Source organism: Sphingopyxis sp. GW821-FHT12C06 (assembly GCF_058807415.1).
This window is the reverse complement of the sequence record NZ_JBXAQR010000007.1, coordinates 149,709-207,379: the sequence shown is the minus strand read 5'-3', so window position 1 is coordinate 207,379 and position 57,671 is coordinate 149,709. Positions and strand designations below refer to the sequence as shown.

46 protein-coding genes, 1 tRNA gene, 3 pseudogenes and 1 riboswitch are annotated in these 57,671 nt (G+C 59.7%); of the genes and pseudogenes, 25 read left to right on the top strand and 25 right to left on the bottom strand.

Going from position 1 to position 57,671, the window contains the following annotated elements; translation table 11 throughout:
* Positions 1-89 precede the first annotated feature (89 nt).
* Both AC1RRJ_RS20210 and proC read left to right on the top strand, forming a co-directional pair.
* A complete protein-coding gene (locus AC1RRJ_RS20210; protein ID WP_493126271.1) occupies positions 90-1,763 on the top strand; it encodes an alkaline phosphatase family protein in 1,674 nt (557 codons plus the stop codon).
* 19 nt (positions 1,764-1,782) lie between these two features.
* Positions 1,783-2,613 carry a pyrroline-5-carboxylate reductase gene (proC, locus tag AC1RRJ_RS20205; RefSeq protein WP_493126056.1) on the top strand — a complete coding sequence of 277 codons (831 nt, stop codon included), beginning with the start codon at positions 1,783-1,785 and terminating at the stop codon, positions 2,611-2,613.
* 38 nt (positions 2,614-2,651) lie between these two features.
* On the opposite strand, the gene AC1RRJ_RS20200 is transcribed toward proC, so the two are convergent.
* Complete coding sequence (locus AC1RRJ_RS20200) at positions 2,652-3,164, bottom strand: MarR family winged helix-turn-helix transcriptional regulator (RefSeq protein ID WP_493126054.1); 513 nt, start codon at positions 3,162-3,164, stop codon at positions 2,652-2,654.
* Between the two features lie 78 nt (positions 3,165-3,242).
* Between AC1RRJ_RS20200 and AC1RRJ_RS20195 the strand changes: the two genes are divergently transcribed.
* The 10 genes from AC1RRJ_RS20195 to AC1RRJ_RS20150 all read left to right on the top strand — a co-directional run bounded on the left by AC1RRJ_RS20195 (position 3,243) and on the right by AC1RRJ_RS20150 (position 14,007).
* Entirely contained in the window at positions 3,243-4,328 is a 1,086-nt protein-coding gene (locus AC1RRJ_RS20195; RefSeq protein WP_493126052.1) for a branched-chain amino acid aminotransferase, read from the top strand.
* A gap of 56 nt (positions 4,329-4,384) precedes the next feature.
* A tRNA-Gln gene (locus tag AC1RRJ_RS20190) sits at positions 4,385-4,459 on the top strand.
* A gap of 213 nt (positions 4,460-4,672) precedes the next feature.
* The gene (locus tag AC1RRJ_RS20185) at positions 4,673-5,914 is read left to right on the top strand and encodes a tyrosine-type recombinase/integrase (protein WP_493126050.1); all 1,242 of its coding nucleotides are present in this window, start codon (positions 4,673-4,675) and stop codon (positions 5,912-5,914) included.
* Between the two features lie 489 nt (positions 5,915-6,403).
* Positions 6,404-8,239, top strand: a complete 1,836-nt coding sequence (locus AC1RRJ_RS20180; RefSeq protein ID WP_493126047.1) for a ParB/RepB/Spo0J family partition protein — start codon at positions 6,404-6,406, stop codon at positions 8,237-8,239.
* 803 nt (positions 8,240-9,042) lie between these two features.
* Entirely contained in the window at positions 9,043-9,366 is a 324-nt protein-coding gene (locus AC1RRJ_RS20175) for a DUF736 domain-containing protein (protein ID WP_493126045.1), read from the top strand.
* Positions 9,367-9,662: 296 nt separating this feature from the next.
* Complete coding sequence (locus tag AC1RRJ_RS20170) at positions 9,663-10,019, top strand: hypothetical protein (RefSeq protein ID WP_493126043.1); 357 nt, start codon at positions 9,663-9,665, stop codon at positions 10,017-10,019.
* Positions 10,020-10,143: 124 nt separating this feature from the next.
* Positions 10,144-11,037 carry a HEPN domain-containing protein gene (locus AC1RRJ_RS20165; protein WP_493126041.1) on the top strand — a complete coding sequence of 298 codons (894 nt, stop codon included), beginning with the start codon at positions 10,144-10,146 and terminating at the stop codon, positions 11,035-11,037.
* Positions 11,038-11,303: 266 nt separating this feature from the next.
* Positions 11,304-13,247: a relaxase/mobilization nuclease RlxS gene (gene rlxS, locus AC1RRJ_RS20160; RefSeq protein WP_493126039.1), complete on the top strand. Its 1,944-nt coding sequence runs from the start codon at positions 11,304-11,306 to the stop codon at positions 13,245-13,247.
* A 119-nt stretch (positions 13,248-13,366) separates the two neighbouring features.
* On the top strand, positions 13,367-13,780 hold the full coding sequence (locus AC1RRJ_RS20155) for a CopG family transcriptional regulator (protein ID WP_493126037.1): 414 nt from the start codon (positions 13,367-13,369) through the stop codon (positions 13,778-13,780).
* A 5-nt stretch (positions 13,781-13,785) separates the two neighbouring features.
* A complete protein-coding gene (locus AC1RRJ_RS20150) occupies positions 13,786-14,007 on the top strand; it encodes a helix-turn-helix transcriptional regulator (RefSeq protein ID WP_493126035.1) in 222 nt (73 codons plus the stop codon).
* A 222-nt stretch (positions 14,008-14,229) separates the two neighbouring features.
* Here the strand turns inward: AC1RRJ_RS20150 and AC1RRJ_RS20145 are convergent, their stop codons facing one another.
* The 4 genes from AC1RRJ_RS20145 to AC1RRJ_RS20130 form a co-directional block, all read right to left on the bottom strand.
* Positions 14,230-14,793: a hypothetical protein gene (locus AC1RRJ_RS20145; protein ID WP_493126033.1), complete on the bottom strand. Its 564-nt coding sequence runs from the start codon at positions 14,791-14,793 to the stop codon at positions 14,230-14,232.
* Positions 14,794-14,863: 70 nt separating this feature from the next.
* Positions 14,864-15,043: a hypothetical protein gene (locus AC1RRJ_RS20140; RefSeq protein WP_493126031.1), complete on the bottom strand. Its 180-nt coding sequence runs from the start codon at positions 15,041-15,043 to the stop codon at positions 14,864-14,866.
* Positions 15,043-15,942 (bottom strand): hypothetical protein, encoded by a 900-nt coding sequence (locus AC1RRJ_RS20135; RefSeq protein WP_493126029.1) that lies wholly within the window; start codon positions 15,940-15,942, stop codon positions 15,043-15,045. Before AC1RRJ_RS20135 ends, AC1RRJ_RS20140 begins: the two co-directional genes overlap by 1 nt.
* Positions 15,943-16,048: 106 nt before the next feature.
* Positions 16,049-16,195, bottom strand: a complete 147-nt coding sequence (locus AC1RRJ_RS20130; RefSeq protein ID WP_493126027.1) for a hypothetical protein — start codon at positions 16,193-16,195, stop codon at positions 16,049-16,051.
* A gap of 707 nt (positions 16,196-16,902) precedes the next feature.
* On the opposite strand from AC1RRJ_RS20130, the gene AC1RRJ_RS20125 reads away from it, so the two are divergent.
* Together AC1RRJ_RS20125 and AC1RRJ_RS20120 are read left to right on the top strand one after the other, a co-directional pair.
* Positions 16,903-17,925 (top strand): hypothetical protein, encoded by a 1,023-nt coding sequence (locus AC1RRJ_RS20125; RefSeq protein ID WP_493126025.1) that lies wholly within the window; start codon positions 16,903-16,905, stop codon positions 17,923-17,925.
* 301 nt (positions 17,926-18,226) lie between these two features.
* Positions 18,227-18,544, top strand: coding sequence for a hypothetical protein (locus tag AC1RRJ_RS20120; protein WP_493126023.1), 318 nt, complete (start codon positions 18,227-18,229; stop codon positions 18,542-18,544).
* A 73-nt stretch (positions 18,545-18,617) separates the two neighbouring features.
* Here AC1RRJ_RS20120 and AC1RRJ_RS20115 read toward each other — a convergent pair whose 3' ends face one another.
* The 6 genes and pseudogenes from AC1RRJ_RS20115 to AC1RRJ_RS20090 all read right to left on the bottom strand — a co-directional run bounded on the left by AC1RRJ_RS20115 (position 18,618) and on the right by AC1RRJ_RS20090 (position 25,177).
* Complete coding sequence (locus tag AC1RRJ_RS20115; protein ID WP_493126021.1) at positions 18,618-19,037, bottom strand: Ros/MucR family transcriptional regulator; 420 nt, start codon at positions 19,035-19,037, stop codon at positions 18,618-18,620.
* Between the two features lie 416 nt (positions 19,038-19,453).
* Entirely contained in the window at positions 19,454-19,639 is a 186-nt protein-coding gene (locus tag AC1RRJ_RS20110) for a transposase (protein WP_493126019.1), read from the bottom strand.
* Between the two features lie 26 nt (positions 19,640-19,665).
* Positions 19,666-19,933, bottom strand: a pseudogene (locus AC1RRJ_RS20105) (integrase core domain-containing protein); the annotation flags it as partial.
* The gene (locus tag AC1RRJ_RS20100; protein ID WP_493126017.1) at positions 19,932-20,690 is read right to left on the bottom strand and encodes a HEAT repeat domain-containing protein; all 759 of its coding nucleotides are present in this window, start codon (positions 20,688-20,690) and stop codon (positions 19,932-19,934) included. The gene AC1RRJ_RS20100 and the pseudogene AC1RRJ_RS20105, both read right to left, overlap by 2 nt.
* An 85-nt stretch (positions 20,691-20,775) precedes the next feature.
* On the bottom strand, positions 20,776-24,951 hold the full coding sequence (locus AC1RRJ_RS20095) for an RHS repeat domain-containing protein (RefSeq protein WP_493126015.1): 4,176 nt from the start codon (positions 24,949-24,951) through the stop codon (positions 20,776-20,778).
* Between the two features lie 61 nt (positions 24,952-25,012).
* Entirely contained in the window at positions 25,013-25,177 is a 165-nt protein-coding gene (locus tag AC1RRJ_RS20090; protein WP_493126013.1) for an RHS repeat domain-containing protein, read from the bottom strand.
* Positions 25,178-25,435: 258 nt separating this feature from the next.
* A riboswitch (cobalamin riboswitch) is annotated at positions 25,436-25,653 on the bottom strand.
* Positions 25,654-25,998: 345 nt separating this feature from the next.
* On the opposite strand from AC1RRJ_RS20090, the gene AC1RRJ_RS20085 reads away from it, so the two are divergent.
* Together AC1RRJ_RS20085 and AC1RRJ_RS20080 are read left to right on the top strand one after the other, a co-directional pair.
* On the top strand, positions 25,999-26,313 hold the full coding sequence (locus tag AC1RRJ_RS20085; RefSeq protein WP_493126011.1) for a hypothetical protein: 315 nt from the start codon (positions 25,999-26,001) through the stop codon (positions 26,311-26,313).
* A 77-nt stretch (positions 26,314-26,390) separates the two neighbouring features.
* Positions 26,391-30,326, top strand: a complete 3,936-nt coding sequence (locus tag AC1RRJ_RS20080; protein WP_493126009.1) for an RHS repeat domain-containing protein — start codon at positions 26,391-26,393, stop codon at positions 30,324-30,326.
* A 372-nt stretch (positions 30,327-30,698) separates the two neighbouring features.
* Here AC1RRJ_RS20080 and AC1RRJ_RS20075 read toward each other — a convergent pair.
* Positions 30,699-31,438: pseudogene (locus AC1RRJ_RS20075) on the bottom strand (IS5 family transposase).
* A 503-nt stretch (positions 31,439-31,941) separates the two neighbouring features.
* Between AC1RRJ_RS20075 and AC1RRJ_RS20070 the strand changes: the two are divergent.
* The 3 genes from AC1RRJ_RS20070 (at position 31,942) to AC1RRJ_RS20060 (ending at position 37,212) form a co-directional block, all read left to right on the top strand.
* Complete coding sequence (locus tag AC1RRJ_RS20070; protein WP_493126007.1) at positions 31,942-32,631, top strand: Calx-beta domain-containing protein; 690 nt, start codon at positions 31,942-31,944, stop codon at positions 32,629-32,631.
* 100 nt (positions 32,632-32,731) lie between these two features.
* Positions 32,732-34,630, top strand: coding sequence for a hypothetical protein (locus AC1RRJ_RS20065; RefSeq protein ID WP_493126006.1), 1,899 nt, complete (start codon positions 32,732-32,734; stop codon positions 34,628-34,630).
* Between the two features lie 8 nt (positions 34,631-34,638).
* On the top strand, positions 34,639-37,212 hold the full coding sequence (locus AC1RRJ_RS20060) for an RHS repeat domain-containing protein (RefSeq protein ID WP_493126004.1): 2,574 nt from the start codon (positions 34,639-34,641) through the stop codon (positions 37,210-37,212).
* A 610-nt stretch (positions 37,213-37,822) separates the two neighbouring features.
* Here the strand turns inward: AC1RRJ_RS20060 and traD are convergent.
* Positions 37,823-38,017: a conjugal transfer protein TraD gene (traD, locus tag AC1RRJ_RS20055; RefSeq protein ID WP_493126002.1), complete on the bottom strand. Its 195-nt coding sequence runs from the start codon at positions 38,015-38,017 to the stop codon at positions 37,823-37,825.
* Between the two features lie 116 nt (positions 38,018-38,133).
* The gene (locus tag AC1RRJ_RS20050) at positions 38,134-38,481 is read right to left on the bottom strand and encodes a hypothetical protein (RefSeq protein WP_493126000.1); all 348 of its coding nucleotides are present in this window, start codon (positions 38,479-38,481) and stop codon (positions 38,134-38,136) included.
* A 222-nt stretch (positions 38,482-38,703) separates the two neighbouring features.
* On the opposite strand from AC1RRJ_RS20050, the gene AC1RRJ_RS20045 reads away from it, so the two are divergent.
* The 3 genes from AC1RRJ_RS20045 (at position 38,704) to AC1RRJ_RS20035 (ending at position 43,718) form a co-directional block, all read left to right on the top strand.
* Entirely contained in the window at positions 38,704-38,970 is a 267-nt protein-coding gene (locus AC1RRJ_RS20045) for a hypothetical protein (protein ID WP_493125998.1), read from the top strand.
* 105 nt (positions 38,971-39,075) lie between these two features.
* The gene (locus AC1RRJ_RS20040) at positions 39,076-43,281 is read left to right on the top strand and encodes an RHS repeat domain-containing protein (protein WP_493125996.1); all 4,206 of its coding nucleotides are present in this window, start codon (positions 39,076-39,078) and stop codon (positions 43,279-43,281) included.
* Positions 43,269-43,718: a hypothetical protein gene (locus AC1RRJ_RS20035; protein WP_493125994.1), complete on the top strand. Its 450-nt coding sequence runs from the start codon at positions 43,269-43,271 to the stop codon at positions 43,716-43,718. The genes AC1RRJ_RS20040 and AC1RRJ_RS20035 overlap by 13 nt, the downstream gene beginning before the upstream one ends.
* A gap of 102 nt (positions 43,719-43,820) precedes the next feature.
* Here the strand turns inward: AC1RRJ_RS20035 and AC1RRJ_RS20030 are convergent.
* From AC1RRJ_RS20030 to AC1RRJ_RS19980, 11 genes and pseudogenes are all read right to left on the bottom strand, one after another.
* Positions 43,821-44,268, bottom strand: a pseudogene (locus tag AC1RRJ_RS20030) (transposase); the annotation flags it as partial.
* Between the two features lie 357 nt (positions 44,269-44,625).
* Positions 44,626-45,690: a discoidin domain-containing protein gene (locus AC1RRJ_RS20025; protein WP_493125992.1), complete on the bottom strand. Its 1,065-nt coding sequence runs from the start codon at positions 45,688-45,690 to the stop codon at positions 44,626-44,628.
* Between the two features lie 127 nt (positions 45,691-45,817).
* Positions 45,818-46,942, bottom strand: coding sequence for a hypothetical protein (locus AC1RRJ_RS20020; protein ID WP_493125990.1), 1,125 nt, complete (start codon positions 46,940-46,942; stop codon positions 45,818-45,820).
* Between the two features lie 54 nt (positions 46,943-46,996).
* On the bottom strand, positions 46,997-47,995 hold the full coding sequence (virB11, locus tag AC1RRJ_RS20015) for a P-type DNA transfer ATPase VirB11 (RefSeq protein ID WP_493125988.1): 999 nt from the start codon (positions 47,993-47,995) through the stop codon (positions 46,997-46,999).
* Positions 47,992-49,089, bottom strand: a complete 1,098-nt coding sequence (locus AC1RRJ_RS20010; protein WP_493125986.1) for a TrbI/VirB10 family protein — start codon at positions 49,087-49,089, stop codon at positions 47,992-47,994. The genes virB11 and AC1RRJ_RS20010 overlap by 4 nt, the downstream gene beginning before the upstream one ends.
* The gene (locus tag AC1RRJ_RS20005; RefSeq protein WP_493125984.1) at positions 49,086-49,769 is read right to left on the bottom strand and encodes a TrbG/VirB9 family P-type conjugative transfer protein; all 684 of its coding nucleotides are present in this window, start codon (positions 49,767-49,769) and stop codon (positions 49,086-49,088) included. The genes AC1RRJ_RS20010 and AC1RRJ_RS20005 overlap by 4 nt, the downstream gene beginning before the upstream one ends.
* Before the next feature lie 14 nt (positions 49,770-49,783).
* On the bottom strand, positions 49,784-50,563 hold the full coding sequence (locus tag AC1RRJ_RS20000; RefSeq protein WP_493125982.1) for a VirB8 family type IV secretion system protein: 780 nt from the start codon (positions 50,561-50,563) through the stop codon (positions 49,784-49,786).
* Positions 50,560-51,780, bottom strand: coding sequence for a type IV secretion system protein (locus AC1RRJ_RS19995; RefSeq protein WP_493126269.1), 1,221 nt, complete (start codon positions 51,778-51,780; stop codon positions 50,560-50,562). The genes AC1RRJ_RS20000 and AC1RRJ_RS19995 overlap by 4 nt, the downstream gene beginning before the upstream one ends.
* 2 nt (positions 51,781-51,782) lie before the next feature.
* The gene (locus AC1RRJ_RS19990; protein WP_493125980.1) at positions 51,783-54,152 is read right to left on the bottom strand and encodes a VirB4 family type IV secretion/conjugal transfer ATPase; all 2,370 of its coding nucleotides are present in this window, start codon (positions 54,150-54,152) and stop codon (positions 51,783-51,785) included.
* Entirely contained in the window at positions 54,131-54,415 is a 285-nt protein-coding gene (locus AC1RRJ_RS19985) for a VirB3 family type IV secretion system protein (protein WP_493125978.1), read from the bottom strand. Before AC1RRJ_RS19985 ends, AC1RRJ_RS19990 begins: the two co-directional genes overlap by 22 nt.
* A gap of 3 nt (positions 54,416-54,418) precedes the next feature.
* Complete coding sequence (locus tag AC1RRJ_RS19980; protein ID WP_493125976.1) at positions 54,419-54,733, bottom strand: TrbC/VirB2 family protein; 315 nt, start codon at positions 54,731-54,733, stop codon at positions 54,419-54,421.
* Between the two features lie 188 nt (positions 54,734-54,921).
* On the opposite strand from AC1RRJ_RS19980, the gene AC1RRJ_RS19975 reads away from it, so the two are divergent.
* From AC1RRJ_RS19975 to AC1RRJ_RS19965, 3 genes are all read left to right on the top strand, one after another.
* A complete protein-coding gene (locus AC1RRJ_RS19975; protein WP_493125974.1) occupies positions 54,922-55,296 on the top strand; it encodes a TrbC/VirB2 family protein in 375 nt (124 codons plus the stop codon).
* Between the two features lie 211 nt (positions 55,297-55,507).
* On the top strand, positions 55,508-55,732 hold the full coding sequence (locus AC1RRJ_RS19970; protein ID WP_493125972.1) for a hypothetical protein: 225 nt from the start codon (positions 55,508-55,510) through the stop codon (positions 55,730-55,732).
* A 24-nt stretch (positions 55,733-55,756) separates the two neighbouring features.
* Positions 55,757-57,607: a hypothetical protein gene (locus tag AC1RRJ_RS19965; protein WP_493125970.1), complete on the top strand. Its 1,851-nt coding sequence runs from the start codon at positions 55,757-55,759 to the stop codon at positions 57,605-57,607.
* Positions 57,608-57,671 lie beyond the last annotated feature (64 nt).

The following is a 57,671-nucleotide window of genomic DNA, read 5'->3' as shown; positions in this document are numbered from 1 at the left end:
CGAGGCTTGCCATATAGGCGGCTTTCGCCGAGAGGACAGCCCGCGCTGATGGACCCAGATACGGAGACACGCTTGTGACGATCAAAAGCCTGACCACCGCCCTCGCGGCCGCCCTTTGCGTTGCCGGCGCTGGTGCCAGCCTTGCGCAGGATGCGCCCGCTCCGGTCCAGCCCACGCCCGCCCAGAAAGTGACCGCCGCGACGCCGCCGCCGAAGCTGTTGATCATGATTGCGGTCGACCAATTCTCTGCCGACCTGTTCGCCCAATATCGTGGCCATTTCACCGGCGGCCTCGCGCGGCTTGCCTCGGGCGTCGTCTTTCCGTCGGGATATCAGTCGCATGGCGCGACCGAAACCTGCCCCGGCCATTCGACGATTCTGACCGGCAGCCACCCGTCGCGTACCGGGATCATCGCGAACAATTATTTCGATCTGTCGACGCCGCGCGCGGACAAACGCCTCTATTGCGCCGAGGATGAAAGCGTCGAGGGAACGACCTCGGGCAGCGGCAAATATGCGCCGTCGGTGAAGCATCTGCTCGTCCCGACACTCGGCGACCTGATGAAGGCACGCGATCTCAAGGCGCAGGTCGTCTCGGTCGCAGGCAAGGATCGCGCGGCAATCATGATGGGCGGGCATCAGGCCGACGAATTGATGTGGCTCTTCCCCGGCGGTCTCACCAGCTATCGCGGCACCACCTTGTCGCCGACCGCGACGCAGGCGGGAGCCGCGATCGCCGCTGCGATCGCGCAGCCGCGCGCCGGGCTGACACTCCCCGCCGACTGCGCCGCGCAGGATATCGCGATCCCGATCGACAAGGGCGGCACTGTCGGCACCGGACGCCTCGCGCGCGACGGCGGCGACTTCCGCCGCTTTATGGCCTCGCCCGAGGCCGATGGCGCGGTGCTTGCCGCCGGTGCCGCGCTGCGCCAGGCGCGCAAGCTCGGCGAAGGCGACACCACCGACCTCTTGATCCTTGGCCTGTCGGCCACTGATTATGTCGGGCACGGCGTCGGCACCGAAGGCGCCGAAATGTGCCTGCAAATGGCCGGACTCGACCGCGAACTCGGCGATTTCTTCGCGCGGATGGACGCGACCGGGATCGACTATGCCGTCGCGCTGACCGCCGATCATGGCGGGCACGACCTGCCCGAACGCAATCGCCAGAACGCCTGGCCCGCCGCCGAGCGTGTCGACCCCGCGCTGGCCCCCGACGCACTGGGCAAGGCGGTTGCCGAAAAGCTCGGCCTGCCGCAGCCCTTGCTCTATGGCGATGGCCCGTTCGGCGATTTCTATCTGTCGAAGACGCTGACCCCGGCGCAGCGCAAGGCCGCAATGGCCGAAATCACCACCCGGCTGCGCGCCCACCGTCAGGTCGAAGCGGTCGTGACCGCCGAAGAGCTCGCCGCGCATCCGGTCTCGAAGCGTGCACCGGACGTCTGGAACCTGATGGACAAGCTCCGCGCCTCCTATAACGCGGCGCGGTCGGGCGACTTCATCGTCGTGCTGAAGCCGCGCGTCACGCCGATTCCCGAATCTGGCCTCGGCTATGTTGCGACGCACGGGTCGGTGTGGGATTATGACCGGCGCGTTCCGATGCTCTTCTGGCGCAAGGGGCTCGCCGGTTTTGAACAGCCCAATGCGGTGATGACGGTCGATATTTTGCCGACGCTGGCCTCGCTGATCGGCCTGCCGGTCGATACGACCAAGATCGATGGCCGCTGCCTCGACCTGATTTCGGGTCCCGAAAGCAGCTGCCGCTAAGGACAAGAAAAGAAATATTATGACGAAGACTTTGCGGGATTTCTCCGGTCAGTTGCTGCTGGTCGGCTGCGGCAACATGGCCGGTGCGATGCTCGATCGCTGGCTCGGTGCGGGGCTCGACCCGGCGCAGGTCGCGGTGGTCGATCCCGTTGCATCGCCGCGCGACGGTGTGACGCAATATGCGTCGCTCGCCGAGTGGCAGGCCGCGGGTGGTTCCGCCGATTGGGTGATGCTGGGGATGAAGCCGCAGCAATTGGGCGAGGTCGCTGCCGACCTCGCGCCGTTCGCGACTGGCGACGCCCATCTGCTGTCGATTCTCGCCGGGGTGTCGCTGTCCGACCTCGCGGCGCGCTTCCCCGATGCCCGGGCGCAGGTCCGCATCCTGCCCAACCTTGCTGCGCGCATCGGCGCGGGTGTGTCGGCGGTCGCTTCGTTCGGCGATGCCGACGCGCAGACGGTGACCGCTCTGCTCGACCCGCTTGGCCAGATCGTCACGCTCGCGGACGATTCGACCATGGATCTCGTCACCGCCTTCACCGGCAGTGGCCCCGCCTTTGTTCTTCGCCTGATCGAATCATACGCCGCGGCGGGTGAACGGCTCGGCCTGTCGGCGGAGGATTCGCTGGCGCTCGCGACCGCGACCTTCGGAGGCGCGACCGCTTTGCTCGCCGACAGCGGCGAAAAACCCGGCGTGCTGATCGCACAGGTCGCCAGCAAGGGCGGCACGACGCAGGCGGGGCTGGACGTGCTCGATAGCGACGGCCAGCTTGCGGCATTACTCACCAGCGTCCTGCGCGCGGCGCGCGATCGCGGCCGCGAACTCGCCGACCTCGCGCGCGGCGACAGCTGACATGGAATATTGCCCCTGCCTTCGCAGGGGCGATGCTCTTATCCCGGCTCGCGCCCCAGTGCCGCCACCCGTGCCCGGTCGCGCGGCGGGACGAGCGCTTCGCTGACCTGCCAGAAACCGGTCACCGCCTGTTGCCCGGCATGGGTATAGGCGCGACTCATCGCGTCGCGGAGCAGGACGAAGATCGATTTTTCGAGCGCGCGGCCGTCATCGGTCAGGCGCAATTCCTTCTGCCGCCGGTCGCGATTGCCGGGGCGCGTGGTCAGCATGTCGCGCGCCTCCAATTCCTTGACAACGCGGCCCAGTGACTGCTTGGTGATCCCCAGCAAAGCGAGCAGATCGGTGATCGTCAGTCCCGGCTGACGCGCGATGAAATAGAGCGCCCGATAATGCGCCCGGCCCAGTTCCTTCTCGGCGAGCCGCGCGTCGATCGTCCGCCACAGCGCGGCATGGGCGAAAAACAGAAATTCGATCCCGCGGCGAACTTCGTCCTCGCGCAAGAAAAGTGCAGAGGCGGCCGGTACTTGTGAAAGAAAATTTTCCTCGTTCATGGTGACTAGCGTTGCGCGCGGCGCGCTCTTTTGGCAAGAGGCGCGCACCGATCAACCCTCAAAACATAGGTTTTCATCATGACCGCTCCCGCCTTCGCCAAATTGCCGCACCCCAATCCGGTCACGGACGATGTACGCGCGGCGGCGATTGCGGACCCGATGTTCGGGCGCGTCTTTACCGACCATATGGTGTCGATCCGTTATAGCGACGACAAGGGCTGGCACGACGCACAGGTGATGCCGCGTGGGCCGCTGTCGCTCGATCCGGCGACTGCGGTGCTCCATTATGCGCAGGAAATTTTCGAGGGGCTGAAGGCCTATCGCCTCGACGACGGTTCGATGGCGCTGTTCCGGCCCGAAGCCAATGCCGCGCGTTTCAACGCCAGCGCTCGCCGCATGGCGATGGCCGAACTGCCCGAAGACCTGTTCATCGCCGCGGTGAAGGAAGCCGTCGCTGCTGACGCGCACTGGTTCCCCCCGGTCGATGGCGGCGCGCTCTATCTGCGTCCCTTCATGTTCGCGAGCGAAGTGTTCCTCGGCGTCAAGCCCGCGGCCGAATATCAGTTCCTCGTCATCACCTCGCCGGTCGGCAATTATTTCAAATCGGGCGCGCCGGCGATCTCGCTTTGGGTGTCGGAAGATTACACCCGCGCCGCGCCCGGCGGCACCGGCGCCGCCAAATGCGGTGGCAACTATGCTTCCAGCCTCGTCGCGCAGCGTGAGGCGATCGCCAAGGGACACGACCAGGTCGTTTTCCTCGACGCTGCCGAGCGTCGCTGGATCGAGGAACTGGGCGGCATGAACATGTTCTTCGTCTTCGACGACGGCAGCATCGTCACCCCGCCGCTGACCGGAACCATCCTTCCCGGCATCACCCGCGACGCGATCATCACGCTCGCCCGCGACGCCGGACTGACCGTGCGCGAAGAGCCCTATGCGATCGACCAGTGGCAGGCCGATGCAGAAACTGGTCGATTAACCGAAAGCTTCGCCTGCGGCACCGCTGCGGTCGTGACGCCGGTCGGCAAGGTGACGCGCGGCGAAACCAGCTTCACCATCGGGGCTGGCGGGCCGGGGCAAGTCACCGGTATGCTCAAGGACAAGCTGGTCAATATCCAGCGCGGCCGCGCCGCCGATCCGCATGGCTGGGTCACGCGGCTTTGATTGGCTAACTTGCCAAGTTGTTGTCAGGCGTTATAGACGCCCACGCACCGGCCCGATGGGGCGTCGCCAAGCGGTAAGGCAGCGGCTTTTGATGCCGCCATGCGCAGGTTCGAATCCTGCCGCCCCAGCCAGCCGGTGCTTTTAGAGTGTTCCAGAGTTGCTCAGGACGTCTCAGAGAAACCAAGGAAAACAATGGGTTATCCTGAGGCGGGATCGCACTTCCGCTCAGGCCTGCCCCTTGCAGCTCACCGTCTTTTTACCCAGATTGTTGGTAGCAATTTCGCTCCTACCAACATTTTTTGCGCACGGGATTCGAACCGGTCGGCGCGAGAAAGGGTATCAACATGCTCACCAATGTGGCGATCAAGGCCTTCAAGCCAGCTGGAAAACCTTACAAGAAAGCCGACAGCGGCGGCCTTTTCATTCTGATTCAGCCAAATGGCGCGAAATTTTGGCGCTTTGCCTATCGCTATGACGGGAAGCAAAAGCTTCTCTCCGGCGGCGCCTATCCCGAGACCACGCTCCTGGCCGCGCGCGCGTGGCGCGAGATGATGAAGCACCAGCTGGCGCTCGGGCTCGATCCTTCCAGAGAGCGAAAGAACGCAAAGGCCAAGGCCGCAGGTCCGGACATCGAGGCCATCAACACGTTCGAACATGTCGCACGCGAATGGCTCCAAACGCGCACCCTGGCCTGGACGCCCCGCTATGCGGCGCTCGTGTCCGGGCGGCTTGAGGGCGATATTTTCCCGGTTATCGGCAAGCTCGATATCGGCACGATTACACCGCGCCAGATGCTTGAGGCGGTTCGCAAGATCGAGGCGCGCGGTGCGATCGAGATGGCGCACCGGGTGAAGAATCATTGCAGCGAGATCTTCCGCTATGCGATTCCGGACGGTCGCTGTGAGAGCGATCCTTGCCGGGACCTCACGCCCGCCATGACCAAGTCGCGGCCTGTGAAGCATCGGCCGAAAGTTGCGGCAAAGGATTTGCCTTCCTTCTTCGTGAAGCTGAACGCCGACGGTGCGGAGCGGATGAGTCATCTCGCCTTGCGCTGGACGATCCTCACAATGGTGCGCACGCAGGAAACGCGCTTCGCCGAATGGGACGAGTTCGAGAATCTTGACGGATCGGAGCCGATGTGGCGCATATCGCCTGAGCGCATGAAGATGCGGTCCGAGCATCTGGTTCCGCTACCCCGCCAGGCGCTGGAGCTGCTCGAGGAAATTCGCGACCAGAATATATATCGCAAGGCTGGGAACTTCCGACTTGGGCGTTACCTCTTTCCGGTCGCTCACTCGAAATCGCTGGTGATCAGCGATAACCGGATGCTCGACATCATGTACCGCCTTGGCCTGCGCGGAAAGGCGACAGTTCACGGCTTTCGCGGCCTGGCTAGTACCGTGCTCAATGAGAGTGGGCGGTTTGAGCCTGACTGGATCGAGCATCAGCTGGCGCACCAGCCGCGGGGCGTGCGCGCCGCATATAACGGAGCGCGCTATCTCTCCCATCGCCGGCCAATGATGCAATGGTGGGCCGACTATCTCGACCAGGCCGAGGCCAAGGGCATGCGCGCAATAGCCGTTTGAGGGACAGGCGAATCGTGCGCGGCCTCAAATGGGCGCACACTGGCGGCGGCAAGCGCCGCCAGAGGTCGCGCGTTTGCACGGTTGGCCGCGCTGCGCTCTTGTCTCGCTTCTTGGCGTGGCGGCGGCTGGCCCGCACCGGGATGAACAGCGCTCCGCGCTGTCCAGGCCAGAGCTGCGCTATGGCCAACCCGATGCGGCCGCACGCACGCCGCCGCGCCTGCGGCTGCGACAAGGGCGCGTTTGTTTTCCGATGATGACGCCGCGCTGACCGCGCGGCGGCGCTGCGACTGGCCGTCCACGGACTGCGGGGCAGTCGGCGTGCGGCTGTGGGACCGCTCAGCCGCCGCGCAAGCCGCGCTATGCGCGGCTCCTCCGCTTCGCTGCGGCCCTTTGGGTGCGCGCCGCCCTCTGGCGCGGTCCCTTTGCCTTTTCTCGCCGCCCGCCCCGCCGTCCGGGGCCGGGTGTGGTTGAAGAGAGAGGTATAGTGCCATGAAGCTCGATTTCATCGATTTGGGCAATCTGTCGATTGCGAAGACCAATATGCGCGGCAAGGGGAGGGACCCCGACGTTTCCGACATTCTGCCGAGCATTCGCGCGCGCGGCGTTCTCGTGCCGCTGCTCGTCCGGCCCAATGGCGCGGCGGACCGTTTCGAGATCGTTGCCGGTCGCCGCCGCTTCACTGCCGTGGGCGCCATCGCGCGCGAGGGCGGGACCGTGCTGCCTTTGCCTTGTGCCATTCTCGACGGCGCTGACGATGCCGCCGCCATCGAGGCGTCGATGCTCGAAAACCTCGCGCGGGTTCGGCCCGACGAGGTCAGCCAATGGGAAGCCTTCGTCGCACTCGTCAAGGCGGGCCGCAACGTCGAGGAGGTCGCCGACATCTTCGGGTTCGAGGCGTCGGCGGTGAAGCGCATTCTCGCTCTGGGGGCGCTGCTGCCGCGTATTCGCACCCTCTATCGCGGCGGCGAGATCGACGCGGCGACGGTGCGTCATCTGACCCTTGCATCCAAAAGCCAGCAGACCGCATGGCTTGCGTTGCACGATGACGCCGAGGCCTATTGCCCGACCGGTCATCAACTAAAGGCATGGCTGTTCGGCGGCACCGCTATCGCGGTCAAATATGCGCTGTTCGACGCCGACGCGAGCGGGGCGGCGATCATCGCCGACCTGTTCGGCGACGAGCGCTTCTTTGCCGATGGCGATGCTTTCTGGTCCGCGCAGATGGCCGAGATCGAAGCGCGCAAGCTGGCCTATATCGAAGCCGGTTGGGCCGATGTCGTGCTGCTCGCGCGCGGCGACTGGTTCCGGTCGTGGGATTACGCCAAGGCGCCCAAGCGCAGGGGCGGGCGCGTCTATGTCGAAGTGCGCGACAATGGCGAGGTCACATTCCACGAAGGTTATCTCACGGCGAAGGAGGCGGCGCGCGGCGCACGCGGTGAGGGGGGTGGTGAGGCGGCGGCGGTGGCCAAGCCCGTGCGACCCGAGGTCACCTCGGCGATGAATGCCTATATCGACCTTCATCGCCATGCCGCCGTGCGCGCCGATCTGGTCGGGCATGGAGCGGTCGCGCTGCGCGCGATGGTCGCGCATGTCATCGCGCGCGCCGACCTCTGGCGCGTCGATGTCGAGAAGCAGGCGGCACCCAAAGAAGAGATCGCGGAGAGCGTCGAAACATCGAGCGCGGAAACCGCGTTCGACCTGCAGCGGCGCGCGGTGCTCGCCGTGCTCGGCTTCGACCCCGAAGCGCCGACGGTCGTGGGAACGGGCTATAACAGCGTCCCTTTCGGGTCGGTGTTCGCGCGGCTTCTGGAACTGCCGGACCCGGTTGTGATGGAGATCGTCGCGATCGTGATGGGCGAGACGCTGCAAGCGGGAAGCGCGGCGGTCGAGGCGATCGGCCTTCATCTTGGAACCGACATGCGGACGCATTGGCGCGCCGACGCGGCCTTCTTCGACCAGCTTCGCGACCGCGAAGTCCTGCTCGCCATCGTCGGTGACGTCGCGGGGGACAAGGTTGCGAGCGCCAATGCCAAGGAGAAGGCGAAGGCGCTCAAAGCGATCATCGCCGACCATCTGGACGGTGCAAACGGACGCGCGCAGGTCGCACCATGGGTGCCAAAGTGGATGGCATTTCCTCCCGCTGCCTACACTGGGCGCGGCGGGGTTGGCAGCGTTGAGGCCGAGGCGCTCTGGCTCGCGGACTGCGAGCGAATGTCCGGCCCCGAACCGGTCGATGGCGCCGCGCCGGACCCCGATCCCGATGCGGTGGGCGAGGATATCGGGAACGGGCACGGCCTCGACGAGGTTCCGCCGCTCGCGGCATGAGATGGGAGGCGAGCGCTCGGGCGCTCGCCTTTCCCGCGCGCGCTTGCAGACATCGCGCCGTCCCTCCCGCTGGCGCGGGGCGGGACGGCGCGATGATATTTGGGCGGCGCGCGCGTCGACGCCGCAAGCGGCGCCGCCGCGCGAAAAACAGGAAAGAGAAAAAGGGGCGGCGCGGGGATTGCTCCTCGCGCCGCCCAGCCGATGATCGGAATCATCGCCACCACAGATCGCTGGAGGCTGCGGGTCGCTGCAGGCTCCGGTCGGCGGAAGATGTCGTCGCCGCGCCCTATGACGTGCCCGGCGCGACGGGCATTGGATGAAAGCGCCAAAAGCGAGCGGGAGGGGCTTGATAGACAATAATATTCCTGTGCGCGGGCATCGGCTGCGACGTGCGCGATCGGACGCAATCGCGATGCGACCACGTGGCTGGCCACGCTTCCTTTCGGGGGTCGCTCTCCACGCATTGCACCGCGATGACGCGCGTTCGCTGGCCTCAAAGCCTGTCGGCGCCGTACGCAGCCATCGCTGCACATCGTCTCCCGATGCGAGTCCGGCAGGCCCATTCCCCGGCGCCGGGCGATCGACCTGAACCGGCGCGGGCCCCCGCGAAACCATCGGCGGGGGATTATGTCCCCGCCCGCTGGCGCGGGCTCCTCGCGGCCGCTTCGCTACAAATAATCCCCCGCCTCAAGTCCTCCGCTCGCGCTGCGGCCCTTGCGGGTTCGCGGCGACCCTCGTGCGCCGATTCCTGGTCCGCCCATGCCGCGGGGATGGACCCTGCGGCGATTTTGAGGAGACGAACAATGGCAGCCATCGGTTATGTGAACGGCAGCATCGACAAGGGTTTTGTCGGGCAGCTCAAGACGCTCTCGATCCGTGCGAGCATCGAAGTCCGGACCAACCGCAGCAAGGCCGGCGAGACCCAGCCCGATTACCGGGTATACTCGGACGGCGTCGAAATCGGCGCGGGCTGGGTCCGCACCGGCCAGCTATCGGGCGAGCCCTATGTGTCGCTGAGCCTCGCCGCCCCCGAGTTCGGGCCGCGCCGCCTCTATGCCAATCTCGGCCGCGCGGCGGGCCAGGATGACGACGACAGCTATGCGCTCATCTGGAATCCCGCCGATTGATCGCGGTTCTTCGCGCCCCCGCACCAGCCTTGGTGCGGGGGCTTTTTGTGCGCCTGCGGCGCGGGCACAAGGCCGGGGGGGGGGGGAGGGCTCGGCTCGGCAAGGCCGAGTGTGACGGGCGGCGGCGCGGCTGTGCAAGGCCGGCGGGTGCCCCCCAATTTGCTGCGCAAATCGGTTCCCCCCACCGCCGCTTCGCGGCGCCTGCGCTGCGCTCCGGCGGCCCTGACAGCCGCGCCGCCGCCCGTCTTCGGGACGATGTCCTCGATGAGGAGGACGTCCATCTGAGGAGAAGGATCATGTTCCATTCGGCAATCGGTACTGTAGCAAATCGCACATTTGAACGGCTCGTGGCGGGGCTCGAAATCGAGTTCGGCGGGGCTGCGGCACAAGGGCTGGCGCGGCAGTTTATCGAGGCGGAGGATGCCGATTTTGTCTGGGAGGCGCGGCACACGCAGCGTTGGCTCGGTTGCTATGAAAGCCTCGATGACGAGGACGCGTTGCTCGACCGCATGGCTGTAATGGGGCGGATGGGCGATCGCTATTATGTCGCGGTCCTGATCGTCGACGAACAGGATCATGTGCAGGCGATGCTCGGCAAGCGCGAGTTCGCGATGCAGGCCGAGGCGCTCGAAGCCTATGCGACAGCGCGCTGAACGCCTCGGGAGCGGCGCCCGTGAGGGCGCTGCTTCTCTCTTTTTCCTCGCCTGCGGAAATTGCGTCCACCCCGGTCATAATCGGGGTGCGCTCCCGACTCCGCCTTGCTAGGCTGATCCTCTTATGCACACGAGCCTCGATCATCTTCCGCAGTCCAAGCAGCGCGAACTCGCCGATGTCGTGCGCATCCTGTTCGAGGAATTCGAAACCGCGCATGCACGGGGCAATGCGGACTGGAACCGCAAGGGCCGTATCTTCAAGATCGTCCTCTATGGCAGCTACGCGCGGGGCGACTGGGTCGACGATCCGGTCGGCGGCTACACCTCCGATTATGACATTCTGATCGTGGTCAATTACGATCGACTGACTGACTTCGAGCATTGGTCCGCCGCCGAGGATCGGCTCATGCGGGAGGTCACGATCAGTGTGACCCTCAGCGCACCGGTGAGCTTCATCGTTCATTCGCTCAAGGATGTGAACGCGCAGCTCGAGCGCGGGCGGCCTTTCTTCATAGATATCGTTGAGCAGGGCATCGCGCTCTACGAAGCCGAAGGGTATGAGTTTGCGCAGCCGCGTAACTTGCCCGCCGACGAAGCCAAAATTGAAGCGCAAAAGCACTTCGAAGAGTGGTTTACCAGCGCGGTGAAATTCAAACGCGCCGCCGAATTTTTGGTAATGGATGGCGGTCCAAAAGAGGCAGCTTTCAACTTTCACCAAGCGGCGGAGCGCTTCTATCATTGCGCACTTCTGGTGCTCTCGCTCTACAGTCCGAAGTCGCATCGCCTCAACTTTCTGCGCTCGCAATGCGAGCAGATCGCGCCCGAACTGGTTGAGGCTTGGCCGCGCGGCGACAAGTTCCAGCGCCGTTGTTTCGAGCTTCTGCGACTAGCCTATGTGAACGCGCGCTACTCGCCGCATTACGAAATCAGTGCCGAGGAACTCACCTGGATCGGCGAGCGCGTCGGCGTGCTGGAAGGCCTTGTTCGCCAAGTTTGCGAGGCGCGTCTGTCGGCCTGAATTGCTGGGTGGATGAGATGATTTTGGCGGAAATACAGGGGTTTTAAGGGAGGGCAAGATACAGGTTAGGGCTCCTTATCTGGCCCTAACTCATTGTCTTCACGTCTATTTTTTTAGAGGCTCGATATCGGCCAGTCTCCCGTTCGCGAGATCCGGCCATCATTTTTGGCGGATTTGCGCGGGCTTTCCGCGAGGTAAAACTGGAGATACTTGAAGCACGGCCCGGCGCTTCCCTCATCGGTTCTTTCTGTCCGGGAGGATCGGCGATGATCGATGACAATGATTTCGAGCTGTGGCTCGGCCGCGTCGGCCACGATAAAAGCATTCGTGCCGAACTGCTGCTGCGCCGGAACCGCGCCGGGGTAGGAAAGTCTTCCTCCAGGCGCCGCTTCACCGGCGAGCGGATCGGGCGCGGCGGCCCGGTTGCCGCGCTGCTGTCATCGTCCGATCGCTATGCCCGTTCGGACGCACGCCGGGTGATCGTCAAAACGCGCATCGTTCGCATCGGCGCGAAGGGCATCGGCGGCGCGCGGGCGCACCTGCGTTATCTGCAGCGCGACGGCACGACCCGCGCAGGCGAGCGCGGCGAGCTTTACGGGCCTGACACCGACGTCGCCGACGGCAAATCCTTTCTCGCCCGCTGCGACGGTGATCGCCACCAGTTCCGGGTCATCGTCTCGCCCGAGGATGGCGACCAATATGAAGATCTGAAATCGGTGGTCCGGCGGCTGATGAGCCAGGCCGAGGCCGATCTGAAAACGAAGCTCGACTGGGTGGCAGTCGATCACTTCAACACCGGCCATCCGCACAGCCATATCATGATCCGCGGCGTCGACGATCGCGGGCAGAATCTGGTGATCACCCCGGCCTATATCGCGCAGGGCCTGCGCGAGCGCGCGATGGAGATCGTCAACGATGATCTCGGGCCGCGCACGCGTCTCGAGATGGAGCGCAGCGATCGACGCGACATCGATCAGCACCGTCTGACCGGGATCGATCGCCGGATGCTCGCATCAGCCGAGCATGGCATCGCGCGCGCGGTCCATTCCGACCCGCATGAGCAGAGTTTGCGGGCAGGGCGGTTGCAGACGTTGGGCAAGCTCGGCCTCGCCACCGAAATCGGGCAGGGCAGCTGGAAGCTGGACGACGGGCTGGAGGAGAAGCTGCGCCGGATGGGGGAGCGCGGCGACATCATCATCACGATGCAGCGCATGCTCCGGCAGGAACTGCCCGGCCGTCCGGCGATCGACCAGGCGATCTTCGATCCGAAGGATGGCCAGACGATTGTCGGCCGCATCGTCACGCGCGGCCTGTCCGACGAGCACGCCGACCGACATTATCTGATCGTCGATGCCGTCGATGGCCGCAGCCATTATGTCGATATCGGCGAACATGACGAGCCGATCGCGACGGGGGCGATCGTGTCGATCACGCCGGCGCGGGCCATCGCGCGAAAAGTCGACCAGACGGTCGATGCGATCGCCAGAGCCAATGGCGGCCGATACAGCGCCGAGCTTCATGCGCTTCACGATGGAACGGCGAGCCAGCGTTTCATTCAGGCCCATGTCCGGCGGCTGGAGGCCATGCGCAAGCTCGCGCGCAGCGTCGTGCGCGAGCCCGATGGCAGCTGGAGGATCGCGCCCGATCATCTTGAGCGCGCGACCGCATACGAACGCGAGCAGAACCAGAAACATCCCGTCATCATCGACACGCTTGCCGAGCGCGGGCTCAAGGACCTCGCGCGACACGACGGTGCGACCTGGCTCGACCATGAGCTGGTCTCGGTGAAGCCGGTTCGGCTCGAACGCGGGTTCGGTGCCGAAGTTCGCAAGGCGCAGGATGTCCGTAGGCAATGGCTGATCGAGCAGCAACTCGCCGAGGTCGATGGCGATCGCACGCTATATGCTCACAACCTTGTCGCGGTGCTTCAGCAGCGCGAGCTTCGCCGCGTTGCGGCGCAGCTCGGCGAAGAGCTGGGACTGAACTTCATCGAAGTCCGCACCGGCGAGAAGATCGAGGGGAGGCTCACGCGCAGCGTGACGATCGGCGACGGCAAATTTGCGCTGGTCGAAAAGTCGAAGGAGTTCACGCTCGTGCCGTGGCGCCCCATGCTCGAGAAGGCGGTCGGGAAAGAGGTCACAGGCATCGTCAAACCGGCTGGGATCGACTGGACCATCGGCCGCTCGCGCGGGATCGATATGGGCATGTGACGGGGTGGTTGGTCCGGGATGCGTCGGAGTGGTACTTCGGTGCTCCGGAGGGACGCTGTGCGATCCGAAGTCCTGCGCCCATCCTGCCTTCATTGCGACACCAGGCAATGGAGAGAGACATGCGCCGCGAAAAGGTCCGTCACCAGCTATATCTGAGCCGGAAACTCAGTGAAAAGCTCGAAGCGCTTGGCGCAAGGCCGGGGACAACAAAATCGGCCGTTCTCGCTCAGGCCTTTGGCGACTGGCTCGAGCATCTTGGTGCTTCGGAAATCGAGGGCCGGTTCGGCGCCCGCATCGACCGCGTGCAGCGCGCCCATGATCGCCTCGAGCAGAAGATCGAGACGCTGACCGAGATGGTCGGCGTGTTCATCCAGCACCAGCTGACGCTGGTGGCCCACCAACCGCCGTTCGATGCCGAAACGTCGAAGCTCGGGCGTGAGCGATTTACCCGCCTGCTCGATGTCGTCGAGCGCCGCGCCGGCGTCGCCGAATTATCTCCCCGCGGACGAGCCGCGGATCACAGCAAGGAGTGACTGTCATGGACGATAATATTGTGAGGCTCCCGGAGCCCGAACGCTTCTTGAGGATCGGGAAAGTGCTCGACCGCACGGGGTTCAGCCGGGCAACCCTCTATCGCAAGATCGCGGACGGATCCTTTCCGAGGCAGGTCAAGATATCCGAACGATGTGCGGCCTGGCGCGAGTCCGAGGTGAACGCCTGGATTACGAATATCTATGCGAAGGCTATGCTCGGCGGGTAGCATAGCGATGTATGCGTCCGCTCTGCGCCCGAACCTCGTCATTCGGCAGAGATTCCTGAGGGCTTGGAAGCGGACATTTAAATCATGACTTCGTACAGGATAGAGCTGCCGGTTGTTTTTCGGTCTTCTTGAGTGATCGGGCTATGGCGCTGCCTAGGGAACTGGAGCGTAGGGTAGAGGAGCCAGCGTTTCGTTACGCGATCCCATCGCTCCAAGGTCATGTTACAAATCCTCGAGACTCTGGATTTTGCTCAGCGCGGAAACTTCGTTGAGATGCGTTCCGATGGCATGGACCTCTTCGTCCCACACGGCGAACAACTGTTTGTCTCCTTCGTTCTCATATGAGTTCAGATGGAAATCATAGGTGTCCAAGAAGAGTTGCTCATAATATTTCGACAGGCGGTTCTCGATCTTCGTAAAGGTTGCGTACATCCGGATCCCGTCGGGCCATTTTTCCTTGATGTGAATGGGAATCCTTTTGTCCGCCAAGCCTTTGCCAACATAGACGCATAGCATGGTGTTTGTGCGGTGATCGTCGCACTCATCATGGTCGATCCACAGGTGATACAGGCCGGATTCCCCCTTTATGCCCTTCAGGTACATCTTGTAGTCGACATCGCCCATTATGAGCTCGGGATCTATCGGCAATTCAGTGCAGAACAGGCTCTCGTTGATTATCTCCGCAGCGGACATCGGCGCATGCAGTTCCGCTCTGGCCACTCGGTCAAACTCTTCATATTCGGGCGCCTGGCATAGAAAATCTTGGTCGATGCATTTCGTAGTCACTGAAATTACCTCTCTTATCTCGCTTGTATTTCGTTGGCTGCCGCCAGCGCCGCCGCGAATGCTGTCGGCGTCATCCTACCTTTGTAAGGATAATTGAGGCGGCAGGCAGCGCGAGCGCAAGAAGGGCCGGGAGGCGATAGTGGGCGCGCTTCGGGTCGCACCGGAGCGACCAGATCACCGCCGTACTGCCCATCATGGCGAGGAGGAGGGTGGCGCCGATAGCGAGGATGATCTGGGCAGCGGGATCCATTAATCGGACTCCTCGATGATGCGCCTGATGGCGGCGGCACTATGGCCTTCGGCCTGGAGCTCACGAATGCGCGCCAGGCGTTTCCGGTGCACGATCTGCACGTCGGACGGCGGCAGTTCGTGAATGAGAATGGGCTGGAGGCTCTCGCCCCAGACATGGGCGAAGATCGCCTCGGGCGCGAGGAAGAGTCCGCTTCTGATCCTGTCCTCATTGCTGCCCAGGATGGCATCTTGGCCCAGTACGAAAGCAAAGTGGAGACCGCCGTTCTCGAGCGGGATCACGACCCATTCCCGACTGCCCCAAGTGCTGATACGCCCGTCGTAGACATATCGATAGGCGCTCTGGTTGAGGTCGATGAACAGCTGGAGCGGGAGGCGGTCCTCCTCCTTGAGACGCGCTGCAAACGCCGTGATGCTTGAGGCTTCATCATGGAAATTGTGGACGTCGAAGAGCACCGCATCGAGGATGTCCTGCTCCGACGTCGCGAGCCGGTCCGGCTTTTTTACCGCGTCGCGCGTGCCAAAGCGCTCGTCCCAGCTCTGTGTCCGCACCTCGACCTCTCGCCCGGCGCGGTAGTGCTGGAGGTCGGCATGCACCGTAAGCGCATCGTACAGGCCCAGGAAGTTGCACTCCGCTCCAAGCGCCAGCTCGGTGCCGCGTTGGAGGAGGGTTGCCATCTCGCGGAGAACGGTGATGTTAACGCCGAAGCGTCGCATCTCAAAGAGCACTGCGGCGATGTTGACCTGAAAGATGTCGAACTTGCGATGGCGGCCTTTGCCGGCACCGCCGCGCGACGGTACCAAAAGCCTGCTTTTGAGCCAGAAGCTCATCACGTCGTCGCTGGCGCCGATGCGCTCGGCGATCTGTTGGCGGGTGAAGTCGATCTGGGGATATTGCATAGGGCCTCTCGAATCTCGATACAGGTCCATAGGTCCTTTGTAAAGGCCCATCGGTCTTTTGTGCTGCGTTCTGCCGTGACGCATAGGATCGCGTCGGTCATATCGCTCAGGCCCGTCGGCGCCACGTCGGGGGAGGGGGCAGCTTATAGTGGGCGCTGTCGGGCTTGCATCGCACCGACCAGATGATGGCGGGCAGCGAGCGCACCAGTTCGCGGATGGCGAGGCATCCCAACATCAGCAGCAGTTCGGTCATGGGCAGCTCCTGAATTGATCTGGGCGCAATGTCATTTGTCACCGGCGCGCGCGTTACCGCCGTCAGATAGCCGAATTTTTCGGGCGGGATCCCGTCCGCCAGCGGACGGGATCGACGGAATCGCGTCCAATGACATGGCCGCACAGGTCCCGTGCCTCGCGTTTTGCGATCGTGATTGTGAATCGGGTTCGGCGATCAACCCGTCCTTCCAAGTTCCTTCGGCCATGTGCGCCCTCCTTCCGATATCCTTTGCCGCGATAGGCTGCTGTCGGGCCTCCTACCGGATTGCCCCACCGCCAATCCACGGCATTGCGGCCTGGTTTTCCGCTTCGTGCGTTGTAGGAGGCAGGCCCTATCACGCTGCCGCCGGACAGGTCTGTCCGGCGGGGCTGCGACGAGCGGTCAAGTCTGTCCGGCTGAGATTGGCTCGTGGCGTTCACTTCTCTTGTCGAGGCGCGAACATGCCCATCATGAGCGCTTTTCGCTGTTCCCAAGGTTTATCCCGCTGCGATTGGAAGCATCCAGTGTCCTTTTCTTTCGGACACCATGAGCGTTACCGTTGGTCTGTCGATCCCGTCTCGAACATATCCATTATGGCATGATGACTTTGCCGGGCGCAGCATTATCGGAGTGCAAGCCTGCCGCCGCCTTGATAGGTTGAGCCCTTGTCGCGGCGAAGATCGCGAAGCGGGAATGCGGAGGGGGCGATGTCGGACTTGCTGATCCAGATCGAGGACGAAGCTGCGAAGCGGGAGGCGCAAGCGGCGATGCAGCGCTCGGTGGAAAATGCGCTGGAGTCGCAAGGACAGCGCAAGATCGGTTTCCGGACCGGCCATCATATGGCGGAGACCTATTCCGACGGCGACGGACGTCTCTTCTGCGCATTCAGCGAAGACGAAGAGGCTGCGATCACCCGCCGCTGGAACGCCTTCGGCATCTTCAACGACGGCTACCAGTCGCAGGTCATCACCGTCGAGATCAATATTCCGCTCGAGTCCAATGGCGCGCGCATCGCGGGGTTCGTCGCGCGCGATGCGCGCACGGGCGCTGTCTATCTCATGCACGACGGCGGGGTCGGCGGCGGCAAGGAAGGCGTCGGGAAAAGCGCTTTCCTTGCCTGGTCCGGCCTTGAACTGGTCGAGGTCGAACGCAGCAAGGGTGGACCGCGCGACGCCATTCTGGTGGGGCGCGTCGATTCGGCCGATCTGCCTTACCGGATCGAGCAATTCGTGCGCACGGTGCGGGCGTTCAAGGATGCGGTCGACGCGGGCGAGATCGACACGCCCCAGATGCAGCGGCGCATCGAGGAGTGGCGCAAATATCGGCGCGAAAGTTCGGGACGCCGTCGCGGGCGGCGCCGGGCGGAGATCGATTATATCTCCTATCATGGCGACATCGTCGACGCGCTGAAGCTCGAACGCGAAGCGACCAAGGCAAAGGGCGAGAAGATATTGAACAGTCCGCTGATCGATCTCTACGTACGCGCGGGTGCGGTGATGACCGAAATCTACGAGATCAAGACGAGCCTCGCGCGCCAGTCGATTTACACGGCCATCGGGCAGCTCGTGACCCATTCGGCGGGGCAGAGCGACAACGTCCAGCGCGTGCTGGTGCTTCCCGAAGGCGATTTGGCGCCCGACCTCAAGCGATGCATTCGCGCCCAGCAATTCGGCGTCAGGCGGTTCAAGCTCGCGGGAAGCGGGAAACGACGCAAGGTGGTCCTACTCTGAGGCGCGGACGTCTTAAAGCATTTTGCCGTGAACGTCCGCTTTTTGAGATTCTCGCCCGAAACCGGCCTGGCCGCAAGCGGCCGAAATCTGTCATCATTGGTGTCCTCGGGAACCATAGGATGCAGCTTCTCCGTTGCCGACTTTGGGGCGATCGATCGGGAACAGGGCTAACCCGCGCTCCCTTGCATGACGTGAAGTCGTGGATGATCATATCTGTCGCACGCGACGGGCCGAGTCCTTTATGGTGTCTTGTCGAAATTGGTCAGTTCCACCGTTTGGCGTGATACGAAGGAGAGTTTCAATGAATGACTTGACCGGCCGCAACGAATGGCAGGCGAAGAACAAAGAAAAAGAAAATTCCTACTGGGTAATGTCAGGCACCGTCCTTGCCGTCGGCCTCTCGGTGATCGATGTAATTTTGGACAGCCACGAACTCACCGGGATGGCTCGGCTCGATGGTTTCAACGTTGGGCTAGCCGTGTTGATCGCATTGTTTGCGGTGTCGCAAATTTGGTTCCGTCGCGCGTTGGACAAGCACGATGGGAGCTACGGGATTCGTCATTGGAGCGTTACTGGTACCTGGCCAGAGAAAAAACTCGAAAGGCGAATTCTCAAATAGGAATTGAATTGGGAGGCTGCCGACATAGCATGAGTAGGCGAGGTCGGCGGACGCGTGCAGCTTTTCCCCGTGGTTATTTCTTCGGGCGCCGCCCGCCGCCACGCCCCTTGGTACCCAGCCCGATTTTTTTCGCGAGCGCGCGGCGCTTCTCGGCATAGTTCGGCGCGACCATCGGATAATCTTTCGGCAGGTTCCACTTCGCGCGATAGTTCTCGGGCGTCATGCCGAAATGCGTCATCAGGTGGCGGCGGAGCATCTTGAGCTTCTTTCCGTCTTCAAGGCAGACGATGTAATCGGGTTTGACCGACATACGGATCGACACTGCCGGTTCCTGCTTCACCTCGGGCTCGGAGGCGGCTTCATTCAAGCCCGCCAGTGCATCGTGTACGGAACGGATGACCAGCGATATGTCCGATATGGCGACGCTGTTGTTACTGACATGCGCGGCGACAATATGGGCGGTCAGCGTGACGAGCATTTCCCGATCTTCCATTTCATGTCTCCGACAGGCTTCGAGGGCTTTCTATCGAGCCGCGACATGCACGCATGTTGTCGTCGCTTCAAGCGTATCGCGCAGTGAACGCCTTCCGGCACCGGGCCAACGCGCGCGACCTATTGCCCTCGACACCCTTGTCGTCGACGTCGCGTTCGTCTGCGATTTCGTGATAGGTTTCGCGTAGCGGCGATCTCGTGCGTCCATTGCCGGACCAAGGTTCGCGGATCTCGCGTGCTCGGCTTGCGCTGCGTCGATCAATGTTGCCGCGTTACCTCGGCATGCCCGCCGCTCGCTTTAGTCGAGCGACGACACGAGATAAGCTACAACATTCTCCATGAGTGCTGGCTCGGGAATTTTTTACAGCGCATCCTGCAGCGCCGCTTTGTCGAGGCTCAACTCAGCGACCAGTCGCTTCAGCCGCGCATTCTCTTAACCCACCGGCTTGAGCTCGCGAACCTGGCCCGATTCCAGCCTGCCATATGCCACTTCCAGCGGTAAAGCGTCTGCTCGGTTATACCGATCTGGCGGATCAAGTCCTTAACCGGCAGGCCCATCTCAGCCTGCTTCAAAACCTCCACAATCTGCTCAGTGGAAAACACTGCTTCTTCATCGGCGCATCTCCTCAAGGACAATCCGCCGGAAATGCCAACATTGCCTCTGGACCACTTTCACCGTGCCACCTCATTGGCTGTTGGCGAAGCCAAGCGGAACCAGAGGGCGGCACTGGCGATGGGACAGCTTGGGGTAAACGACCGAGCTGTGCCGTCGGACCGTGCTGCAATGGCAGCGCCACGCCTCGACCAGGATCTGGGCCTCGGCTAGCAGTAGAAGATCTCGCCGCCCTTCAGCTCATCGCGAAGTGAGCCGTGAAAGTTCTCGCGATAGCCATTCTCATTGAAATCTATCTAATGCACTGAGAAGGTCGATCGTCGCGGTCTTTTCACTGTCATTCATGTCCAGCAATCTAGCCGCGGCGTCGCGCGCAAAAATATCTTCGGGGTCGGCGCGAAGAATGGTTTCGAGGAAGCCGCGAGCGCGACTATCACGGCGACGCCCCAAGCCGATGATAGCCTCGTAGCGCACGTCAGAATCCTCATCCCTCAACCGATCAACCAGTGCAGACCGTATCGCTTCCGAATCCGCCTCACTTTGCTGCCCAAGGCCGAAAGTCGCCCAATTGCGTACCTCGGCGTCCCGGTCTTTCATCAGCAGCAGCAAAGCCTCGGTGACATCCTGATTTTCAACGCCGCCGAGAGCTGCCGCTACAGCATATCGTATATTTTCATCCTGATGGGTCGCGTAGGGAAGAACATGAGGCGCTGCCCGGACGCGGTTCTGGTGCTGAATGCCCATAATTGCCGCAAATACTACTTTGGGATCCTCATCTGAAAGGAGGTGAAGCAAAGTGTCGAAGCTTTGATCGGGAAAGGTCCGATCAGGAATACCAAGCTGTCCGAGTATGTCGGCGGCTCGCGCCCGTGCCTTGGCATCTTTGGACTGGGAAAGAGTCCGGCATTGTTCCAAAATCTCTTTGGTCCCGCGCCAATGAAGTGCGCTGATAGCATCCCACGCCGCATCATCATCATCAGATTCCAGCGCGGTATGAAACAACTCGCGTGTTGATCGCGGGTCTTTTTGGAGGTCAGGCATTTAACTATGCTCCATAGAATCAAGGATATTCCAAAGAAACTATTATCGCGGTTCAATGACATAGATCGAGAAATTAACTTAATATTCATGCGATCAAGCGGCAGTTTGGGTCGTAGCTACACATGTGCTGCTCGAATTGATGAATTATATTTGGGAATATAAAAAGAGGGCCAAATCCTCTCATCGGGCCAAGAGGAACTCGTGGGCCACCATGCCAACCCTTATATTTCATTTGCATGATAATTTTCTTTACCCTCTGCGTGTTTCCGGCGGCCTTGGCCTTCTTCAGCTCTGCTTGAAGTTGTTCTTTTGTCCAATTCTGAAACTCCGTTTGCGGCCCGCCCTTCCCTTGACGGCCGACAACGACGATGCAGGACTGCGGATCTGTGCAGTCACTATCATCACCTAAATCCCCATCCACGACTATGCCGCCTTCCGGCGGATATGTTGGCAGTGGATAGCTGGGGTCTATGGTGACATAATCTGGATGTTGTCCATTTACGACGATATCGTCACAGTAGTGCTCCCATGAGCTGCCCTGACATTCCTGAGGCAGGGCCTGCAATCCACTGGGATCGACGTTATTTATGGGGTCGCCACCGACATAGGCATAAAGGCTCATCCCGTCGGCATAGCCGATGGGATCAGTCTGCATGAACCGTCCGAGCGTCGGCGAATAGATGCGCACCTTGTAATACCACATCCCAAGTTCGGGAATCCAAGCCTGTCCGGTGTATCCAAAGCGTCCGGCGTTGCCTGTCGCAGGAATGCCATATTCGTCATAGCTGTTGACGCTGATCGTCGTGCCGGCGCTGTTGCTGATTGCAACAATACTTCCACGCTCGTCGGCATGGAGCCAGCGCTTGTCGCTCGTGCCGGCACCTTCGTACCAGACCAGGGGCTCGTCGACGCCCGGTCCGTGGACGTAACGCCGCAAGGCGCCGCCCCAGCTGTCATATTCGGCGACCTGGCGCTCTCCATCATAGCCGAGATAGGTCCATGGTGCCGAAATTCCGGCAAAGTAGAGCCTGCCGAGCGGATCATAGGCCAGGGTCGCTCCACCCGGAGCCGTCAGCAATTGATTCTCGGATGAGTAAGAATAGCTGCTGCTACCCGAACTGGTCAGATTGCCCCGGGCATCGTAGCCGATGCTCGTGCTGCCCGCCGCGCTATACTGGTTGAGCCCATTGGACGTGTAGCTACGGTCGACGTTATAATGTTGCGTCCATGCATAGCTGTCGTTGCTGCGTGTGGTCGATGCGATCTGGCTTGCCGGATTGTAGCTGAAGCCGAGGGTCAGATCTTGTGCGCTACCAGCCAGATCCTGCGCCATCGAGGAAAGCCGTGATACCGGGTCATGGGTGTAGCTCGTCACCGTGCCATTTCCGCGCGTCAGGCTCGTACGGCGGCCCAGATTGTCATATCCAAAGGATGCAAGCAAAGCGTTGCTGATCGCCGGATTCTCCCTGATCTCGGTCATCGCACCCGTGGCGTCATAGGAATAGCCAACCGTCAATCCACCGCCGGGGTATGTGAGAGAGGTGCGTCGTCCGCCTGCATCATAAGAGGCGGACAATGTTCCGGACCAACTCGACTGGGTCAAATTGCGGCCGAGTGCATCATATCCGAAGCCGAGCGAGTTGCCGCCTTGGTTCGCCGCCGTCATTCGTCCCAGCAGGTCATAGCTATATGTAGCATCGGGCTCACTCCCCGGCAGGTCCTTACTGATCAGCCGGTTGAGGTTATCATAGCCATAGCCGATGCTCGTGCCATCGCGCAGGCGGCGGCTTGTCACATTCCCGTTGGGATCGTAGCCAAGCTGCTCATAGTCACCGGCATTGCTGGCGCCCGCCCCCTTTGTCGTCGAAGGATATTCGGTCCTCAGAGCCCGGTCGTGACCGTCATAGATGTATGTCGTGAGATTATTCTCGCCATCCTTGACGCTCGCCTGCTTCCCGTTGCTCGTGTAGGTGATCGTCACCTCGTTCCGCTGCTGACCGCTGACACCATAAGCGTTGGTGACCGTGATGAGCTGATCGGCATTGTTATACTCATTCTTGGTTATCCGATCGGGGCCGGCGCTTCCTGCGGTTGCAGCTGTGCAAGCGGATGCCGGTAACGCTCCGAAGGTCGCGCTGTTCATTCGCACCGCAGTGCAGTCCAGGCGGTTGGCATTGTCGTAGCTATATTGCGTCACGGCATGGACGGTGGAGCCCGCAGAAAGAGTGTCTCTCGTCTTGCGGCCTGCTACGTCATAGGTAGTGACGAGCGTCTCGGCAGTGGAGAAGGCTGCCCAGGCCGGGTCGCCTTGGTTCGTGACCGTGCCGGTTTCAACTGATGTGACTTGGCCATCGAGATTATAGCCATAACGTTCGGCCCGATGAATGGCCGAGCCCGCTCCATCCGGATCGGGTGAGGCAACGCCGACGAGTTGGCGGCCCGCGTCGTAGCGATAGCGCGTCGCATCCCCTGTGCCCGCCAACGGGCCATCCACGGTGATCGTATTGCCGATATGGTCATAACCTAGCCCAATGGTCGCCGTCAGCGAACCATCGCCAGCTCCTGTTGAGTGAGCCGTCGGCAACAGGTTGTTGGCGACGCCCGCGGTGCCATATGCAATGGCCATCTTAACTTCATCGGTCGCGCCCACGCAACTCGTGCCCGTCTGGCATGAAGAAAGCCCTGTCAAACGTGAGATTGGCGCTCCAGAGGCGACGATCGTTCCGGCCGCATTCTTGTAGTAAGCTTGCAACGCCGTGTAGCCATAGCGAGTCTGCGCGCGCGCTGCGCCCGCCGCAGATGCCGGCGACGTGACGGTCAATATTCCGCCACGCGTCGCATCATAGGTATAGTCGGTCTGGTTACCGCGAGCGTCCCTGGTCCAATTCGGTTGATTGCATGTCCTTGGATTGGAGCAGGTCGCATCATAGCCTGCGGTGGTTACGATATCCGCCGGCGTTCCTGGCGTCTTGGATACCTGTGTCGTCGTGATCACATTCCCGCGCGCATCATAGGCGTAACTGGTATAGTTTCCTTCGGGGCGAGTTATCCGTGTGATGCGTCCATTTGCGTCATATTGGAATGAGGTCGTGCGATTGAGCGCATCCTTGTCGGAGGTTGGGCGTCCGACGTTGATGTTGGAGATGACGACACGCTGATGACTAAGCGGATCGGTGACCGTCGCGGTCATCGTCGCACCGGAAAGTGCAAAATTATAGCCCCAAGTTCCAATGCCGTTGGAATAGCTCGAAACGCGGCCGTTGGCGTCGTAGCCAATTGCGATCGTGTCGACGGTTGAAGACGGCTTCTTGATCGCGGACAGTCTTCCGCCAGCGTTGAACGTATATCGGGTCGCGCGACCCAGAGTATCGGTCGTGGTCTGCGTATACGCCCCGTAGGCGTATGAAACTGCGGGCCAAGCCTGCGTTAGTCCGGTGCAGGCGTTCGCCATCGGCGCACAATAGTCGACGGCATTGTTGATGGCCTGGACTTTTGTGGGCGCCAACGCGGGCGGGTTAGGAATTCTGCTTCCGTCACCTGCGCCCACCATATCGATAACGAGATCATCGCTCGGATAGGAAAATTTGAGCTGATAGCCGGCGTTGTTTGTGATCGACTGAATGCGGCCGACAAAGCCGGACTGCAGGGACGCCTCGATCCGATATTCGTCCCTGAGATAGTGGACGTTAACGATACGGCCGTCAGGATACTGGAATTTCACGGCGGTCGCGGCGCTAGTAGGCGTAGCAGTCGCCCCCGGAAGGTCGATGAATTGATTTGCGTCGAGGGTGACAATCAGGCCAGATTTCTGCGTATAAGTGTAGATTTTTGTCGAGCCATTATAGGTAAGCGTCGATCCATTTCCCTGCAAAGATGTGAAAACTGTACCGATTTTGGAAAAATGCTCACTCTTTTGACCAATCGTTATTGCAGCCTTGCTTCCGATGATGCTTAGGCCTCCATAGTATTGATTTTGATTGCGGAAGCTGGAGAAGCCGCCGCCCGAGATCGTTTCAGAGCGGCGCTCAAGCCCTGTTCCGTCGGCGGCGCCAATGCTCAAATCCAAGGTCGAAAGCCGTATAGTGCCGAGCACCAAGTCGACGCCATTCTCATCCACGTTCGAATATTGCGGCAACGCGGCAACGTCAGGCAAAGCCTGGGCAAAGGCACTGGAAGACACAATTGCAAGAGCACTGACGGACGATCTCACGGCGCATTTCGTGAGCAGAGTTGCGGCGATACGGCACTTGGAAACAGGCATAACTTCTCCCCTCGCCAAAACGGCGATCGAACGGATTTCAATGGTTGACTGACGCCTTCAATCAGGGAGGCGAATTGGCAGACCCGGTTGTTGTTGCCTTTGTCCGATTGCCCGCCTTGTCGTGCTCGTAGGTCGTCTGAACATTACTGTTGACCGTTCCCGCACGAGCAACTTTTGTCAGGCGACCGTTGGCATCATAAGTATAGGTGATCGTTTCTGTCGCCATAACATTGGAGGCGCATATTAGCGCCAGTGTCGCGAGGCTAGCCTTGGCTATCACCGCGGACGAAGCATTCTTACATTTCATTGCTATCTGCCCCCGAGCGCTGAACTTTTCGGTGGAGGCGTGCCGTTCTCTCGAACGGTCAGTGCGCATGAGCGGGCGTGCGCCATGAGCGCCCGTCAAGCGAACCGATGCGGCCCCCGCCGCTCGTTCGTCGCTCAGACGGACTATCCGTGCTCCGGCCATCCCCTGGACCAAAGCAAGAGCGACCAGACGCCGGCAGGTCTCCTGGCTTGCGGGTCGACGCTCGATGTGCAGCCTTCCCAAGCTTTCGCCCAGTGGCCGGGATGCAATGCACCCCACGCACATCTTGCTCACCGCTCACAGTTGCAGGGACAGCCGCGGATTTGGATGACAGAACATCCGTACCGCATTCCCCTTTAATCCCCTCTCGGGGAACCAGCGCGATCAGACTAATCACCCCGAAGGATGATCAGCGAAGGTTGAGTAGTTCAAAAACTTCCACGTTTCAAGTACATTAGCTGTGCCCATGCAAGTTGGTGATGACAGTGGAATCTGCCCGAATCCTCCCTCACGCCTGAGTAAGACAGATAAGACATGTCTCAAGTCCGCATTACCCTTCAAATCGCTATCTCTAGCGAGTTATAACATCGGTGCCCCCGGGAAAGCGGAGGCGCAGATGCTATAACTCAACTGGCGTAGCCACGGCCCGAGCTCGACCCGTTAGCTGCTTGTCGAGAAGATGGGCCGACAGTTGGAGCAGGGCATACCCTTTACGCGATAGCGATCACTAACTTATACTATTGACGGAATTCCTCTGCGCCGATACCTCCTTCACAAATAAGAAAATATTGGGTCTCGATTCTTGTTATCTCTGCGGCAGGGGCATGCGCATGGGAAGTATTCGAGTATTACCCGGTATTGTAGCAGTCTTGCTGATCGCAAGCTCGGCCTTGGCTGCTGAAACCATCACTTACAGCTATGATGCTAAAGGCCGGCTAACGAAGGTCGTGCGCACGGGCACGGTGAACAACAATGTCACCGTCGAATATGAGCACGACAAATCCGATAACCGTACGCGCGTGAAGGCCACCAATTCTCCCAATCCTCCGCCTTAGCCCTGATCTCGAACGAAATGGGGCTATTGAAAGGGGCGGATATGAAATGTGAACTGGTACCCAGTCGCAAGCGACTGATGATTTTGGGTCTTTCCACGATTTTGTGCAGCGGCCTTGCGGCCCCGGTAGCGGCGCAGACCTCGCCGACATACCGCAACCTCGACGAAAATGGCGTCGACCTCACCCACGGGGACTATCAAATGGGGCTGGTCGAAGGCTCGATCGGTTCGGGCAATGACGAGTTGACGCTTGTGCGCGACGGCCCATGGTACAGCGGCTTTAATGGCCATCGTTGGGACGCGATCGTGCTCACCGAGGGATTGACCGTTCGAACGGTCTCCTTTGGCCAACGGATGGAATCGTTCAACGGTTCGGTTTCTCAACAGGCGAACGGTTCGACGCTGACCGGCAACTTTACTCATCGGTCGGCCGACGGAACAACGACCGAGTTCATGCCGCGTAACCCAGATTGCAATCCTGTCACCACGGGAGTCTGTGTGTGGGTGCCGACCTCGATCGCGACACCTGACGGCAAGGCGGTTAGCCTGGAATATGAGTCCTGGCTGATCTGTCCCGATATTATCGACGTAGATAACCCGTGCAGGACCGATTCCGTCCGTCTCACCAGGGTCAAGAACAGCGCTGGTTACTCTGTCGTTTTTGACTATGGCGGCGGCGGAAGTAGCGGAATGTCGGGCGCGCCGGTGGATTGGTTTCGGCGAATAGGCGCCGACTTCTACAACGAGAAGGTCAGTTCTTCGCCTCAAGCGCATGTCAGCTACGCCTATCCGTCCGTTACGGTCACCGATGTTACCGATACCGCCGGACGCGCATGGCGAATTTCCGGTAGCGGCCCCACCGTCTCGGCGATCCGCCGGCCGGGCGCCACCGGCGACACCACAACGATCAGCCGGTCCGGCGTCCAGGTCACCTCGCTCACGCGCGACGGGATAACGACGAGCTATAATCGCACCCTCTCGGGCACGACTGCGACGATGGTGGTGACGAATGCGCTGAGCCAAGCATCGACCATTGTATCGGATATGACAATCGGCCGCCCGACCGCGGTCACCAATGCCTTGGGCCAAACGACGGGCTATCAATATGACAGTCATGGGCGCCGGACCCAGATCACCAGCCCCGAAGGTAACAAGACGGTGCTCGTCTATGACGCGCGCGGGAATGTCACCAGCACGACCTTGAAGGCGAAGCCGGGATCAGGGCTGGCGGACATCGTGACGACGGCGAGCTATCCGGCCACCTGCTCGAACCCCGTCACCTGCAATAGTCCCGAATGGACCAGGGACGCCAAGGGCAATCAGACCGACTACGCCTACGACCCGACCCATGGGGGTCTGCTGACCGTTACGGCACCTGCCGATGCCACTGGCGTGCGGCCGCAGACACGCTACAGTTACACGCTAACGGGCGGAGTTTATCTGCTCACCGGAACATCCATCTGCCGCTCTTCCGCATCATGCGCCGGAACGTCAGGCGAAACGAAGGTGGTCGTCGCCTATAACGGCAACTATGCACCAACGTCGGTCATGCAGAGTGCTGGCGACGGCAGCGTCTCCACGACAACAACGGCAACTTATGACGCTGCGGGCAATGTGCAGGCAGTTGACGGGCCGCTTTCCGGAACCAGCGATACCACGACCTATCGTTATGATTTCGGACGCCGATTGACCGGCGTGGTCGGCCCCGATCCCGATGGCGGCGGCGCCCGCAAGCCGACGGCGCAGCGGATGACCTATGGCAATGACGGCCTGACGCTGAAGGAAGTCGGCACCGTTGCCGACGCGGGCGATCCTGCATGGGCAGGCTTTTCGTCGCAGCAGCAGGTCGCGGTTTCTTATGACACCAACGGGCGGCCAGTGAAGACCGAGTTGAAGGCTAGCGGCATCACCTATGCTGCGGCGCAAACAAGTTACGATGCGCTCGGACGCATAGATTGTTCGGTACAGCGGATGAACCCTGCAGCGTTTGGATCGCTTCCCGAAAGTGCGTGCGTAGCCGGAACGGCAGGTGCCGACGGACCCGATCGTATTGCGAAGACCAGTTATGACACTGCGGGACGCTCTGTCAAAGTGCAGACTGCTTATGGCGTCTCGGGCGTACAGGCCGACGAGGCGACTGCCGCTTATTCGAACAATGGCCGCGTTGCATCGCTGACCGATGCCGAAAATAACAAGACGTCCTATGAATATGACGGTCACGATCGGCTGGCGAAGACAATCTATCCATCGACAACGAAGGGCTCGGCAGCCAGCAACGCTGCGGATTACGAGCAGTTCGGCTATGACGCGAACAGCAATGTCACTGCGCGGCGCCTGCGCGACGGGCAGAGCATCGGCTATGTTTATGACAACCTCAACCGCGTCACGAACATCGACCTACCCAACACGGTGTTCGAAGTTCATGATAAGGGCTTTGGTTACGATCTGCTGGGCAATCTTGTGTCGGCGACGATGACCAACGGATGGAACCACAGCTTCGTCTACGATGCGCTGGGCCGGCAGGTGCAGGAAACTGCGCCGCTGGGCGGTGTAGCGCGGAGCTTCGACGCGGCCGGACGCATGGTCAGCGAAACGCTTCCCGGCGGCGGGTTGACGGTCAATTATGATTATGACGTGACCGGCAATATGATCGCCGTTCGGGAAAATGGCGCAACGTCGGGCGTGGGCGTATTGGCGACCTATAGCTATGACGATCTGGGCCGCCGGTCGGGCGTTGTATTCGGCAACGGGACCAGCCAGACCTATGGCTATGATCCGGTATCGCGGCTTTCGAGCCTCGGGGCCAGCTTCCCGGCTGCGGCCGCCAGAAACTTCAGCAACAGCTTCACCCACAACCCCGCCTCGCAAATAGCGGGTACCACGCGCAGCAACGACAGCTATGCTTGGACGGCGCATTATAATGTCGATCGCGGCTACGGCATCAATGGCCTGAACCAGATGACGGCGTCGGGCCCGGCTACATTGGGATATGATGGTCGTGGCAACCTCATCACCTCGGGCGGCAACAGCTTTACATATGGCCCCGATAATATGCTGGCCACATCGAACGTGGGCGGAACCAGCCGCCATCTGGCCTATGAGGCGATGGGGAGGCTGGGCCTGATCATGGGCGATGCCACCACTTCGGTCCGGTTTGACTATTCGGGCTCACGCCTGATCTCCGAACGCGACTGGAATGCCAACCTGCTTCGGCGCTATGTGCATGGCGCGGGAACCGATGCGCCGATCGTCTGGTACGAAGGCGCCGGCACGAGCGACCGTCGCTTCCTGATGGCCGACGAGCGCGGCAGTATCGTCAGTATCACCGACAATGCGGGCGCAATGATCAACATCAACAGTTACGATGAATATGGTATTCCGGCGCCGGGTAATGTCGGGCGGTTCGGTTATACTGGGCAGGCTTGGCTACCCGAAATTGGCATGTGGTATTACAAGGCCCGCATCTACTCGCCGACGCTGGGGCGCTTCATGCAGACCGATCCCATTGGTTACAGCGACGGCATGAACTGGTATAATTATGTCGGGTCCGATCCGGTGAACTTTACCGATCCGACGGGGTTGGAATATGACGGCCCCTCCATAGATGTGATCGGCAAGAAGTATCAAATGGACGAGCCAAACCTGCCGAACTTGGGCACCGCTGGCATGGGCTTTTCTTTCTCATCGGGAGCAAGCTCAGGCGTTGGAGGCGGGGCCTCTGGGGGCGCCAGCGCCAGTAACCCGCAGCAAAATCTGCCGGAAATGCAAGCTAGCAAGCCGGTGGTAAAGAAACTCACGTTGCCTCGAAAGAAACTGGATGGATGGTGCATGGTAGGAGATGCGATGCAGACGGCTGGCGCCTCCGGGGCAATTGTAGGAGCGACAATAGTGGGGGCCGGCCTGCTTACTGGGCCAGGGGAGGTCGCGGCCGCCCCAATCGGAGGAGGGGTAGCGACATTGAGTGGAGCCATCGGTGGTTTAGGATACCTGATATGGAGAGGGGCAGGATGTTGAAATCATTACGAATATTTGGCCCCGCATTCGCTTTTATTGTCATGCTGGTATTGGTAATGGTAAATGACTATGAAGAAAATCCATTTCTCTATAAGTTGCAGCTTGTTGCTTGCATTGTAAATGGAATTGTTTTGTCAATAATTTTGTATGTTGAATATCGAGGGCGTCATGAATCAAGTTAATATCGTCGTTGCGCTACTTCTTTCGACAATTGGATTGACGGTGAGGAATTGATCTACCCTCACCCGAGTGGGGGCCGGTTGGCGACCGTCCGGTTCCAGTCGCAAATTGGAGGCAGCAGGCATCGGGGCAAGTTGCTGTGGCCCTAGCTTAAGTCTCGAAGTCTAAATATTTCGGGTCAGGACTCATTGATCAGAGCCAGAGGGTGACGGTTGCGGCGAGAGCGATAGCGGAGAAGAGGGCTTTTGGGGCATCTGTCGTGACGTGTGGCGGCGCGGCGTCAGTCTTTGAGGGGGATGAACATGATCTCGATGCGATTGCGGCGCCTGTAGCGACGCTTGTCGTATTTGACGGTCTAGTTCCGCAATTTTCGGCCCGGGATGCGCGCAGTGACCCACTTTTCCTGCAAGGCATAGCGGACCAGTGAGCATCATAGCCCCGGTCCGCGAGCATCCATTGCGCCTTGGGAAGGGTATCGAGCAGCGCGGTCGCGCCGGTGCAATCGCTGACCTGCCCGGCGGTCATGAAGAAGCTGATCGGGCGGCCATTCGCATCGGTCATGGCATGAAACTTGATGTTCACACCGCCTTGCGTGCGGCCGATCAGGCGTCCTGCACCCCCTTTTTTCGCGGGCTGGAAGCCGCGCGGTGTTGAGATAGGTCACATCGATCATGATCGTATTCGTTAGGGGCCTGGGGTGTGGCCAAGCCTTCAATCATGCGGATGAAGATGCCCTTGTCGCAGGGCATCTTTGCCGGGCCAAAGTCCTTCGGCGTATCATGCCACCTCAGCCCATTGCGGTTGCGCCAGGAGGCGAGGCAAGAGCGTGGCGCGGGCCCACCATGAAAACGCGCGGCCTCTGGCGGGGCTTGCCCGGCCAGTGCGCGCTCAATTGAAGCCGCGCTTCCGCTGGTAACGTCGCGAATGCGCATCGGCAGAGGGGGCGAGCCCGAAAATGTTGCCCCAATATTGGCGCGCACAATTGTAAGGCGGCAGACTAGGGGTGGATGAGTGTTTTCCGGTTCCAGGAGGCGCTTTTGGGCGACAGGCGTAGAGGGCGGAACAAGCCGGATTTCGTGGAAGTTAGAGAATCGCGCGCCGGATAAATTGAAAATGAAATGATGAGATCATCAACAAAGGAAGAGCGAAACTTCTTGCGAATTCCATCAAAGCCATTGACGCAATGGGATTATTTGGCTCTTGATGATTCAAGGGCGCAGGGGGATGCATGATCAGAAATCAATGGCTTGCCTTATCCGGGGCAAGCGCTTGTGCGCTATTCGCTTGCGCAATGCCAAGCTTAGCGAGTGAAACAATATCTTATACCTATGACGCGCTGGGACGCCTCGTCGTTGCAAAATCATCCGGAAGTGTGAATCACGATAAGGCGCGCTCATTGTGTTATGACCCTTCGGGGAATCGTACCGAGTATAGGTTGAGCGGCACCGGCGCGGTCGCAAGCTGCGCCCCGACGCCAACACCAACACCCAGCTTTGCGATCGCCAATGCGCCTTCCGTCGCAGAGGGGGGCATGCTGGTCTATACGGTTACCAAATCAGGGGTGACGACCGGCACATTTACCGTTGACTACGCAACGGCAAACGGCACCGCGACTTCTGGCAGTGATTTTACCACGGTCGCCGGCACGTTGACGTTCCTTGCAACTGACACGAGCAAAACAATCAGCGTAGCCACCGTTGATGACAGCATTTTCGAACCCGATGAAACCGTTTTGGTCAATCTGTCGGCCGCCAGCGGAGGCGCCACCATCACGAGCGCGCAGGGCTCCGGGGCGATATTGAACAATGATGCGGCGAACCTGCCGCCGGTTGCAGTGGCCGATACGATGTCGGTGCAGAAATGCGGGGTCGCGAACAAGAATGTCATTGCGAACGACAGCGACCCCGAAGGCAATGTTCCGCTCGTCCTTGTGTCGGCATGGAATGTGAATGGCGCGCGAGGCGAAGTGCATGTGAGCACTTCGACGACGCTTTATTACAATGCTTATCACTCTCCGGGGACTGACACCGTCTATTATACGGTTCGAGACAGTGTCGGTGCGACGTCCACCGGAACGGTGACGGTAACGGTGACGAATACAGGGGTTCTCTGCAATGCAATGTAAGGGCGAAGATGCTCACCTGCTAGCTGTTCAGAAAAACATGCAGCCGGCTTCATATTGCCGACAAGGAAAACAAACTCCGCTTCGGTTGGGCTTGCTAACCTTGGCGGCGCTGAGCTGCGCTGAGCCGGCCATAGCACAAGACACGCCGCCCCCATTGGATGCCGTTCCGCCCGGCCCTGCCGAACAATATGCAATCAGTGCCGGCGGCGTGGATATGCGGACTGGTCAATATGCTTTTTCCAGCACGGATTTGGAGGCTGGCGGCAGCAACGGAATCAGTTTCATTCGCAAAAGCGGCGATCCGAGCTGGAAGCATTGGAACGTCATGGGCCAATTCTCGCATAACTGGCATTTGTATGCGACCTATAAACCCGTCAAGGGCGATAGTACCGCCAATTTTGAGATTAAGGGAACGCGGGGAGAGCAGTTTATTGCTCTCAACACCAATAATTTCAGTACAATGTCCAACAGTCACAAATCCACGCTTCAGGCGATACCTACTGGGTCGGGCCCGCTGGATCGATATCTGGTATATACGGCAGCCGATGGCGCCAAGATCACCTTCCGTCCACCCGGGAGCTACAACGACAGGCCGGGGCGGCTGCAGTCCAATCCATTAGATGGATTTGGCGGCTTCTTTGCCTCGAAAATCGAGGAGCCCGATGGCAGGACATATACTCTAAGCTATGACGAGCCCACTTCTGGCACGCCTGCCTTTTTACGCCGCGTGACGAGCAACACCGGCTATGTTCTTATCCTCGAATGGGTGAATATGACGGACGAGAAATTCGTCTCACAAGCCTGTTTGTTCAACGCCGCGGTCGACGTCATTCCTGCCACAAACAGTTGCTCGACCGCCACTTACAAAACATCATATTCCTATGCCCCGAACAAATATATGTCTTCAGCGGTCGATGCGGCAGGAAACACGCACAGCTATTCGTCAACATATAGCCAAGCGACCTGGAACACGGCAGTCGATAACTGGCCGCAAACAAACTACACATGGACAGACAGCTTTTACAAACCCGGCGATGCCAATCCTTATCTCATCAATACGATGCGTAGAACGTTTTTCTATGGATATGTTGAAAGTCAGAATTTTGCTCTCGGGCCAAATTATACATATGACTGGAACATCGTCGAACATAATGAATTGACGATGGAGGTCGCCGGCGGAACGGCGATACGGACCGATGGCCAGTCGATCGCCGTTGGCTATCAAGCCATGCGCAGATTTGGTCACGTCTCCGGGGACTCGTACCTCATTTCCGAGGGGCCGAGCGTTATCACGGACGAACTCGGGCGAACGACGAGCTCCGACTATTGTGTAGATATCGTCCTCACCCCCCAAGGACCGTTTCTCGGCGGCGCGACGGGCTGTGCAGCGGTTTCCGCGCGCTACTGGAAATATCCAGAAGGGAACCGGTCCGATTACAAGTACAATGGATGGGGTAGCGTTTTGGAGATCAGGGACAAGCCGAAACCCGGATCGAGCGACCCTGAAATCGTGCGCAGCTTCAGTTATGATTGCTCCAGCATCGTCACATGCCGAAAGCCCGCAGTGATCACCGACGGCAAAGGCGGAGTCACAAACTTTAGCCGTTCTTCGGTTCATGGCGGCGTGTTGAAACAGATACTCCCCGCAGATGCCAATGGCGTGCGCCCCGAAACGCGGTACAGTTATGCGCAGCGCTATGCCTGGATCAAAAGCGGGTCGAGCTACGCAGCGGCGCCTACACCGGTATGGACCCTGACTTCAGAAGAGTTCTGCAAATCAAGCACCGCCGATGCGAGCGGAAACTGCGCGGGCGGCGCAACTGACGAGGTCATCACGACATATGATTATGGCCCGAATAGTGGACCGAATAATCTGCTGGTGCGTGGCATCGCGGTGACCGCCGACGGCGTGACGCTTCGGACTTGCTATGGCTATGACAAATGGGGCCGAAAGATCAGTGAGACGAAGCCCGCCGCCAATCTGTCGGCATGTCCGTGAGCGGGGGAATGACGATGCTGCGAAACACTTCGACCTTTACGGCCTTGGCTCTTGCGATGGCCGGTCAATGCAGCACAGTCCACGCGCAAGCTGCGCCCTCGCCCTACACCAGCGCGACGCGTTACGACGCAATGGGCCGGGTAACCGGCACAATCGCGCCCGATCCCGACGGAGCCGGCCCTCTCAAGCACGCCGCCACGCGAACCAGCTACGATGCTGCGGGCAGGCCTATCAAAACCGAGACAGGCGAGCTCGCGATTTGGCAGTCGGAAGATGTGAAGCCCGAGAACTGGAGCAGTTCCACCTTCACCATTCTGTCCTCGATCGAGGCGAGCTATGACAGGATGGACCGCAAGGTAAAAGAGGTGACAAAGGGCTCCGACACGGTTCCGGTATCGGTCGTCCAATATAGTTATGATAGCGCCGGGCGTCCTGAGTGCACGGCACAGCGGATGAACCCGGCAGCCTTTGGCAGCCATCCTGCAAGCGCATGCGTATTGGGGGCCGAAGGCAGTTTCGGACCGGACCGGATAACGCGCAATGTTTATGATGCGGCGGGGCAACTCACCACTGTCCAGGAGGCTTATCAAACCCCACTGCAGCAAGACTATGCAACCTACACTTATAGCTTGAACGGCAAGCAGGCGAGCCTCACGGATGCTCGCGGCTACAAGGCGTCGATGACCTATGACGGGCATGACAGGCAGGTGCGCTGGTACTTCCCTTCACTGACAACGCCAGCAGTCGCATCATCGACCGACTATGAAGAATATGCTTATGATGCGAATGGTAACCGGACCTCGCTGCGCAAGCGCGACGGGAGCATCATCACCTACCAATATGATGCGCTGAACCGCAACACCGTCAAAATCGTGCCCGAGCGCTCGGGGCTGGCCGCAACCCATACGCGCGACGTCTATTATGGCTATGACCTCAGGGGCCTCCAGACCTACGCGCGGTTCGACAGCGCCTCCGGCGAAGGCTTATCCACCGGCTACGACGGATTCGGGCGCCCGACATCGTCGTCGCTGACGATGGATGGCGTGACCCGCAGCTTTACTTATACTTGGGACTCAAACGGCAACAGGACGCAGGTCACGCTGCCCGCTCCCGCCGCCTTCGTCGCAGCATATGACGGTCTCGACCGTCAAATAGAGCTAAGGGAAATTAGCAGCTCCACTCCCTTGATGGTGACTTCGTATAATAACCGCGGCTCTGTCGCCGGCGAAAGCATGCTTACCTCGCCCTTGACGCAATATGGCTATGATCCGGCCGGGCGCCTCAACGCATTGTCACACGACGTTGCGGGCACCGCACAGGACGTATCGTTCAGTTACGGCTACACTCCGGCGTCGCAGTTGATGCAGCAAACGCGCAACAATGACAGCTATGCATGGACCGGACATCCTGCCGTCGAGATCGTTCGTAGCTATGCTGCGAACGGACTTAACCAATATACAGCTGTCGGCCCGAACGCGCACGCGCATGATGCCAACGGCAATCTGACGTCGGACGGGGGAACGACCTATCTTTACGATGTCGAAAACCGGTTAGTCACCGCGAGCGGAGAGAGAAACGCAGCATTGCGTTACGATCCGCTGGGCCGACTCTACGAAACCATCGGGGGCGGCAATACGACGCGCTTTGTCTATGATGGCGACGAACTGGCTGCAGAATATGACGGATTGGGCACATTGCTGCGCTTTTATGCGCACGGTCGCGATGTCGACGACCCGGTCATATGGTATGAATCCGGTGCCTGGCCCGGCAATTTCCGCCGCCTGCTGCGCAACCATCAGGGCAGCGTAATCTCGGCCGCCGACGGCACGGGTGCTGGAATCGCAATCAACAGCTATGATGAATATGGCGTTCCCGCGACCAGTGCTTTCGGCCAGAATCTCTATGGTCGCTTTGGCTATACAGGACAGGCGTGGGTTCCCGAACTGGGCATGTGGTATTACAAGGCGCGCATCTACTCGCCGATGCTCGGGCGCTTCCTTCAGACCGATCCGATCGGGTATGAGGATCAAATTAATCTGTACGCATACGTCGGGAATGATCCGGCCAACAAAGTGGATCCGACTGGAGAAAAGATAACGGTTTTTGGCACTCGGGTAGAAAGAGCGGCGATGAAAGCTGCTATCAAGGCGGTAACAAGGACCTCTCCAGAGTTGAGGCGCAGGCACAATGAGCTCGTCAAATCAAAACTTACGCATCGGGTCCAATTTGGCGGCAATCCCAAGGACACATCGGCAGCGATAGCCACTGCAAGCTTAGTTCCCCAATCTAGGAATGGCGAGGGATCGCCATCCGTCGTCACGATTGATGACGTTTATTCGGACATGAGCTACAAAGATGATCAAAATCGTGACCTTCAAACGATGGTGGCTCATGAACTATACGATCACTCATATAACATTAACAAAGGAACGTTGAACAATACGAAATTTAACCCGGTTTCAAAGCTAAAAGAATCAGAGCAAACCGCGATGGAAACTGAAAATTTGTTCAATAAAGAATCGGGAAGGCCTCAGGAATTGTGCTATGGAGGAAAGCCACTTGATGGGAAATCCGGATGTTAGGAATGTATCATAAAATTTTTACAATCTCTTCCGCCATGATTCTGTGCGTTTCCATTTCTGGATGCGAAAAATCAGAGCATGACAATAGATTTAAAATATCAAAAATCATCTCTGAGAGCGCAGACATCCCTAAGATGAGGCCAATTGGTGAGTATTCACAATACTATTCTAGAAATATAGAAGGAAACGTAGAAGCAGTTTTCGTTATTCATACCAAGGGGCATCGCGAAGAGGTGAAAAGAGCGTGCATTGAAGCAATGGTTGAAGCTTTTCCCTGTAGCGAACAAGACTTCGGGGTCGCTAGCCCAGGGCAGATAAAATGGCTCGATTCCCCGCAAAAATTTCCTGCGCAAAGCGGGGGAGGATGCACTTACATTCATATAAAATATGACACAAAATTGTCTAAGTTCACATCAATTGAGTGCAACGGATCATACTAATAATTTACGAATTCTGGAGAGGCTTCTCAGAAATATTTATCTGTCAAATCATAATGTGCGACCTAAAGAACGCTCAGGCGCTCCCGAAGAAGGATCAGGGTGGTGTGCGTGACCGATTTGTTAGTCACGTGTCCTTCGAGAGGCGCTACTTTGATTTTGTAGCAAAGGTGTTAAAAGATACAGCCTCGCACCGATATTCCCGACGCACTTCGCCCTGAGACACCGCGATTAAGCTGTAGGGCTAAATCTACAGTCGCCCTGACATGGGTGAGAATGTCCTCGCGCAGGAGCGTGGATCCGCCTTCCGCCTTGGCGATGAGTCCTCCGAGTTCGATCCGCTGGCGCGTGCGTTCGCGACGCTTCACCTGCTACGCCCGCGCGTCATGCCGAGCCTGCTTCGCCTGAAGGCCGTTACGTGCTTGCGTTGCTCTCCGGCGCGCCGCCAGCGTTGCGGCGAGCAACTTTGCGAGTGCGGGCGCCGTCACCACGAAAGAAGGTCGCGCCGCTTTTGTGCCACACCTCCTTTCGGTCCTTCCATTCGATGAGGTCGGACGAACAAGCTATGGCAAGTCTCGTCTGGCGACAATGCGTTGAAATCTCTTGAGATACTGCGATCCAGAGTGCGATGGAATCGTGTGAGGGCGCGGTTATCCCGCCGCATTTCGGCGATGTCGACGATCGTCTGCCATCCATGTGGATTGCCAGCTTGCATCATGCGATTGCTGGCTTCCCGGAGCGTCGGCGTACCGATGATATGCGCCGCCATGTCTCCGGCATATGCCAGCTCGCGGGAAGTGCGCGCAGGACGACGCCCGGCATGATCGACCACAGCAGCATTCCCGCGAGCAGTCGGCCGCCTACCGCCCACAGGAGACGGCGTCGCTGGGCGACTATCGGATATCTTTGTCTTCCTTTTTGCGCCCTCTCACCCGCCAAAAAGAAGATCGAAAACGGATCCACGCGACGGCTCCCATGCCATAGCGATAACTATTTTGTAGTGTATTGACGAAGTTTCCCCGCACCGATACGTCCTTTAAATATAAAGAGAATATTGGGTATCGATTCTGATTATCTCTGCGGCAGGGGCGTGCGTATGGGAAGTTTTCGATTATTATTCGGCATCGTTGCTGCTTTGCAGATTGCAAGCTCTGCCTCTGCTGCCGAGACCATTACCTACAACTATGACGCCAAGGGGCGGCTGGTGAAAGTCATGCGCACAGGGACGGTGAACAACAATGTCACCATCGAATATGAACATGACAAAGCCGATAACCGCACACGCCTGAAGACGACCAACTCACCGAATCCGCCGCCTTAGTAGCGCGGACCGACTTCCATCAGAAATTGGATTCCTTGGTTCGACTGCAATTGCGGTGATCCAGCCATTGCGCTTGTACGCGACACGAAATGGGGCGAGAGTAGAATGACAGGTGGCACTCGATTGACGGCGCGGTTTTTGGTTACAACTGCGCTGATGGGGTGGGGCTACGGCTCGGCACTCGCGCAAACGACACCGGGGAACATTGTCGATCCCGACCTGATTGTTGACGAGAATGGCGTCGATCTTCTGACCGGAAAATATTATGCTGTAACTGCCCGCGCCGCATCGCAAGACCTCGCATATGAGGCCAAGTGGTTTGGCACTCGTGATGCAAGCATATTGAACAGCCGTATTGTCATTTCGGGCAGCGATGTTTTTGTATCGATCGCGGGAAAGACGACGAAATTCACGAAGGTTGGAACTGCCTATGTTCCCGAGAGAAACAAAGGCGGTACGCTTGAGCGGATAGGCGCGAGTAGCTTCCTATTTACAAGTAAAGAATCCGACAAAGCTCATTTCGAGGATGATCCGGCCAACCTCGCAGGGAATTCAGCAGGAACAAGCAGCGCACGCGCGACGCTCTTGACCTTTTCAAAGCAGACGCGCCCCTCGCTGATTTTCTCATATACTACCATTGTGAGTGGCGGAGTGACCTATCAGCGTGTCAGATCGATAGCCGATGGCAGCAATGAGGGATATAACTTGTTGGTCCCGGTCTACGCATCCGACGTAGCTACCAGTCCAGATTTCAAAACTCTCACATCCGTCAAGGCTTGGTACCAAGGCGCTCCTGTACATCAACAAGTCTGTTGGGACGCCGCTTGCTCGAATGTAATCGCACGAGAACAGTTGGCGATCAATACAACGAGCGCAAGCGGCGTCGACACCATCTCAATGACCGACAAGGGCGGCGGCGTTACCCTCATAAAGAAGGGGGCGAATGGCGTGACGTCCATCCGCAATCCGGGTGATGCAGGCGACGGGATCGTGTTGACCTACAATGGCTCAGGTGAGATTGCGACGCTGACCGACTATGGCCGCGCTTTCACCTATACCTTTGGAACCAGCGGTGCGAACCGGACCGCAACCGTCACGCTGGCCGGTGGTGGTAGCAAATATTATGTTGTCGATCCGGCGCGCCGGATCCTCTTGTCGAAGCGCAACGAAGAACTGGAAACGCAGAGCTTCGCCTATGACGCTGAAGATAGGGTCACACAGATCACCTATCCGGAAGGCAATACTCATACCTACGCCTATGACGCTCGATCCAACATGACCCAATCAAGTCGCGTTGCAAAGCCGGGATCAGGCGACGTAACCACTTCACTTGTACTCGGCTTTCCGACCGGCTGCACAAATGCCACACCGACCTGCAATCAAGCGATATGGTCGAAGGATGCCAAGGGAGTCCAGACAGACTATGTCAACGGCCTCATTGAAGGCCAATATTATGTTGAAGAAATCCGCCTTCCTGCCGCTATAAGTGGCAGCGATCGACTGGTTGTGCGGAACAAGTACGCCCAGATTGTTGGCAGAACTCAGGACCCTTCCGGCTTCGAGGAACCGACAGGCGTAGTCAGAACAGAACTCACCAAGATTGAAAAATATAAAGCCGTTCTTGGAAGCTTTCCTGCCACCGAATGGGTGTCAGATGCGCAGTTTTTCTTTGATGACTACCCTGGGATTCACGAAATACTTCCCTATTTTGCTAACGAAAGTGGACCCAATGGATTCGGCGGAGTCCTGATGAAGGACGGCGCCACGGCGCTCCGCTATGATTCCATGGGTCGGCTTTCGAGGGTTGAAAGCGTCGGCTTTGGCTATAACTCTGACCAATATTTTTATGATCCGAACAACAGGCTGACAGGAGTTATTGGACAAGACCATGATGGCACTGGCGCCATGCTGTTTTCAGCCACGCGACGAACCTACAACAGCCGTGGACTGGTAGAAAAGATTGAGAGAGGAACGGCAACGGCTCAGACCGAGGCGGCGCTGAATGCAATGACGGTCCTGCGTGCAACTGAGAATATCTATGACGCCAACCGGCGCCTCGAAAGATCGCAGGTCCGAGCTGGCGGCGCGATCGTTGCGGTTACCCAGTATAGCTATAATGCGCAGGGACTCGTCGAGTGTATGGCGCAGCGGATGAATCCGGCGATCTTCGCCGGCCTTCCTGCCTCGGCTTGCACATTGGGCGCACAGGGCAGCTTCGGCCCCGATCGCATTTCCAAAAACCACTATGATCTGACCGGCCGCCTGCTGCGCACCGAGCGGGCGCTAGGGACCGCTGAGGTCGGGGACGAGTCTACGCTCACCTATAACGACAGCGGAACGGTTGCGACGATGACCGACGGCCAAGGCAACCGGACCAGCTTCGAATATGACGGACATGATCGGCTCAAGAAGAAAATTTTCCCGCACAAGACGAGCAGCGGGGCAAGCGATCCGGGTGATTATGAGCAATATTGGTACGACGCCAACGACAATATAACCCAGAAGCGCCTGCGCGACGGTCAATCCGTCTACTTCAGTTACGACCGACTTAATCGCATAACGCTGGTCGACCTGCCGGGCGCCGAAGGCGATATCAGCTACACCTATGACATTGAAGGGCGCTTAAAAACTGCGTCGCGGGGCGGTGTTAGCACCGCCATTTCCTACGACCCGTTTGGGCGCATGATTAGCGAGGGAAACAATCTCGGTGCCGTCCAATATCAATATGACAATCTGAACAGGCTTACGCGCATGACCTGGCCGGATGGTTTCTATGTGACCTACGACTATCATGGCGCCGGACCGATCAAATCCATCAAGGAAAACGGAACGTCCGCGATCGCGACCTATGGCTATGACAGCTTCGGCCGCCGCATTTCTGTGACCTATGGCAGCGGCGCGGCGCAAACCTACAGCTATGACACGGCGTCGCGCCTTGGCACGATCGGACATAATCTGGCGGGGACCGCAAATGACCAAACGATCAGCCTGACCTACAGCCCGGCATCGCAGATCGCGACGCGCACGGCGAGCAACGACGCTCACGCCTTTGCCGGGCATTTCAATGTCGACCGACCTTATGCCGCGAACGGGCTCAATCAGTTTGCAACGGCAGGGGCCGTCAGTTTTGGCTATGACCCGCGCGGCAACCTGACTTCTTCGGGGGCCGACAGCTACAGCTACTCCAGCGACAATCTTCTCACGAGCGGCCCAGGTGGCGCGACGCTCAGCTATGATGGTCGCGGAACGCTTTTCGAAACCGCCAAATCGGGTGTGACGACGCGCTTCCTCTACGCGGGGTCGGCGCTGGTTGGGGAGTATTCGGGCAGCAATATCCTGCAACGGCGATATATCCATGGCCCCGGCACCGACAATCCGCTGCTTTGGTATGAGGGCACCGGAACCGCGAACAAACGCTATCTAATGAGCGATGAGCGCGGCTCGATCACAACATTGTCGGACGGCACCGGCGGGCTGTTCGCAATCAACAGCTATGACGAGTACGGGATTCCCGGCAGCGCCAACAGCGGACGCTTCCAATATACCGGCCAGGCTTGGCTCCCTGAGCTCGGCATGTATCACTATAAGGCCAGGATCTATTCGCCCACTCTGGGACGGTTCATGCAAACGGACCCCATCGGATATGGGGACGGGCTGAACATGTACAACTACGTGGGAAGCGATCCGGTCAATAACGCGGATCCGACCGGAGCCGGCGCACAAGATATTATCGGTACCGAAAAGATAGTCTCCAATGGAGTGCGCGCCTCTACGAATTGCTTTGAAATTGGAGGAAGCTGCTTTTCCACTGGTCGAGACATCGCAGACGAATATGCATTAGCATATGCCCAGCAACGGGAGAAGCTGAATGAACCGCCCGCAGCGGCGCAGAAGGAGAAAAAGCTCTCTCAATGCATGATAAAATTCCTTACATATCAGGGATATAAAGGCGACAACTTGGATAAAGTCACCTTTTACAACGGCTCATTTACGGCCGAATCCGTTCGCGCTACTGCTGGAAATCCCGCGATTACGTTTGGGAACAGCATTCACGTCGCTTCAGACTCCTGGGAAAGAATTAGCAAGCCATCAGGAGGAGCGACCTATTTCGAAGAAATTGTGCACACGCTGCAATGGAATAGCTGGGGGCGGATTGGTTTTTCGATGACGTATGGCGTTGCGGCAGGTATGGGAGCATATAATACAGGTGATCCCCATGATAATCCTGTTGAGAGACAGGCTATCGCATTGTCCCTCCAACTGCTTGACGCCTATAACAATTTACCGAAAGGTAAAAAATGTCCAGATTGATCGCTACCTCCTTGCTCTTTATCTTCACCATAGCCGGATGCGACACGGGGCTCTCCGGCGAAAAATTAGCAGAAGAGGCAAAAAAGAAGCATTCTCTAGAGGAGCTTCTGCGCTGGCATGATAAGGTTGTGCACGATCAAGGGAAGGATCTATATTTTATCAAACCGATTGGTCGATTTGGGAAGGAAGGGATTGAAGCAACCCTAGATCATATAGATAGAAATCAGAGCCATGTTAGTTCATATAATGGTTTAGAGCTAGTTCTTGGCGTGGCAGTTGAGGCGAAAGTTCAAACCGGATATGACATGTGTAAAGACGCAAAAATAATGCTGAGAATTGTAGAAGTGGCTGATCGTAAAAATTCTCCATCTTGGGAAGATGCCAACTATATAACGGATTTTTGCAAGGTTCGCGCAACCAAAAAAATCACCAATTAATAAGCTGATTCGACAGATGTAGCCGTGAGATAGAATATACGCATCGTCGACTGTTGATCGGTAGCCTGCTGCCGGTTTGATGGCACCGAGATAAGTTCTTTATTGCCGCGCCAGCGCGATGACATCCTCGGTGAGAGCCGCTTCGTCATCCGCCCCGCGGGGCGCCTTGCGCTGTGTCAACCGGTGCTGCCCAAGCACACGGCAGAGCCGCCGTTCGGACATCGGCATCATCATTTTTATGTGGTCGATACAGCGCTTTCGGCGCGCGGGTCTCAAAAGTTTCCCCGGGCAGCCTCCTGCAAGATCAGCTTGTCCAGATTCAGATCGGAGATCGCCTGCCAAAGCCGCGCATTCTCCTTCTCAAGATCCTTCATCCGCCGCGCCTGATCGGTCTTCAGGCTGCCATATTCCTTGCGCCAACAATATTTGGTCCGCTCGCTGACGGCAATCCGGCGACATGCCTCGGTGGTCGGGCACCCTGCGCCAGCACAACCTCCGCCTCACGTAGCTTGCCGATAATCTCTTCCGGGCCATGCTTCTTGCTCGGCATTCCTTGTCTCCTTCGTCATCCAAAATATCATCAATTTTGGACCACTCAGAAGGGGCAGATCACACCTCATATCGGTACTTCGAGTGAGTTATAGTACCGGTGTCCCCGCGAACCCGGAGCCACTTTTATTGAGCGTGCTGCCTTGCCCCCCCCCCACACCGGCTCGAAGAGAACCTCGGCGTGATCTAACGCCGCTAGATGCACAGCTAATATCAGCGTAGGGTGCAACGCTGCCCATCGCAGTACCGCCATGTCATGGCGTCTCGTTCCCTCATGCCGCACCGATCTCCTTGATACACGCCGCCCGCCTGAGAGTGGTGGAGCGAGAGCCATCTAGGCCACAGGCCATTGTCAAGTCTATTGAAGGGCATAGAAGTCTCCGACTGCGAGCCATAGTTGGTCTTTTGTCAGGCGCAGATATCGCGCGGTCCCATTGACATGAATTGTTGTCTTTACGCCGTCTGCGGTCCCGCTGACGGTTGTGACATTCGTCCAGTTGATGGCATCGGTCGATCGCTGGAGAGCCGCGCCGTTGAGATATATTGCCCCCCAGCCCCCGTATGAAGATGGGATAGGGGAAACAACCACCGAGCCAACGGCTTGGGCAGAACCCAGATCCATCATGATCCAGGGCGATGTATCGCCGGCGGCCGTGCCATGAACGCTGTTCGGCCCACTATAGATTGCGTCCCACATTCCCGCGCCATTGCCGGACAGGCCCGTGTGGCCGGGATAGGTAGAGCTGGAGGTATAACCGGCGGGTGCAATCGCCCCTCGCGGCCGGACCGGGTCCGCCACGCAGAAGTCGCCGACCGCGAGCCATAGCTGGTCCCTCGTCAGGCGCAAATATCGCGCGGTCGCGTCCACATTGATTGTCGTCTGCGTGTTATCCACCGCCCCGCTGACGGCTGCCACATTCGTCCAGTTGATCGCATCGGTGGATCGCTGGAGCACCGCGCCATTGAGATAGAGCGCGCCCCAGCCTCCGAATGACGCCGGGATCGGGGCAGCAATGACCGCGCCGACGGCTTGCTCGGATCCAAGGTCCATCATGATCCAGGGCGATGTATCGCCAGCGGCCGAGCCATGAACGCTGTTCGACCCGCTATAGATCGCGTCCCGCATTCCTGAACCATTGACCGACAGGCCTGTGTGGCCGGGATAGGTAGAGCTTGCGGAATAGACCCCCGCTACCGTCGAACTGCAGGTTCTGGAAGTGCCGGTGACCCTGACGTTTTGCCGATTGTCGGCACTATCATAACTATATTCGGCTTTGACGCCATTGTTCACGGTGCCGCTGCGCTCGACCTTCACGAGACGCCCCCTCGCATCATAGGTGTATGCGATAGTTTCCGAGGCGATGGCACTTGAAGCCGTACCAGCCAACGCTGCCGCACATAACAACACACTTGCATACTTCATCAATCATTTCGCACGCTCGCTGATCGCGCGCGCATCTCCTCGTTTCTCGCGGTCATGGCGCCGATGCCGTCCGCCCCTATCGCCGGCATGCAATGCCGCAATCCCTAACAGCCCTGCTTCTCATAGCTTATTGGGGTGGAGGCGAGTTGCTCGACCCGCTAACTTTGACATTTTGCCGATTGTCAGCCCTGTCGTAAGAATATTCCGAGGCCACCCCATTGTTTATGCCACCGCGCCGCTCGACCGTCACCAGTCGGCCTTTCGCGTCATAGGAATATTGGATTGTCTCATCGCCGGCCGAGTTCGGCACCTCGGACATCGAGACCTCATATCCGCTCGCATTGTCAGAGTAGCAACAGTCGTTGATCATGCCGTAAAGCGCGCCTGTCGAGCCCGCAGTAAATACATAGTTGTCCCCGATCACAAAATAGTCGGCGTAGCCTTGGGGAGAATTGGTGAAAGTTCCTATGAGGGAACCGTAGAGTTTTTGAGGTCCACCAAGGCCGTAGTGGGTGAGTCCACTGGCTGGATCATAATCCAGACCGTTCGGAAAAAATGCTGCGTAGGGGGCGGGAAGCGATCTTGTGGGCCTGCCGTTCGGAGTGAACGGCAACCCTTGGCCATTACTTCCGCTGACGCCGACACCGATATCCGCAACGCCATTCGCCATGACTCGGTAGGTCTTGCCTGCGATCACATTGCCGATGAAAACCGGCTGGGTCGCGGCAGCGCTCACCGTTGCGGTATTAACTTCCACCATCGAGACCTCGAAACCACCCGCATTGTCGCCGAAACAGCAATCGTTGATCTTCGCGTAGAGCGCGCCCGAAGAGCTTGCCGTGAAAACATGATAATTGCCCATCATGAAATAGTCGGAATGGCTCTGCGGCGATGCGCTGAATGACCCGAGAAGCGATCCGTAGAGCTTTTGGGGACCGCCGACGCCATAGGCTGTAGGCCCGTTGCTCGGGTCATAGTCGAGCCCGTTCGGAAAGAAGGGAGCATATTGAGCCGGAAACGAATAGATCGGTTTCCCGTTCGGAGAGAAAAGCAGGCCTTGGCCGTTCCAGCCTGCGAACAGGTCTGCAATGCCTGATGCGGTCACGCGATAGGTTTTCCCGGCAATGGTGTTGCCAATGAACGTCGGTTGCGAAGAGGCAGCGCTTACCGTCACCGCTTTTGCCGGAGCAGAGCAGAACGCCAGCGCCAGGCAAAGCGCAGCCAGAAATCGATGATACCCCCTCAGAAACATAGCGCCCCTCTCGTTTTGCCCAAATCACTTATTGCTTAGTCTTGTCCGGCCCGATCACGGCGAAATTTCCCGTACCGCTATCCCCGAGACTTTCCGGCCACTCGCGTCCCGTGTGAGTTGGAGAACCAGATCGACGGTCATCCGCACGTAAGCGAGAATATCTTCTCGCTGGAGCGTGGAGCCGCTTTCGAGAACAAGAAGAGTTAGCTGCTCGAACGCGCGTTCGACGCTATCGGCGTGGATCGTCGTCATCGATCCCGGATGGCCGGTGTTGATCGCGCGCAGAAAGGCAAAGGCTTCGGAGCCGCGCAATTCGCCAAGGATGATGCGATCGGGGCGCATCCGGAGCGACGCCGAGACCAGATCATTGGCCGTGACCGCGGCCTCACCGAGCGCGCTGCGCGCTGCGATCAGGCCGACGGCATTGTCATGCTTCAACCGGATTTCGGGCGTATCCTCGATCAGGATCAGCCGCTCCTTTGGCGATATTTCGCGGATCAGCGCATTAAGGAATGTCGTCTTACCCGACGAGGTTCCGCCAGAAATCAGGATATTGAGCCGTCCGCGCACCGCCTCGCGCAGCGCTGTCGCGATATCGCCGGCATCGACAAGCTCGCGTACCCGGTCGACCGCTGCCGACTGCCGGTCTTCCCCCGGGCGGATGCTACGAAAGGCATCGGCCGACACATAATCGTCGAGCGTCAGATCGGCCGACACATGCTTGCGGATGGCGATCGCGAGGTCGCCGCGCGTCGCGGGTGGCGCGACGATCTGGATGCGCGAGCCGTCGGGGAGGCTCGCCGAAAGCAGGGGATGCTCGCGGCTGATGCCCTGATGGTTGAGCGCCGCGACCTGCCGTGCCAGCCGGGCCAGCAGCGCGCCGTCGAGCACCGGGACGTCGTGGCGCTCAATCGCTCCGCCGAGCGTCTCGAGCCAAAGCTCGCCGGGCCGATTGATATAGATGTCGGTGACGTCGGCGCGCTCGAGCGCGAACGACAGCGGCGCGAGATAGCTACCGAGATAGACGCGGTCGGCGGTGTCCGCGGCGGTCATCGCGGCCCCTCGGCCCCGGTGAAATCAAGATCGCGCGCGACGAACACGCTGACGCTCGTTCCCTGCCGGACGCTGAGCGTCGGCGGAATCTGCGTGGCCGGGGTTGTGGGGGCGGTGCCCGGAAATGCTCCTGGGAGCGCGACGACCACCGAATCCCCGACCGAACGCATGGCGAGATTGCCGCCGATCAGCATCGCCGTCTGCAGGATCGAGCCCGCAAAGCGTTCGAAGAAATGGCTGTTGACCTTCGCCCGCACGCCGCCGACGCCGACCGGATCGGTGGCGGGCGATCCGATCGCGATCGTCACGCCGTCGGGACGGATCAGCCGCGTCCATGTCACAAAGGCGCGCTTCTGGCCGGGGTTGGCTTCGGATGCATATTCGCCGATCAGGCGGCTGCCGCGCGGGATCAACACGCGGGTGCCGTCGAATCCGTGGACGTCGCGCTGGACCAGCGCGCGCGCGAAACCCGCCCCCGTCGAATCGAGCGCGGTTTCGAGGACCGCCGGGATCAGCGTTCCCTGCGGCACGGTGGTCGAACGGTTCGCGATCGATCCCGCGCGGCTACGGCTCGCAGTGCCACTGCTGACCGAAGCTTGTCCGCTCCCGGCTGGCGCGGCTGCTCCGTCCGCCGAAGGTCGCGCTTGCGCGTCGACGACGAGGATCGCGCCGCTACTCGTGCGCGGCGCGGGTGCCGCTGGGGCCGGGGGAGCATAGGATTGGGGCGCCTGTGGAGCATAGGGCGCGGGAGGCGGGGCGGGAGCGGGCTGTGACGGCGCGAGACGCGCCACTGGCATGGCGGTCGCCTGGGGATTGAGCGGGGCCACGACCGCCACGCGCGGCTCCGGCGGAATATAGAGCGGCGGCAGCGCCTCCGACACCCCCACAAGATCGGCGGGGGCGGGGCGCACTGCTGGCGCCGACAACGCGCGCCGACGCGCATCGAGGATCGAGAAGAGCAGCACGGCCGCCAGCGCCGCACCGATCAGGATCGCTGCTCCCGAGAGTCCTGCGCGTGGGCGGGCGACGCTGGGCATGACGCCGCGTTCTGCCGGTTCAGTCGGCATGGCAGGGTTTTCGTCGGTCGCGCTCATGACGCGCCATCCTTCGGCAGATAGCGCGTCGCGCGCGCGGTCTTCTGATCGATCCGGAACAGAAGCTGCTCATGGACGCTGTCGATGACATAGAAGCCATCGCGCATATTGCCGTTAGCGAGCCGTTCGCGCCCATAGTCGTCGATGATGAAGACCGCCGGAAGCGAGACATCCTGCGGCCAGTCGATATAGGTTTTGGCGCCATCGTCGTTGATCCGGACGGGCCACAGCGACCGGGTGCCGCTGAGGCGATACAGGCCGATCGGTTCTCCGGCGTGGCCTGCATCGGTCGCTGCACCGCTCCCCGGCTCGGCAGGATAGCGAAACCGTATCTCATAGGGCGGCGTCCCGTGCGCCGGGACTAGGTCGAACGCATAGAAACGCGCGCTGGTGATCACGGTCATATTGGTGCTGACGCCGTCCTGCGTCGGCCGAACGAACAGCATATTCCCGCTCTGGCTCGCCACCACCTGCCATGCGCCGCTGTCGCCGATCGCGACATTCTGGACCTGCTCGTCGGGCGCCAGCGCGATCATGACCTGATAGCCGGGGGCGCCCTCGATCTGGACCACCTGATCGCGCCGATAGTCGACCGTCTGCATGCGAGCGTCACCATATCCCGGCTGCGGGCGCACTTGTGCTTCGGCGCCGGTTCCGAGCAGCGCCAACAGCATGGCCATGGAGAAGCGGCCGGTCATGGACGCCCCTGAACCGGCTGCGCCACACCCGCAGCGGAAATCGCGTCGGCAGCGGTGGATGCCGCCGGCGAAGGCACCTCGGCGGGTTCAGGCGCGGTCAGCGCCTCGGCGCTTTTGCGATAGCTACTCACCTTGAAGCCGAGCGGGTTGATCATCCGGTCGGCGGTGCTCATCGGTTCGCCGCTATAACCATAGCGGACAACCGCAACCCATGGCTGTGCAGGGTGGGCCTGACCGCCTGCATCGCGGCGCTGTGTGTCGAACCGGACCATTGCCGTGTCACCGGCCATCGGCGTCACGCTTTTGACCTGAACGTCGATCAGCGATGAGCGCGGCAACCGCACCAGCGGACTGTCGGGGTTGGACACCTGAATTTCGGACAAATAGCTGCCCCGCGCCGTTCCAGCGGACCAGAGGCCGACCTTTTGATAGTCGCGCTGCAGTGAATTCGCATCATATCCTTCGCGGGCGATGACATATTGGACGAGGAAGGATTGGGTGAGTGCGCGATCGCGCGAAATCGCCTGCGGCTCGAGCGGCTTCAACGGCTGGACGAAGCCGGTCTGGCGATCGACAAGCAACGTATAGGGCTCGACGGTCTTGAGCGGGGTCAGGAACAGCAGCGCCAGTGCCTCGCACACCGCGATGACGGACGCCGCACCGGCGACCCACCAGGCGGTGCGGCGCGACGTGCGCAAGGCGTCTTCGCGGTCCTTCGCCCAGCTGCCAGCTTCGACAAAATAGGCATCAAGGGCTTCGCGGCTGGATTTCTTCATGATCGCCGGTCCCTGGCAAGTGCACGTGTGGATATTCGCTGCCGGGTCCGGCGACCAGGCGAGGTAGCCGCGGACGTCGAACTATGGCGCTCGCCCGCATCCTGTCTGGCGGCGCTGCGCGCGATGTGAACCGCGCGCGATCCGCCGGATGTTTCGGCCGCGACGGCTTCGCGACGCTGGTTGATCGCGACAGCATCGGCGATCGCTGCGGCGCGTGAGCGGCTTTCGATCGGCGCGTGTGAGGCGACGGCCTGCCGCGCCGGTTCAGCGCGTGCGGAGCGGCCATCCAAGGCGTCGTTCGCGGGCCAAGCCTTCATCCACGCCGGAATATGGAGGCCCATCGCCACGCGCCCGACAATCACCATCACAGTGGCCAGCGCGATCGCAAAGATCGTCGTCGCCGCCAGCAACTGCGCCGGCGCGCCGATGATATCGCCGCCGCCCGCACGCCGGGCGAGCAGGCCGGAAAGCCAAGGCTCGAGAAAGGCCAGCGCGACGCCCAGCGTGATGGCGATCGCGAGACTGGCCAGCGCGGTGCCGATCAGCGTCTTGAGCCAGGCTGCAAAAAGCCCGCGGGTCCCGTCGAACAACAGGAATGCCGCAAACAGCGGCGCCAGCGCGAGCAAAAGGCCGGCGGCGATCCGGACAACTGCGAAGGAAGCAACGGTCGAGACGAGGAAGATCACCCGGGCAAAACCCAGCGCGAAACTGTCGAACCCGAGGAAGGGCGGCGGCGCAACCGAAGGCATGCGCGGAAGCCCGTCGGCGCCGAGCGGCACCGGCCCCACGCCCTCGATCGCGAGGATCTTGAGCGCCTGATCGACGCCATCGATCCGCGCCACGAGCCCACCGCCGCTTCCCGGCAGGTTGGCGGCGCCGCCGATCGTCGCGGCAAATTCGGCAGGGGAATGGAGAATGACGTTATAGACGAGTATCTGATAGGCAGGCCAACTCGTCGCCAGCACGAGGACAAGCCCGATCTTGACGAAGGTCAGCACGCCCTCGCGAACCGTCGGCGTCTGCCCGAGCAGCATCCGGTATCCGATGAGCGCGATCAGCAAGGTCGTCATGCCGGTCAGCAGGACCGAGGCGGTCGATCCCGGCGCCGCCAGTGCACCATAGCCCTCGGTCCCGATGACCTGCGCCTGGCAGTCGAGGAAGCGAAGCACGCTCGGCGCGAAGCTCTCAGGGCTGGGGATAGTGTCGCAGACCGCCATGATCACGCGCGCTCCATCAGCGCGTCATACCAGGCCTCAGGTGCGTCGCCATGTAGGCCACGCAATTCGTCGAGCAGGCGCACCGTGCGTTCGCGCCCCGACAGGATCGTCAGCAGTTCGCGCTCGCCCGACAGGTTGAGGCGCGCGACGACGCTTTCATTGCCATGTTTGACGAGGAAGCAATGCGCGCTGTCGGGCAGCGAGCGAACCAGTTCATATTCATGCGGCGTCAGCCCGAAGCCGTCGACATAGTCGGCCGCGCGCGCCTTCGGGTTCGCCATGAAGATTTGCGTCGCGGCTTGCTCGATGATCGCGCTGGCGATCCGGCTCTCTAGCGCATCCTGCGCGCTCTGGGTTGCGAAGCCGACGATGCCGTTGCGCTTGCGGATCGTCTTTTCCCAGTCCTTGATCCGGCGGACGAACACATCATCGTCGAGTGCCTTCCAGCCCTCGTCGACGACGATGATCGCCGGGCTGCCGTCGAGCCGTTCTTCGACGCGGTGGAACAGATACATCATCGCCGGTGTGCGCACCGCTGGATCGTCGAGTATCTGCGTCATGTCGAAGCCGACCGAACGAGCCGAAAGGTCGGTGGCGTCTTCCGCATTGTCGAACAGCCAGGCGCGCTCGCCATCGCCCCACCATGGGCGCAGGCGCGACCACATATCGTCGGCGTGCGGCCGGTGCCCGCCGCGGAACAGTTCGACGATATGGCGGAGGCGACGATGATGCGGCGGCTGCGCATAATTAGCGTCGATCGCATCCTTGATCTGCGCGAGTTCCTCGACCCCCGCGCCGCCGGCGAGCAGCGCAAGCCAGTCGATCAGGAACTGGCGATTGCCCGGCGTATCCTCAAGCTGGAGTGGGTTGAGCCCCGATGGCGCGCCGGGGCGCAGCACATCATAGCGTCCGCCGATCGCCCGGATGAACAGCTCGCCGCCGCGATCCTTGTCGAAGAAGACGATCCGCGGATCGAATTTGCGCGCCTGTGCGAGCAGGAAGTTGAGCGCCACCGTCTTGCCCGAGCCCGAGGGGCCGATGATGGTGAAATTGCCCAGATCGCCCTGGTGGAAGTTGAAGAAATAAGGTCCCGCCGCCGTGGTCTCGAACAGGGTGACCGCATCGCCCCAATGATTGCCGTGTGGTTGGCCGAGTGCGAAATTATGTCCGCTCGCGAGCCCGGCGAAATTGCCCGTCGAAACAAGACCGCGCCGCGCGATATATTTGAAGTTGCCAGGGAATTGCGCCCAGAAGGCCGGTTCGAGCGCAATCTCCTCGCGCACCGCGATGATGCCGAGGTCGGCGAGCGCGGCCTGGACTTCGGCAACCCCGGCATCGACCTCGGCGGGTGACGCTCCGCGAATGCCGATCGTCATATGATGCTCGCCGAACCCCGATCGGCCGGCGGCGACCTCGTCCTTGGCGCTCGACAGTTCGGCGCGCAGGCTGAGTGCCTCATCCTCGGCCGAGCGCATCCGCCGCAGCGTCAGGTTCATGCGCTCGAGCGCCGACTGGCGCTCGACGAAGCCGAAGGATTGCGAGACGGTGAGCTCGAAGGGCAGGCGGAGCAGTTCGTCGAACATGCCGGGGCTGGTCTGCCCGGGGTAATCCTTGATCGACACCAGCCCCAGATAGCTTCGATCCGCGTGACCCGACGGAGCGAGTTCAATCGTCTCCTGCCCGAAGCTGATCCGGCGGTCGGGTAGATAGGCGCCGATGTCCTGCGTCGGCAGCAGCACCGGGCGGTTTTCGCCATTGTAGAGCGTCGAGAGAAATTCGAGCGGCTCGGAGCAGGGCCCGGCCTTGCCTTCATAGATCGTCAGCAGCGACGGCTCATAGCTGCCGAGCGCGGCCATCAACGCCTCGCGCGCCGTGTCGAGCTGGCGCAGATCCTGCGCGGCGGTCTCCGCCACCGAACTCGTGCGGCCGAGCTTCTCGCGCAAGCTGTCGAGTAGGCCGACCCGTCCTTGCAGCGGGCGGCGGATCAAGGTCAGATAGAGATCGTTGACGAACAGCTGGCGGCGGCCCAGCCGACTTTGCCAGGTCGCGTCGAGCTTCGCCGAGAAAGGATCGTCGAACTGCCCGTCGAGCCCGGCTTCGATCCGGCGGCGAACGATATGATGATAGATGGCGAAGCGCGACGATCCGATCGCCTGCAGCATCGCGTCGCGCAGCCGCTTGCGATAGTTGATCTCGGCGGTGTCGGCGGTTTCGAAGAGCATGCCGCGGAGAGCAATGACCTGCATGAGCAGCCCGTCACGCGTCGCGATCGTGTGATCGTCGACATGATGGCCGTAGGGCAGGTGGCGCCCGGCGGGCGCCTCCCTTGCGACGGTCTTGGAGGAAGAGGCTAGGGCCGGTAGGAGTTGCATCGCCAGATCGCAAAGTTGCGCACGCGCGGGCAGCGGCCGACCTTGGCGAGCCAAAGGTCGAAGAAGCGCGGTTCGCGCAGGCACAAAAGCACGCCCGCCAGATGCACCGCCAGCGCGATCACCAGTGCCCAGACGGTGCGGAAGATCAGGAATAATTCGGTCGCGAGGACCGCATTGGCGACGAAATAGCTGTAGGTGACCCCGGCGAACATCTGCGGACGCGTCAGCGCGACGAACATAGTATCACGCTCGACCCCGTTCATCGATCAGCGCCCGAGGCTGGCGGTGGACTGGATGCCCGCGACGATGCTGGCGGCACCGAACAATATGAAGCAGCCGAGGATGACGGTCGCACCGTATCGCCAGTTGATCCGTCCGGTCAGCATCATGAAGCCGACCGTGGCGACGGCGATCACCGCGACTACTGTCGCGATTGTGCCGAGCAGCGTGCCCTCGAGCCAGCGCACCGCCGACACCAGCACGCCCGACCCCGCCGGATCGGCAATTTCCTGCGCGTGAGCGGTTGCAGCATAGAAAAGACCGGCGATCCCGCCTGCCCATCCGGCAATTCTGCTTTTCATCCTCACCCCGTTCATTTCGCGTTCCGCCGCCCCGGCGGAAGATCATCCATTGGTCAATAGACCGTGCCGCGCGACACTGCCAAGGTGGAATCGACATCATAGTAAGATCGTAAGAATATTGATGAAACTTGTTCGCGGCCCGACATCATGATTAGATCATCTTTCAAGAAACTGCTGACGGAATATTGATGCATTCGCCAACCCTGTCACTCACCGATCCACCCGCGGGCAGCCCGGTCGCCGAGAGCGTCGGGTGGGTTCAGGGTGCCGCGCTGGGCACGGTCGCAACGACCGTCGCGGTGCTCGCGCTGGCAACCATCGGGCTCCTCATGCTGTCGGGGAGGCTGGAGTTGCGGCGCGGCATCACCGTGGTGATCGGTTGCTTCATCCTGTTTGGGGCAGCGGGTCTCGCCGGAGCACTGACCGGCCTCGGGAGCGCAGGGGCGCGGCCGAGTTCGGCCGCGGTGCAGGGGCCCGGCCCCTTGGAGTTTCAAACACGATCCACGCCACCTCCTGCCGCTTATGACCCCTACGCTGGCGCATCGGTGCCAACGTCTCGATAACGAGGTTATGGGGGCCGCCCTTGGGTAATCCGGGCGGCCTGTTGGCATACTTGCTCTTCATGATGAGCGTCGGTTGCCGGTGGGGAAGTGAGGGTAGGAAATGAATTTTTCAAAAAATGAAATTTTTGCCTTTCCATTTTTTTCTGCATTGATATCGTTGAGAGAATCGGGAGCGTTGTCAAATATTTGAGGCGCCACGGGAGGGGGTTTTATGAAAATATTACGCGCGTTTCTGCTTGGCGCGACCTTCATTGGCTTAGCTGTCCCTGCCGTCGCCACGGAAACCGTCACTTACACATATGATGCCAAGGGTCGCCTGACGAAGGTCGTGCGCACGGGCACGGTGAACAATAATGTCACGGTCGAATATGAGCATGACAAGGCGGACAATCGTACACGGGTCAAGACGACGAATTCGCCGAACTCACCTCCTTGAAGTTGAGATTGCAACCTGTCTGACTTGTTACTGCCGCTTTACGGCAAATGGTCTGAATTCACTTATTCCACTGGAAAGCCGCTATCGATGAAGGAAGTTTGCTTGGGGCGGGCAGCAGTGAGTGCCCGTGGACTTATCGCTACCACAATCGCGTTGGCGATGCTTTCGTCCCCTTCTTACGCTCAAGATGCAACCGGAAGAATTCCCCAGAGTCCCGTTCTCGATGATTTTGGCGTGGACGTTCAAGGCAATGGATTTCTTCAAGAGTTCAAGGAGTTGTCAGTCGGCCCGAATGACCACAGAGGCCTGCAGCACATCCGCTACCTCTCTGCCCAGTGGTGGAAGACCAATTTCTGGAACTACGCAATCGGTGAAGCTGGCTGGTTGAGGCCCTTCCCTTCAGCAGTAGCTGAATTCGGATCGCTTACACGCGTCGCTGGGGACGCGTACACACGCCCGACGGGAGACGGATCATATCTGGCTGCCTTTATAGCGGGCGAGAACCTGCCCTGGTCGCTAGTCACCAAGGATGGGCGCATCGTTGAGTATGGCAAAATCACATTCGATTATGGCCCGGATTCCTCTGGCGTTTCGCAACAATCCAGGGCGGCAACGCGCGTCACTTTTCCGGACGGTACCATTTGGACAATCCACAACCGCTATTACACCGGCGGCCCGATCACCCAGTATAGAATACAATCAGTAACCAACAATCTCGGATACCAGATAAAGTATGAGTATGATTCAGACGTATACAATGTCGGAGACTGGAAAAAATTAACCAAGGTGACGGCGATAAATAATGCCGTCGAATATTGCGATCCAATGGCGGACAGGTGTGCATTGTCTCGCCCGTGGAGTAGCACGTCCTATAGCACCTCCGGGGCAATTGAGTATGTGACGGATGCGTCCGGTGGCATTAGCCAATTCACAAGGGAGGCAACAAGTCCGGATACTAGTACCATAAAAATTAAGAGGCCTGGCAGTTCATTTTGGGATGCTGAGTATAGTTTATCAAGGACGCCTATCCCATGCTATCCGGAAAATGAATATCCTAACGGAAAATGTGCATTTCGATTTCGAGTTACATCGGCTACCGTTGATGGAGTATCGAGAAATTATTCATATTCTTACTTGTCGTCTCTTAAAACATGGACTGTTCAGTCTACTACGCCTTATGGAACGAGAAAATATATAAGCAAGGTAGATTCTTTTCTTGACGGAGTTTCGGAGGTGATTGACGAACTTGGACGAATCTCCAAATTTGAATATAATAATTCTCAAATAAAAAAATCCATCTCTCCGGAAGGAAGCTATTTTTCCCTTACTCGCGATTCGAATGGAAACATTACGGAGACACGACAAGTCGCAAAATCAGGATCGGGACTACCAAATTTGGTAAGCACGAGCGCTTTTGGCACGGCGTCCATGGGCAGGCCAACGTCTACCATCGACAACAAAGGTAATGAGACGAATTTTGAATATAGCACAGTTCACGGAGGCATCCTCAAGCGTACCGGTCCCGCCGTGGACGGAGTGCGGCCCGAAACGCGTTACGAATATGCTCATCGCTCTGCCTGGATCAAGAATAGTTCAGGGGCCTATGTTCAGGCTTCTTCCCCTGTCTGGCTGCTGATACGAGAACGTTCTTGTCGATCAACAGCCGCCAGCGGCGCGAGTTGTGCCGGGGGCGCCGCGGACGAAGTCGTTAGCGATTATGACTACGGCCCTGATAGCGGCCCAAACAACCTGCTCTTGCGAGGGGTGTCTGTCACTGCGGGCGGAGAAACCCAGCGAACCTGTTTCGGGTACGATATTTCCGGGCGAAAGATTAGCGAAACAAGGCCCGCTGCCAATCTGAGCGCCTGCCCGTGAGCAGGAGGCGCGCCCAGGAACGAGCCGCCCTGTCCGTTGTCGCATCGCTCGCAGGGGTCGCCGT

Bases quoted from the DNA above. Each gene is read 5' to 3' on its own strand.
- AC1RRJ_RS20140 (WP_493126031.1), bottom strand. From the start codon at position 15,043: ATGGATCCCGCTGCCCAGATCATCCTCGCTATCGGCGCCACCCTCCTC.
- AC1RRJ_RS20175 (WP_493126045.1), top strand. From the start codon at position 9,043: ATGGCAGCCATCGGTTATGTGAACGGCAGCATCGACAAGGGTTTTGTC.
- AC1RRJ_RS20150 (WP_493126035.1), top strand. From the start codon at position 13,786: ATGGACGATAATATTGTGAGGCTCCCGGAGCCCGAACGCTTCTTGAGG.
- AC1RRJ_RS20115 (WP_493126021.1), bottom strand. From the start codon at position 19,037: ATGGAAGATCGGGAAATGCTCGTCACGCTGACCGCCCATATTGTCGCC.
- AC1RRJ_RS20010 (WP_493125986.1), bottom strand. From the start codon at position 49,089: ATGAGCGCGACCGACGAAAACCCTGCCATGCCGACTGAACCGGCAGAA.
- AC1RRJ_RS20195 (WP_493126052.1), top strand. From the start codon at position 3,243: ATGACCGCTCCCGCCTTCGCCAAATTGCCGCACCCCAATCCGGTCACG.
- AC1RRJ_RS19995 (WP_493126269.1), bottom strand. From the start codon at position 51,780: ATGGCGGTCTGCGACACTATCCCCAGCCCTGAGAGCTTCGCGCCGAGC.
- AC1RRJ_RS19980 (WP_493125976.1), bottom strand. From the start codon at position 54,733: ATGAAAAGCAGAATTGCCGGATGGGCAGGCGGGATCGCCGGTCTTTTC.
- AC1RRJ_RS20020 (WP_493125990.1), bottom strand. From the start codon at position 46,942: ATGTTTCTGAGGGGGTATCATCGATTTCTGGCTGCGCTTTGCCTGGCG.
- rlxS (WP_493126039.1), top strand. From the start codon at position 11,304: ATGATCGATGACAATGATTTCGAGCTGTGGCTCGGCCGCGTCGGCCAC.
- AC1RRJ_RS20080 (WP_493126009.1), top strand. From the start codon at position 26,391: ATGATTTTGGGTCTTTCCACGATTTTGTGCAGCGGCCTTGCGGCCCCG.
- AC1RRJ_RS19990 (WP_493125980.1), bottom strand. From the start codon at position 54,152: ATGCAACTCCTACCGGCCCTAGCCTCTTCCTCCAAGACCGTCGCAAGG.
- AC1RRJ_RS20100 (WP_493126017.1), bottom strand. From the start codon at position 20,690: ATGCCTGACCTCCAAAAAGACCCGCGATCAACACGCGAGTTGTTTCAT.
- AC1RRJ_RS20170 (WP_493126043.1), top strand. From the start codon at position 9,663: ATGTTCCATTCGGCAATCGGTACTGTAGCAAATCGCACATTTGAACGG.
- AC1RRJ_RS20135 (WP_493126029.1), bottom strand. From the start codon at position 15,942: ATGCAATATCCCCAGATCGACTTCACCCGCCAACAGATCGCCGAGCGC.
- AC1RRJ_RS20185 (WP_493126050.1), top strand. From the start codon at position 4,673: ATGCTCACCAATGTGGCGATCAAGGCCTTCAAGCCAGCTGGAAAACCT.
- AC1RRJ_RS20040 (WP_493125996.1), top strand. From the start codon at position 39,076: ATGACAGGTGGCACTCGATTGACGGCGCGGTTTTTGGTTACAACTGCG.
- AC1RRJ_RS20095 (WP_493126015.1), bottom strand. From the start codon at position 24,951: ATGCCTGTTTCCAAGTGCCGTATCGCCGCAACTCTGCTCACGAAATGC.
- AC1RRJ_RS20005 (WP_493125984.1), bottom strand. From the start codon at position 49,769: ATGGCCATGCTGTTGGCGCTGCTCGGAACCGGCGCCGAAGCACAAGTG.
- AC1RRJ_RS19975 (WP_493125974.1), top strand. From the start codon at position 54,922: ATGCATTCGCCAACCCTGTCACTCACCGATCCACCCGCGGGCAGCCCG.
- AC1RRJ_RS19970 (WP_493125972.1), top strand. From the start codon at position 55,508: ATGAAAATATTACGCGCGTTTCTGCTTGGCGCGACCTTCATTGGCTTA.
- AC1RRJ_RS20125 (WP_493126025.1), top strand. From the start codon at position 16,903: ATGTCGGACTTGCTGATCCAGATCGAGGACGAAGCTGCGAAGCGGGAG.
- AC1RRJ_RS19985 (WP_493125978.1), bottom strand. From the start codon at position 54,415: ATGAACGGGGTCGAGCGTGATACTATGTTCGTCGCGCTGACGCGTCCG.
- virB11 (WP_493125988.1), bottom strand. From the start codon at position 47,995: ATGACCGCCGCGGACACCGCCGACCGCGTCTATCTCGGTAGCTATCTC.
- AC1RRJ_RS20060 (WP_493126004.1), top strand. From the start codon at position 34,639: ATGACGATGCTGCGAAACACTTCGACCTTTACGGCCTTGGCTCTTGCG.
- AC1RRJ_RS20130 (WP_493126027.1), bottom strand. From the start codon at position 16,195: ATGACCGAACTGCTGCTGATGTTGGGATGCCTCGCCATCCGCGAACTG.
- AC1RRJ_RS20035 (WP_493125994.1), top strand. From the start codon at position 43,269: ATGTCCAGATTGATCGCTACCTCCTTGCTCTTTATCTTCACCATAGCC.
- proC (WP_493126056.1), top strand. From the start codon at position 1,783: ATGACGAAGACTTTGCGGGATTTCTCCGGTCAGTTGCTGCTGGTCGGC.
- AC1RRJ_RS20025 (WP_493125992.1), bottom strand. From the start codon at position 45,690: ATGAAGTATGCAAGTGTGTTGTTATGTGCGGCAGCGTTGGCTGGTACG.
- AC1RRJ_RS20000 (WP_493125982.1), bottom strand. From the start codon at position 50,563: ATGAAGAAATCCAGCCGCGAAGCCCTTGATGCCTATTTTGTCGAAGCT.
- AC1RRJ_RS20165 (WP_493126041.1), top strand. From the start codon at position 10,144: ATGCACACGAGCCTCGATCATCTTCCGCAGTCCAAGCAGCGCGAACTC.
- AC1RRJ_RS20090 (WP_493126013.1), bottom strand. From the start codon at position 25,177: ATGGCGACAGAAACGATCACCTATACTTATGATGCCAACGGTCGCCTG.
- AC1RRJ_RS20155 (WP_493126037.1), top strand. From the start codon at position 13,367: ATGCGCCGCGAAAAGGTCCGTCACCAGCTATATCTGAGCCGGAAACTC.
- AC1RRJ_RS20180 (WP_493126047.1), top strand. From the start codon at position 6,404: ATGAAGCTCGATTTCATCGATTTGGGCAATCTGTCGATTGCGAAGACC.
- AC1RRJ_RS20200 (WP_493126054.1), bottom strand. From the start codon at position 3,164: ATGAACGAGGAAAATTTTCTTTCACAAGTACCGGCCGCCTCTGCACTT.
- AC1RRJ_RS20120 (WP_493126023.1), top strand. From the start codon at position 18,227: ATGAATGACTTGACCGGCCGCAACGAATGGCAGGCGAAGAACAAAGAA.